At 64.0% G+C, this 52,326-nt stretch carries 51 protein-coding genes and 1 pseudogene (1 of these 52 only partly in view); 33 read left to right on the top strand and 19 right to left on the bottom strand.

The features are described from left to right. From NKH02_RS15455 to NKH02_RS15465, 3 genes are all read left to right on the top strand, one after another. Window positions 1–2,080, top strand: partial view of a DNA translocase FtsK gene (locus NKH02_RS15455; protein WP_352879833.1) — the 3' portion only. The gene continues 575 nt to the left of window position 1, outside the view; the window shows 2,080 of its 2,655 coding nt (coding positions 576–2,655); its start codon lies beyond the left edge, outside the window; its stop codon occupies window positions 2,078–2,080. A 152-nt stretch (window positions 2,081–2,232) separates the two neighbouring features. Continuing rightward, complete coding sequence (locus NKH02_RS15460) at window positions 2,233–2,916, top strand: outer membrane lipoprotein carrier protein LolA (RefSeq protein ID WP_352879835.1); 684 nt, start codon at window positions 2,233–2,235, stop codon at window positions 2,914–2,916. 172 nt (window positions 2,917–3,088) lie between these two features. Then, window positions 3,089–3,895, top strand: coding sequence for an exodeoxyribonuclease III (locus tag NKH02_RS15465; RefSeq protein ID WP_352866244.1), 807 nt, complete (start codon window positions 3,089–3,091; stop codon window positions 3,893–3,895). A 49-nt stretch (window positions 3,896–3,944) separates the two neighbouring features. Here NKH02_RS15465 and NKH02_RS15470 read toward each other — a convergent pair whose 3' ends face one another. From NKH02_RS15470 to NKH02_RS15480, 3 genes are all read right to left on the bottom strand, one after another. Continuing rightward, window positions 3,945–5,039, bottom strand: coding sequence for a glycosyltransferase family 9 protein (locus tag NKH02_RS15470; RefSeq protein WP_352879837.1), 1,095 nt, complete (start codon window positions 5,037–5,039; stop codon window positions 3,945–3,947). Between the two features lie 260 nt (window positions 5,040–5,299). Then, a complete protein-coding gene (locus NKH02_RS15475; protein ID WP_352866241.1) occupies window positions 5,300–5,755 on the bottom strand; it encodes a Crp/Fnr family transcriptional regulator in 456 nt (151 codons plus the stop codon). A 121-nt stretch (window positions 5,756–5,876) separates the two neighbouring features. Then, the gene (locus NKH02_RS15480; protein ID WP_352866240.1) at window positions 5,877–6,560 is read right to left on the bottom strand and encodes a response regulator transcription factor; all 684 of its coding nucleotides are present in this window, start codon (window positions 6,558–6,560) and stop codon (window positions 5,877–5,879) included. Window positions 6,561–6,704: 144 nt separating this feature from the next. Between NKH02_RS15480 and NKH02_RS15485 the strand changes: the two genes are divergently transcribed. After that, window positions 6,705–7,241: a L,D-transpeptidase family protein gene (locus NKH02_RS15485; protein WP_352879894.1), complete on the top strand. Its 537-nt coding sequence runs from the start codon at window positions 6,705–6,707 to the stop codon at window positions 7,239–7,241. Between the two features lie 155 nt (window positions 7,242–7,396). On the opposite strand, the gene NKH02_RS15490 is transcribed toward NKH02_RS15485, so the two are convergent. Next, window positions 7,397–7,648, bottom strand: a complete 252-nt coding sequence (locus NKH02_RS15490) for a hypothetical protein (protein WP_352879839.1) — start codon at window positions 7,646–7,648, stop codon at window positions 7,397–7,399. 130 nt (window positions 7,649–7,778) lie between these two features. On the opposite strand from NKH02_RS15490, the gene gcvA reads away from it, so the two are divergent. After that, a complete protein-coding gene (gcvA, locus tag NKH02_RS15495; RefSeq protein WP_352879841.1) occupies window positions 7,779–8,699 on the top strand; it encodes a transcriptional regulator GcvA in 921 nt (306 codons plus the stop codon). Between the two features lie 11 nt (window positions 8,700–8,710). Here the strand turns inward: gcvA and NKH02_RS15500 are convergent, their stop codons facing one another. The 6 genes from NKH02_RS15500 to tsaD are packed head-to-tail and all read right to left on the bottom strand — an operon-like array spanning window position 8,711 to window position 12,739. Further along, complete coding sequence (locus NKH02_RS15500) at window positions 8,711–9,127, bottom strand: DUF1761 domain-containing protein (RefSeq protein WP_352879843.1); 417 nt, start codon at window positions 9,125–9,127, stop codon at window positions 8,711–8,713. Between the two features lie 52 nt (window positions 9,128–9,179). Next, window positions 9,180–9,878, bottom strand: a complete 699-nt coding sequence (locus NKH02_RS15505; RefSeq protein ID WP_352879845.1) for a class I SAM-dependent methyltransferase — start codon at window positions 9,876–9,878, stop codon at window positions 9,180–9,182. Next, entirely contained in the window at window positions 9,833–10,258 is a 426-nt protein-coding gene (locus NKH02_RS15510; RefSeq protein WP_352879847.1) for an EVE domain-containing protein, read from the bottom strand. The genes NKH02_RS15505 and NKH02_RS15510 overlap by 46 nt, the downstream gene beginning before the upstream one ends. A gap of 42 nt (window positions 10,259–10,300) precedes the next feature. Continuing rightward, entirely contained in the window at window positions 10,301–10,597 is a 297-nt protein-coding gene (locus NKH02_RS15515; RefSeq protein ID WP_352866232.1) for a YciI-like protein, read from the bottom strand. Between the two features lie 37 nt (window positions 10,598–10,634). Then, on the bottom strand, window positions 10,635–11,657 hold the full coding sequence (locus NKH02_RS15520; RefSeq protein WP_352866230.1) for an NAD(P)H-dependent glycerol-3-phosphate dehydrogenase: 1,023 nt from the start codon (window positions 11,655–11,657) through the stop codon (window positions 10,635–10,637). Continuing rightward, entirely contained in the window at window positions 11,654–12,739 is a 1,086-nt protein-coding gene (tsaD, locus tag NKH02_RS15525) for a tRNA (adenosine(37)-N6)-threonylcarbamoyltransferase complex transferase subunit TsaD (protein ID WP_352866587.1), read from the bottom strand. Before tsaD ends, NKH02_RS15520 begins: the two co-directional genes overlap by 4 nt. Window positions 12,740–12,839: 100 nt before the next feature. Between tsaD and hemC the strand changes: the two genes are divergently transcribed. The 6 genes from hemC to NKH02_RS15555 all read left to right on the top strand — a co-directional run bounded on the left by hemC (window position 12,840) and on the right by NKH02_RS15555 (window position 19,030). Then, window positions 12,840–13,766, top strand: a complete 927-nt coding sequence (gene hemC / locus NKH02_RS15530) for a hydroxymethylbilane synthase (protein ID WP_352866228.1) — start codon at window positions 12,840–12,842, stop codon at window positions 13,764–13,766. A gap of 1 nt (window position 13,767) precedes the next feature. Beyond that, window positions 13,768–14,484: a uroporphyrinogen-III synthase gene (locus NKH02_RS15535; protein WP_352866227.1), complete on the top strand. Its 717-nt coding sequence runs from the start codon at window positions 13,768–13,770 to the stop codon at window positions 14,482–14,484. A gap of 109 nt (window positions 14,485–14,593) precedes the next feature. After that, window positions 14,594–16,081, top strand: a complete 1,488-nt coding sequence (locus NKH02_RS15540) for a COG4223 family protein (RefSeq protein WP_352879848.1) — start codon at window positions 14,594–14,596, stop codon at window positions 16,079–16,081. A gap of 10 nt (window positions 16,082–16,091) precedes the next feature. Continuing rightward, window positions 16,092–17,693 carry a heme biosynthesis protein HemY gene (locus NKH02_RS15545; RefSeq protein WP_352879849.1) on the top strand — a complete coding sequence of 534 codons (1,602 nt, stop codon included), beginning with the start codon at window positions 16,092–16,094 and terminating at the stop codon, window positions 17,691–17,693. 126 nt (window positions 17,694–17,819) lie between these two features. After that, window positions 17,820–18,299 carry a tellurite resistance TerB family protein gene (locus NKH02_RS15550; protein WP_352866223.1) on the top strand — a complete coding sequence of 160 codons (480 nt, stop codon included), beginning with the start codon at window positions 17,820–17,822 and terminating at the stop codon, window positions 18,297–18,299. A 14-nt stretch (window positions 18,300–18,313) separates the two neighbouring features. Next, window positions 18,314–19,030 carry a glutamine amidotransferase gene (locus NKH02_RS15555; RefSeq protein WP_352866222.1) on the top strand — a complete coding sequence of 239 codons (717 nt, stop codon included), beginning with the start codon at window positions 18,314–18,316 and terminating at the stop codon, window positions 19,028–19,030. Window positions 19,031–19,036: 6 nt separating this feature from the next. Here NKH02_RS15555 and NKH02_RS15560 read toward each other — a convergent pair whose 3' ends face one another. The 6 genes and pseudogenes from NKH02_RS15560 to gnd all read right to left on the bottom strand — a co-directional run bounded on the left by NKH02_RS15560 (window position 19,037) and on the right by gnd (window position 25,349). Then, entirely contained in the window at window positions 19,037–20,275 is a 1,239-nt protein-coding gene (locus NKH02_RS15560) for an MFS transporter (protein WP_352879850.1), read from the bottom strand. A gap of 223 nt (window positions 20,276–20,498) precedes the next feature. Then, complete coding sequence (locus tag NKH02_RS15565; RefSeq protein ID WP_352879852.1) at window positions 20,499–21,599, bottom strand: aminotransferase class I/II-fold pyridoxal phosphate-dependent enzyme; 1,101 nt, start codon at window positions 21,597–21,599, stop codon at window positions 20,499–20,501. Between the two features lie 193 nt (window positions 21,600–21,792). Beyond that, complete coding sequence (locus tag NKH02_RS15570; protein WP_352866216.1) at window positions 21,793–22,254, bottom strand: Ros/MucR family transcriptional regulator; 462 nt, start codon at window positions 22,252–22,254, stop codon at window positions 21,793–21,795. Window positions 22,255–22,469: 215 nt separating this feature from the next. Further along, a pseudogene (locus NKH02_RS15575) lies at window positions 22,470–22,932 on the bottom strand (hypothetical protein). Between the two features lie 12 nt (window positions 22,933–22,944). Beyond that, the gene (gene zwf, locus NKH02_RS15580; RefSeq protein ID WP_352879854.1) at window positions 22,945–24,321 is read right to left on the bottom strand and encodes a glucose-6-phosphate dehydrogenase; all 1,377 of its coding nucleotides are present in this window, start codon (window positions 24,319–24,321) and stop codon (window positions 22,945–22,947) included. Window positions 24,322–24,341: 20 nt separating this feature from the next. Further along, window positions 24,342–25,349, bottom strand: a complete 1,008-nt coding sequence (gene gnd / locus NKH02_RS15585; RefSeq protein ID WP_352879856.1) for a phosphogluconate dehydrogenase (NAD(+)-dependent, decarboxylating) — start codon at window positions 25,347–25,349, stop codon at window positions 24,342–24,344. A gap of 414 nt (window positions 25,350–25,763) precedes the next feature. Here gnd and NKH02_RS15590 point away from each other — a divergent pair, with 414 nt between their 5' ends. The 9 genes from NKH02_RS15590 to NKH02_RS15630 all read left to right on the top strand — a co-directional run bounded on the left by NKH02_RS15590 (window position 25,764) and on the right by NKH02_RS15630 (window position 37,054). Further along, window positions 25,764–27,050 (top strand): sensor histidine kinase, encoded by a 1,287-nt coding sequence (locus NKH02_RS15590; protein WP_352879858.1) that lies wholly within the window; start codon window positions 25,764–25,766, stop codon window positions 27,048–27,050. Further along, window positions 27,050–27,775 carry a response regulator gene (locus tag NKH02_RS15595; protein WP_352879859.1) on the top strand — a complete coding sequence of 242 codons (726 nt, stop codon included), beginning with the start codon at window positions 27,050–27,052 and terminating at the stop codon, window positions 27,773–27,775. The genes NKH02_RS15590 and NKH02_RS15595 overlap by 1 nt, the downstream gene beginning before the upstream one ends. 182 nt (window positions 27,776–27,957) lie before the next feature. Then, the gene (locus tag NKH02_RS15600; RefSeq protein WP_502913817.1) at window positions 27,958–28,926 is read left to right on the top strand and encodes a YihY/virulence factor BrkB family protein; all 969 of its coding nucleotides are present in this window, start codon (window positions 27,958–27,960) and stop codon (window positions 28,924–28,926) included. A gap of 254 nt (window positions 28,927–29,180) precedes the next feature. Next, entirely contained in the window at window positions 29,181–30,071 is an 891-nt protein-coding gene (locus NKH02_RS15605; protein WP_352879861.1) for an SMP-30/gluconolactonase/LRE family protein, read from the top strand. A 97-nt stretch (window positions 30,072–30,168) separates the two neighbouring features. After that, on the top strand, window positions 30,169–31,182 hold the full coding sequence (locus tag NKH02_RS15610; protein WP_352879863.1) for an ABC transporter substrate-binding protein: 1,014 nt from the start codon (window positions 30,169–30,171) through the stop codon (window positions 31,180–31,182). A 49-nt stretch (window positions 31,183–31,231) separates the two neighbouring features. Then, on the top strand, window positions 31,232–32,701 hold the full coding sequence (locus NKH02_RS15615; RefSeq protein WP_352879865.1) for a sugar ABC transporter ATP-binding protein: 1,470 nt from the start codon (window positions 31,232–31,234) through the stop codon (window positions 32,699–32,701). A gap of 1 nt (window position 32,702) precedes the next feature. Further along, on the top strand, window positions 32,703–33,683 hold the full coding sequence (locus NKH02_RS15620) for an ABC transporter permease (RefSeq protein WP_352879866.1): 981 nt from the start codon (window positions 32,703–32,705) through the stop codon (window positions 33,681–33,683). A 3-nt stretch (window positions 33,684–33,686) separates the two neighbouring features. Further along, a complete protein-coding gene (locus tag NKH02_RS15625; protein WP_352879868.1) occupies window positions 33,687–34,634 on the top strand; it encodes an ABC transporter permease in 948 nt (315 codons plus the stop codon). 347 nt (window positions 34,635–34,981) lie between these two features. Continuing rightward, the gene (locus NKH02_RS15630; protein WP_352879870.1) at window positions 34,982–37,054 is read left to right on the top strand and encodes a 3-hydroxyacyl-CoA dehydrogenase NAD-binding domain-containing protein; all 2,073 of its coding nucleotides are present in this window, start codon (window positions 34,982–34,984) and stop codon (window positions 37,052–37,054) included. A 27-nt stretch (window positions 37,055–37,081) separates the two neighbouring features. On the opposite strand, the gene NKH02_RS15635 is transcribed toward NKH02_RS15630, so the two are convergent. Further along, on the bottom strand, window positions 37,082–37,888 hold the full coding sequence (locus tag NKH02_RS15635; protein WP_352879871.1) for a response regulator transcription factor: 807 nt from the start codon (window positions 37,886–37,888) through the stop codon (window positions 37,082–37,084). Between the two features lie 111 nt (window positions 37,889–37,999). Between NKH02_RS15635 and NKH02_RS15640 the strand changes: the two genes are divergently transcribed. The 7 genes from NKH02_RS15640 (at window position 38,000) to NKH02_RS15670 (ending at window position 44,151) form a co-directional block, all read left to right on the top strand. Then, a complete protein-coding gene (locus NKH02_RS15640; protein WP_352879873.1) occupies window positions 38,000–39,136 on the top strand; it encodes an ABC transporter ATP-binding protein in 1,137 nt (378 codons plus the stop codon). Next, window positions 39,117–40,280 carry an ABC transporter substrate-binding protein gene (locus tag NKH02_RS15645; RefSeq protein ID WP_352879874.1) on the top strand — a complete coding sequence of 388 codons (1,164 nt, stop codon included), beginning with the start codon at window positions 39,117–39,119 and terminating at the stop codon, window positions 40,278–40,280. Before NKH02_RS15640 ends, NKH02_RS15645 begins: the two co-directional genes overlap by 20 nt. A 75-nt stretch (window positions 40,281–40,355) precedes the next feature. Beyond that, complete coding sequence (locus NKH02_RS15650) at window positions 40,356–41,219, top strand: ABC transporter permease (RefSeq protein ID WP_352879876.1); 864 nt, start codon at window positions 40,356–40,358, stop codon at window positions 41,217–41,219. Beyond that, entirely contained in the window at window positions 41,219–42,031 is an 813-nt protein-coding gene (locus NKH02_RS15655; protein WP_352879878.1) for an ABC transporter permease, read from the top strand. Before NKH02_RS15650 ends, NKH02_RS15655 begins: the two co-directional genes overlap by 1 nt. 10 nt (window positions 42,032–42,041) lie before the next feature. Then, window positions 42,042–42,803, top strand: coding sequence for an SDR family NAD(P)-dependent oxidoreductase (locus tag NKH02_RS15660; RefSeq protein ID WP_352879879.1), 762 nt, complete (start codon window positions 42,042–42,044; stop codon window positions 42,801–42,803). Between the two features lie 299 nt (window positions 42,804–43,102). After that, window positions 43,103–43,849, top strand: coding sequence for a hypothetical protein (locus NKH02_RS15665; protein WP_352879881.1), 747 nt, complete (start codon window positions 43,103–43,105; stop codon window positions 43,847–43,849). 113 nt (window positions 43,850–43,962) lie between these two features. Continuing rightward, window positions 43,963–44,151, top strand: a complete 189-nt coding sequence (locus NKH02_RS15670; protein WP_352879883.1) for a hypothetical protein — start codon at window positions 43,963–43,965, stop codon at window positions 44,149–44,151. 15 nt (window positions 44,152–44,166) lie between these two features. Here the strand turns inward: NKH02_RS15670 and NKH02_RS15675 are convergent, their stop codons facing one another. Continuing rightward, the gene (locus NKH02_RS15675; RefSeq protein ID WP_352879884.1) at window positions 44,167–44,493 is read right to left on the bottom strand and encodes a hypothetical protein; all 327 of its coding nucleotides are present in this window, start codon (window positions 44,491–44,493) and stop codon (window positions 44,167–44,169) included. Between the two features lie 32 nt (window positions 44,494–44,525). Here NKH02_RS15675 and NKH02_RS15680 point away from each other — a divergent pair, with 32 nt between their 5' ends. Together NKH02_RS15680 and NKH02_RS15685 are read left to right on the top strand one after the other, a co-directional pair. After that, window positions 44,526–45,908, top strand: a complete 1,383-nt coding sequence (locus NKH02_RS15680; RefSeq protein WP_352879886.1) for a glutamine synthetase family protein — start codon at window positions 44,526–44,528, stop codon at window positions 45,906–45,908. After that, a complete protein-coding gene (locus NKH02_RS15685) occupies window positions 45,908–47,212 on the top strand; it encodes an NAD(P)/FAD-dependent oxidoreductase (protein ID WP_352879888.1) in 1,305 nt (434 codons plus the stop codon). The genes NKH02_RS15680 and NKH02_RS15685 overlap by 1 nt, the downstream gene beginning before the upstream one ends. A gap of 41 nt (window positions 47,213–47,253) precedes the next feature. Here the strand turns inward: NKH02_RS15685 and NKH02_RS15690 are convergent, their stop codons facing one another. Continuing rightward, a complete protein-coding gene (locus NKH02_RS15690; protein WP_352879895.1) occupies window positions 47,254–48,024 on the bottom strand; it encodes an IclR family transcriptional regulator domain-containing protein in 771 nt (256 codons plus the stop codon). Window positions 48,025–48,137: 113 nt separating this feature from the next. Here NKH02_RS15690 and NKH02_RS15695 point away from each other — a divergent pair, with 113 nt between their 5' ends. From NKH02_RS15695 to NKH02_RS15710, 4 genes are all read left to right on the top strand, one after another. Next, window positions 48,138–48,995 carry a CoA transferase subunit A gene (locus NKH02_RS15695; RefSeq protein ID WP_352879890.1) on the top strand — a complete coding sequence of 286 codons (858 nt, stop codon included), beginning with the start codon at window positions 48,138–48,140 and terminating at the stop codon, window positions 48,993–48,995. Then, entirely contained in the window at window positions 48,992–49,798 is an 807-nt protein-coding gene (locus NKH02_RS15700; protein WP_352866162.1) for a CoA-transferase subunit beta, read from the top strand. Before NKH02_RS15695 ends, NKH02_RS15700 begins: the two co-directional genes overlap by 4 nt. 1 nt (window position 49,799) lies before the next feature. After that, window positions 49,800–51,005 (top strand): 3-oxoadipyl-CoA thiolase, encoded by a 1,206-nt coding sequence (gene pcaF, locus NKH02_RS15705; RefSeq protein WP_352879897.1) that lies wholly within the window; start codon window positions 49,800–49,802, stop codon window positions 51,003–51,005. 150 nt (window positions 51,006–51,155) lie between these two features. Next, a complete protein-coding gene (locus tag NKH02_RS15710) occupies window positions 51,156–52,187 on the top strand; it encodes a BMP family protein (RefSeq protein WP_352866160.1) in 1,032 nt (343 codons plus the stop codon). Window positions 52,188–52,326: the final 139 nt, after the last annotated feature.

A 52,326-nucleotide genomic window follows, 5' to 3' on the forward strand; every position in this document is an offset into this window, starting at 1 on the left:
GAACGGCTTTGCCGTCATGGAGGACGAGCCCGCCGCCGATCCGCGTGAGGACGACCTTCTATTCGACAATGACGAGGACGAAGGCGACGAGGGCATTCTGGCGCTCGGGGCAATTACGCATTGGTGGCTCTCGTTCCGCGCGTGGATGCACCGCCGCGCCGTGCGCCGCAGGCAGGAGCGCGACGAGTACGAGCCGGAGATGGAACAGCGCTCCACCGCCTGGCGGCGCGCCGCCGAACGGGTCGAATCGGCCGAGTTCGCCGAATTGCGAATGAGCCCGGATGGCCGCGCCCGCGTCGAGCCCGAATTCTTCGCCGCCATGGTCAATGACCGAGGCGCCTCGCTCGATCCCGACGATGCCGATATCTTCGAAGCCGACGACGACATGGATTTCGAGCCGGAACAGGAGCCCGTCAGGCGCGGTACCGCCAAGGTCCAGCCGTTCCGCTCCGATGCCGCCACCCGCGTCGAGGCACCGGCACCGCGCCCTGCTCCGGGCGCCCGCGTGCAGCGCGAGGCGCAGACATCGCTGATCGGCTCGGAAAAATTCGAAATGCCGTCGCTGCATTTCCTCTCCGAGCCGAAGAACGTGGTGCGCGACGCCAGCCTGTCCAAGGATGCGCTGGAGCAGAATGCGCGCCTGCTCGAAGGCGTACTGGAGGATTTCGGCGTCAAGGGTGAGATCATCGCCGTCCGTCCGGGTCCGGTGGTCACGCTCTATGAGCTCGAGCCGGCGCCCGGTATCAAATCGTCGCGCGTTATCGGCCTGTCCGACGACATCGCCCGCTCGATGAGCGCCATCGCCTGCCGCGTCGCCGTGGTGCCCGGCCGCAACGCCATCGGCATCGAACTGCCGAACGCCAAGCGCGAGACCGTATATCTGCGCGAGATTCTGGCCAGCCGTGATTTCGAGACGACCAAGGCCAAGCTGGCGCTGGCGCTGGGCAAGACCATCAATGGCGAGGCGGTCATCGTCGACATCGCCAAGATGCCGCACGTGCTGGTCGCCGGCACCACCGGCTCGGGCAAGTCGGTCGCCATCAACACCATGATCCTGTCGCTGCTCTACCGGCTGACGCCGCAGGATTGCCGGCTGATCATGATCGATCCGAAGATGCTGGAGCTCTCGGTCTATGACGGCATCCCGCATCTGCTCACGCCCGTTGTCACCGATCCGAAGAAGGCGGTGGTGGCGCTGAAATGGACCGTGCGCGAGATGGAGGACCGCTACCGCAAGATGTCCAAGGTCGGAGTGCGCAACATCGACGGCTTCAATGCCCGCGTCAGCCAGGCCGACAAGAAAGGTGAAAAGATCTCACGCACCGTGCAGACCGGCTTCGACCGCCAGACCGGCGAGGCGATCTACGAGACCGAGAACCTCGATCTCGAGCCGATGCCCTATATCGTCGTCATTATCGACGAGATGGCCGACCTGATGATGGTCGCCGGCAAGGACATCGAGGGTGCCGTGCAGCGCCTGGCGCAGATGGCGCGCGCCGCCGGCATCCATGTCATCATGGCAACGCAGCGCCCGTCGGTCGACGTCATCACCGGCACCATCAAGGCCAATTTCCCGACCCGCATCTCCTTCCAGGTAACGTCGAAGATCGACAGCCGCACCATTCTGGGCGAGCAGGGCGCAGAGCAGCTGCTCGGAATGGGCGACATGCTCTACATGGCCGGCGGCGGCCGTATCCAGCGCGTGCACGGCCCGTTCGTCGCCGACGAAGAGGTCGAGAGGATCGTCGCGCATCTGAAGCTGCAGGGCGTGCCGGAATATCTCGACGCCATCACCGAGGATGACGGCGAGGACGACGACGAGCCGTCCGGCAAGGGTGGTTCCGGCGGCGGTGGCGGCAACAGCAATTTCGAGGATTCCGACGATCCTTACGATCAGGCGGTTTCCGTGGTGCTGCGCGACGGCAAGGCCTCGACGAGCTATATCCAGCGCCGGCTGGGCATCGGCTACAACCGCGCCGCTTCGATCATCGAGAAAATGGAGAAGGAAGGTATCGTCGGCCCGGCCAACCATGCCGGCAAGCGCGAGATCCTGGTGCCGACCGAAGAGGACAAGTTCTGACCAGAAGGCCTGACCCTTGTGACATCCCGGTCTCGCAACCTTGAACCTTTCAAGACGTTGAAGCGACTGAGGGACGCCCGACCCGCCAAACTTCAGCCTAACTGGGGGTCCAAGCACCAGAGCAACTCAGGAATCAGATGAGAGTGACCGACATGACAAATGATCTTGCAGCACTCAGCAAATTTGCTCCCTCCCGGCGTCGGTTGCTGGGCCTCGGCTTGGCGTTCGCAGGGGCGGCAGCCTTCAACGCGGTGCCCGGCTTCCAGGTGCTGGCTTCGGCGCAGGCGGCCGTGCCGGCCGCGGCACAGAAGATCGCCGACCATTTTTCCTCGGTCAAATCGATGAGCGGCGAATTCGTTCAGTTCGGTCCCAAGGGTGAGCAAACCGGTGGCAAGTTCTTCCTCGAACGGCCGGGCAAGATCCGCTTCAACTATGACGGCTCTTCAAACTTCCGGGTGATTTCAGACGGCAAGTCGGTGGTCATCCTGAACAAGAGGCTCAACACGTCCGATCTGTATCCGCTGTCGAAGACGCCTTTGAAGCTGCTGCTCGACAACAGGATCGACCTCTCCGGCGACCGTGTCAAAAGCGTCAAGGAGGAGGATGACCTCACCACCATCCAGCTCGCCGACAAATCGGTGTTCGGCAATTCGAGGATCACGATGATGTTCGATCCGAAAACCTTCGATTTGCGACAGTGGACGATCACCGACGCGCAGGGCAAGGATACGACGGTGATGATCTTTAACACCAAGGAAGGCGTCAGCTTCGCGCCGGACACCTTTGCCATCGACTACACGGCGAACCGCGAACTCAACACCAACAAGCCGCGCTAGGACCAATCGCTCCAATAGCTGTGGAAAGCACCGGGCCGCGCCTTGTTGGGCGTTGCCCGGCTTGTCTTTGCGGCTTGTGGCTGGCAGTTTCCCAGACTGACTCCGTCAAAAGGCGTCTTCCCCGTCAGGGCCTACTGGTTCTGGCCGGCTGTACGCTGTCCTGGATTGCCAAATGCCCCTTTCCATCGCCACCTGGAACATCAACTCCGTTCGGCTGCGCATGCCGATCGTCGAACGCCTGCTTGTCGAGCATGCGCCCGACGTGCTCTGCCTGCAGGAAACCAAGGTTCCAGACGAGCTGTTTCCCGAAAAGGCCTTCCGCAAGCTCGGCTACGAGCACATCGCCTTCCATGGCCAGAAGGGCTATCACGGCGTCGCGACGGTAGCGCGGCGGCCGATCGAAGTGGTCGAGAAGCGACGCTTCTGCGAGATCGAGGACAGCCGGCACCTCTCGGTGAAGGTGCGGGCCGGCGGCAAGGCGATCCTGCTGCACAACTTCTACGTCCCGGCGGGCGGCGACGAACCGGATCCCGTCATCAACAGGAAGTTCAAGCACAAGCTCGATTTCGTCGCCGAGATGAATGCCATCCGGGCCGAGCATGACGAGGTGTCCGGCTCGGTGCTGGTCGGCGACCTCAACATCGCGCCGCTCGAACACGATGTCTGGTCGCACAAGCAATTGCTCAACGTGGTCAGCCACACACCGGTCGAGACGGAGAATTTCGAGGCCATGCGCCTCGCCGGCAACTGGGTCGACCTGATGCGGCTCAACGTGCCGCTTGAGCAGAAGCTCTACACCTGGTGGAGTTACCGCGCGCGGGATTGGGAAGCGTCGAACCGCGGCCGGCGGCTCGACCATGTCTGGTCGTCGCCAAATCTGGTGCCCAGCTTCTCCGGCTACGAGATCCTGCGCCTGGCGCGCGGCTGGGAGCGCCCGTCGGACCATGTGCCTGTCATCGCGCGGTTCGATCTGGATTAGGTGTGTCGATATTCAGCTGAGGCCTGCCTGACGCTGCGGCCAAACAAATTCAAACGGCGCGCCTCAAGTCCTTGTCTGTGTCAGTGTCCCGAAACTGCTGCGAAGGTAGGCCTTCTGTCTTGTCCGCGTGATCCAGCAGATTGGGATGGTCGCGGTGGCGCGTCGCCAGCATTCGCCGGGCCGCTTCTATGATCTTCGGCGCCGGGACATTGGCGACCAGGCCGGTTGGACTGGCATGGCGGGACTCGATCACGTCCACGTTGTTCGAAAGCGGCCTCCAACGGGCCATGTTGGCGCCGCCGCTGACGATAATCATCGGCGTCATCACCGTGGCCATGAGATGCGCGATACCGCCTTCGGCGCCAATGTAGAGATCGGCAAACTCTCCGAGCGCCAGCAGAACATCACTGACATCGACACCCTCGACCGTGCTGGTATCGACAAGCCGCAGCTTCGGCACGCGTTGAGCCAGTTCAGCCATGTCCGGGCCGTCACCCGGGGTTTTCACATAGATAAGGTTCGCACCGTCGGCGATCATTCTGTCGGATACCGCGACAACCTGATCCGCGGTCAGTCGCTTGCCGCCGTCACCATGCGCCGCGATAATAATCAACGGAGCATGCTTGCCGTCCGCAAGGGCCCTGGCCGTCGCCCGCGCGGCCGGGGCGGGTTCCAGCCGGTGATCGAAAGGCAGCCGTCTGCCGGCAAGACGCTCGATGAGGCGGTGGTAGCGCCATGCATTGCGCTCGGGCCGTGCTTCGGGTTTCTGACCGGGGTGCCAGGAAAGTGCGAAGGCCGGAAAGTTGGCTTCATAGGCGATCCCGCGGCCGAGAAGCGAGCCCCAGGTCTGGATCAGCCAACGCCCCGAGATGCGAAAATCGACAACGGCCAACCGCTCCTTGCCCTTACGGTGGCTGGCCACGAGTTGCATCAGCGGCGTCCGGACATTGATGGCATCGACCAGATGGCCGGCATGGCGATTGAGGACATGTTCAAGGGTCGATGGCCCGGTGGTCCCGTAGACGATAAAGCTGTCGGGGAAAGCCGTTCTGGCGGCGCGCAGAGCCGGAATCCGGACCAGTCCGTCGCCGAACGCGTCGTTGTGGGTATACAGGATGATCGTCTCGTACCGAGCTGGCAGCATGCCTCGCTCCCCCGGGAGCCTGGTGGTGGCGGTGCCTGTTAAGCCGCCCGCCTTCGAGGTTCTGTAGGATTTCACCTCTGGCCTGTCAACGGAACCTCGGTCCTCGGGTCCGGGTAGCGGGATGACCGAACTGTCGGCTTTTCTCCCACTCGCCCCAGTGGCTGACAAAGGCATTATGAGCCTCGCCCCGTTCCGTCGCCATGAACAGCAGGTCATTTTCGGTAGCGCGTAAAAGCTGGAAGTCTATCTGCGCCTCCGCCTCAGCCGGAGAAGCGTGGCGCCAGCTTTTCAATGCGGCGGATCATCGCCTGAAAATCCTCCAGGATGCGCTGGTGCAACTGCACCGCCACTTCCGGGTATTCCTCCAGGATGCGGCGGAACATCTTGCGGCTGAGCCGTATCACTTCCGAATCGATTTCGGCCGACGCGCTGGTCAGCCGGTTGGTGTCGGCGATCAATGCCAGTTCGCTCAGGATCGTGCCGGGGCCCGCCGTGCCTATCGGGATGCGTTCGCCATCATGCTCCCGATAGAGCACGATGCGGCCGCTGACCACGATATAGGCCGAATCGGCCTCGTCCTCCTCGCGGTAAAGCTTGTGGTTGGCACCCAGCCTGGTGTTCTCGGCGCCAAAGGCGAGCAGGCGCAATTGTTCCTGCGTGAAGCCCTCGAAGAGCCTCACGGCGGACAGGATGCGGATGTCGTCATCCAGCGCCATCTAGCTGTGTCCCCGAACGGTCAGTCCAATCCCTCCTTTGCGGGCAGATCCAGAAACCCCCTCCAACTGGATCGTACCCGAAAGCGGCCCCGCCCCGGCCGCTCATTGGATAATGAAATGTTTAAGGAACCAGCTTGTAGCCACCGCTTTCTGTCACAAGAATTTCAGCATTGGAAGGATCGCGCTCGATCTTCTGACGCAGCCGGTAGACATGGGTCTCCAGCGTGTGCGTGGTGACGCCGGAATTATAGCCCCACACTTCCTCGAGCAGCACGTCGCGCGTCACCACCTTCTGGTCGGCGCGATAGAGATATTTGATGATCGAGGCCTCCTTCTCCGTCAGTCGCACCTTGGCGCCGCGCGGGTCGATCAGCAGTTTCTGGCTGGGCTTGAAGGTGTAGGGCCCAACCGAGAAGGTGGCGTCCTCGCTCTGCTCATGCTGGCGCAATTGCGCGCGGATGCGGGCGAGCAGCACGGCGAAGCGGAACGGCTTCGTCACATAGTCGTTGGCGCCGGCTTCAAGACCAAGAATCGTATCCGAATCGGTGTCGTGGCCGGTGAGCATGATGATGGGCGCCTTGTAGCCGCCCTTGCGCAGGATCTTCACCGCTTCGCGGCCATCCATGTCGGGCAGCCCGACATCCATGATGAGCAGATCGATGAGGCCGCCGCGCGCGGCGGCGACACCTTTTGCCGCCGTCGATTCCTGCAGCACGTCGAATTCCTCGTAAAGGGACAATTGCTCGACCAGTGTGGCGCGCAAGTCGTCATCGTCGTCGACGATCAGAATGGTGCGTGAAGTCATGGATCAATCCGTTGTTTTGAAAAGAAAATTCAGTTGACCGCTGCCTGTTTATGCGGAAGCTGACCGGCACAACAGCCGATCACAGTGATTTGTTCCGTGGCACGATCATACAAGAAAAAACACGATCGCAATGCAGCCGGCGCAATTTTGCGAAAAGGGCTGCGCGTGCTCACCGTGCGCGCCAGGCCCGGCCATCCAAGCCAGGGCCTGCTGCAGGCCGGAAAAACGGTGTTTGCCTGCGCGCTGGGGCGGGGCGGTATCTCGGCCGACAAGCGCGAAGGCGACGGCGCGACGCCGCTGGCCTCGATGCGGATCCTGTCGGGATATTTCCGGGGAGATCAGTTCTCCAGCGGCCGCAAGACCCGTCTGGCGATGACGCCGATCGGGCCTGATCTGGGCTGGTGCGAAGTGCCTGACGACCGCAACTATAACAGGCCGGTCAAGATTCCTTATGGCGCCAGCCACGAACGCATGCGGCGCGACGACCGGCTCTACGACGCCTGCCTGGTGCTCGACTGGAACCTGGCGCCGCGCCGACGCGGGCGCGGCAGCGCCATCTTCTTCCATCTGGCGCGTCCCGGCTTCACGCCGACGCAAGGCTGTGTGGCCGTGACGGCTCGAACGATGGCGCGGCTTCTGCCGCTGCTGTCGGATCGGACGGTGGTGAGGGTGGTGAGGTAGGGAGTAGGCGGTAGGCGGTAGGCAGTAGGCAGTAGGCAGTAGGCAGTAGGCAGTAGGGAGTAGGGAGTAGGGAGTAGGGAGTAGGGAGTAGGGAGTAGGGAGTAGGGAGTAGGGCTACCCGTCGGCGCTGACCTAATTTCCCTACTGCCTATTTCCTACTGCCTATTCCCTGACCTTCGCGGCTGCTGCCAGCCGATGTCGAGAAGGCCGAGGCGGCCCATCTCGCGGTCCATGGCGCGTGCGATGTCCTTGCGCCTGGCGCCAACATCGCGCAGTTGCCGATCCGACAGGTCTTCGACGTTCTGGTGCGGGAGATTGATTGCGACCCTGGCATGACGCAACCAGTCAAGGGTCTCGGTCAGCCAGTTCGGACGGCGTGTCGATGAACTCAGAACGATGATGGACATGATGTGATCCGTTGTCTCCGGATATCAAATCCGGCTTGATGATGCCTCGATGGCTGGATCATGCCAGATTGAAATCGCTATGAGAAACGAGTAGTTTTCTCTTGATCATCAAGTTTTCTTTGAGGATACCATGGCTCGCCTGCTGCCCGGAACTCGCGCCTTGAGGACGCTGGAGGCAGCGGCCCGGCACCTCAATTTCACCCGTGCCGCCGATGAGCTGGGCCTGACGCCGGCCGCCGTCAGCCACCAGATCAAGGAAATCGAGGATCAGCTCGGGCTGGTGCTGTTTACGCGCACCAGCCGCACCATCCGGCTGACCGAGGCGGGCACGGTGCTGTTCGAGGCCTCCATCGATGCGCTCGACCTGCTTGGCCGCGCCGTTTCACGGGCGCAAAAGCTGACGCGCGGCACCGCGCTGCTGAAAGTGACTCTTGATGCACAGTTCGCGTCAAAATGGCTGATGCGGCGCGTCGACGATTTTCGCAAGCATCAGCCCCATATCGAGCTGAGATTCGACATCGCCTATGAAGTGCGGGATTTCGAACTCGACGACATCGATGTCGGCATCCGTTTTGGCGCCGGAAAATACCCAGGCCTTCGCGCCCACCGGCTGTTCGACAACATCCTCATTCCGGTGTGCAGCCCGAGCCTGTTGACCTCCGGTCCGCCGCTGCGCGAGCCGCGCGATCTTTTCAATCACACGCTTGCTCATATCGAATGGTCGCGACAAGGCGTGACATGGCCGAACTGGCGGATGTGGATGGCGGCGGCAGGCATCAGCGATTTCGATGACAGCCGGACCGTGGTGTTCAAAAACTCCACCGATGCCGTCCAGGCAGCGCTCGACGGCAATGCCGTCGCACTCGCCGATTTCGCCATGGTGGCGAACGACCTTTCCCAGGGAAGGCTGGTGCAGCCTTTTGAACTCGGCCTGCGGGTGGCACCCGAGTTCGCCTATTTCCTGGTCTATCCCGAGAGTACCGCCGACGATCCGCGTATCATCGCCTTTCGCGAATGGATTCTCGAGGAAGTCGCCAAGACGCGGACCTGAAGGTCGCGGCGTCAGGTTGCCGCGGCGCCGAACCAGCCGATCACGGCGCCGATGATCAGCAGCACACCGAGCCAGTGGCCGCCGTCGATGAGGGTCAGGTCCCAGCCGAAATTCTCGTAGCGATGGTTGACCGAGAGCGTCGTGGCGACGAAGCCAAGCCAAAGCACGAAGCCGAAGACCATCCCGGCGAGCAATGCCGGCTCGCCGCCGGTCATCGCGCCGACGACCAGGGCCATAATGTAGGCCATGACCAGTTCGGCGATGAAGCTGATCACGAAGGGCAGCGGAGATTTCTTCATCGTCGCCGGATCAAGCTTGGCGGCCTTCAGCCACGGCTTGCTCAGGCCCATGTACCAGGCGGCGCCGAACAGCCATGCCAAGGCAGCGGCGGCGATCACCGCCAGCCAGTTCACTGCTGAAAAATCCATGAGCTTCCCCATCCAGATGCGAACTTGATGGAACGCCTGTTCGGCGTTGGCGTCAAGCAAACCGCCAGACCGTCGTGCGCTTGACCAGCGAATCCTCCAATGCCCGCGTGACGGCCACCCTATAGACCGCAAGGGGTTCCAGCCCGGACTTCGGCATATACGACCGGCCGGGGTCGCCGACGAGTATCTCGGCGCCGCGCGCCTTCAGGGTTGAGAACCACGGCATCAGCCGGTCGGCAAAGGATTTGTCGTAGAAAACGTCGCCGGCCAGGATCACGTCCCAACCCGCATCGGTGCCGATGCAGTCCGCGCCGAGGAATTCGATCAAGACATCATTGGCCTCGCCATTCAGCCGGATCGCGGTCGCGCAGAACGGATCGATGTCGGTGGCGATCACCTTGGCAGCACCTGCCTTGGCCGCGGCAATGGCGACAAGGCCGGAGCCGGAGGCGAAGTCGAGCACGCGCTTGCCCCGCACCGTGCCGGGATTGTCCAGGACATAGCGGGCAAGGCCCTGGCCGCCGGCCCAGGCAAACGCCCAGAAGGGCGGCGGCAGGCCGATCTCGACCAGCTCATCCTCGGTCCGCTGCCACAAATCATGCGCCTCGTCGGCAAGATGAAGCAGGATTTCCGGCACATGCGGCGGCGCGATCAGCGCCGTGTTGTCGAGGATGAATTGTTTGGCGCTGTTCGGCGTCAGCGCCGTCACGGAGCGGGCGTCAGGCCGCCCATGCGGCAGACTTCCTTCCATTCGGCCGGCGTCACCGGCTGCACGGAAAGCCGTCCGAGCCGCACCAGCGCCATGTCGGCAAGTTTTGGATTGGCCTTGACCTCTTCCAGCGTCGGCGGGTTGGGCACATCCTGGACGGCGCGGATGTCGACGCATTCCCAGCGCGGATCATCCGACGTGGTGTCGGGATGGGCCAGTGCGCAGACCTCGGCGATGCCGACCACGTTCAGCCCCTCGTTGGAATGATAGAAGAAGCCGAGGTCGCCGATCCGCATCGCCTTCATGTTGTTGCGCGCGGCGTAGTTGCGCACGCCATCCCATTGCGTGCCGGCCTTTCCCTTGGCCTTCAGCGCCTCGAAGGAGAAGACCGAAGGTTCGGATTTGAACAACCAGTAGTTCATGTCTTTGCTCCTCCTTGCGGGTCATCCACCGGCGACCGGGAGTTAAGTAGCCGCCGGCTTGTTGAACGTCCAGTTCCACGGGCGGATTTCGACGCTCTCGAACAGGCCGGCCTTCGCGTACGGGTCGGCGGCCGACAAGGTCTGCGCACCCGCCATGTCGGGCGCCTCGACGACGACGAGGCTGCCGTTGGGCTTGCCTTCGGCGTCAAGGAACGGACCGGCGAAAGCCAGCTTCTTGTCGCCGTTCAGTTCTTCCAGGAAGGCGATATGCTCCGGCCGCGTGTCGAGACGCACCTGCACGCTTCCCGGCTTGTCCTTGCAAATCACAGCAAACAGCATGGTCTCTCTCCTGGTCGTTCGATCAAAATCGTGGGGATCAATCGTTGGTTTCGGTCTTCAGCGGCCGGGTCATCAAGGCCGTCACAGCCTGCCGGATGGTGATGGTGCCGTCCAGTATGGCGGCGACGGCGGCAATGATCGGCGCGTCGATGTTGCGCTCGGTGGCGATGCGGGCAGCGATCGCCGCCGTCGGCACGCCCTCGGCCAGCGGCAATCCGGAAAGCTCCTTGCCTTGTCCGAGCGCCAGCCCATAGGCGAAATTGCGCGACTGGGTCGACGAGCAGGTCAGCAACAGGTCGCCAAGGCCGGAAAGCCCCATCAAGGTCTCGGGCCTGGCGCCGAAGGCGGCACCGATGCGGCGCAGCTCGACAAAGCCGCGCGTCACCATGGCGGCCTGGGCGCTGGCGCCGAGACCGGCGCCGGTGACGGCACCCGCGGCAATGGCGAAGACGTTCTTCAAGGCGCCGCCGATCTCGACGCCGGTCAGGTCGTCGCTCGAATAACAGCGCAGGTTCTCGGCGGAAAAGCGGGCGGCGAGTTCGGCGGCCAAGGCCTCGTCGCGGGCGGCGACCACGACGGCCGTCGGTAGACCGCGCGCAACATCGGTGGCGAAGCTTGGACCCGACAGAGCGGCGACCGGGTTTTGCGGTAGGATTTCTTCGACAATCGCCGACAGCAAGGCGCCGGTATCGCTTTCGATGCCCTTGGCACAGAGAACGAGCGGGATACCGGCCGGTATATGGTCCTTCGCGGCGGCCAGGGTGGCCCGCAGCGACTGCGCCGGCGTCACCGCCAGCACACAATCGGCACCGTCGAGCGCGGCTTGGATGTTGTTCGTCGCCACGATGCCGACCTGGAGCGTAATGCCCGGCAGATAGCGTGGATTTTCGCCGCGGTCGATCGCGGCGACGGTCTCTGGGTCGCGCGCGTAAAGGCGGACGAAATGGCCGGCGCGAAGCATGGCCAGCGCCAAGGCAGTGCCCCAGGCCCCGCCGCCGAGCACGGCAACGCGCCAGCCGGTTGGCGCTGTGTCGTTGCCGCTCATTGCACCCTCGTTCATGCCTTTGCTCCGCGCCGGCCGGAGCCGACCATCGGGGTCGAGATGCTGTCCAGCGGCCAGCGCGAGCGCGGCACGAAATCGAAGCCGTTCTCCTGCGCCATGCCTTCACGCAGCCGCTCGATGCCGGCCCAGGCGATCATCGCCGCATTGTCGGTGCAAAGTTTTAGCGGCGGTGCGATGAAGGTGAAGCCGGACTCGGCGCACTGCCGCTCCAGCATCGCCTTGATCGTGTGGTTGGCGGCGACGCCGCCGGCGACGACCAGCGCTGGTGTCCTGGTGGCGGGAAAAGTCTCCCGAAAGCGCGTCAGCGCGCGAGAAACGCGGTCAGCCAGCGCGTCGGCGACGGCCGCCTGGAACGAGGCGCAGATGTCGGCGACGTCCTGGTCGCTCAAGGGCGCAATGGCGGTCGCCGCCTGGCGCACGGCGGTTTTCAGGCCGGAGAAGGAGAAGTCGGGCTGGGCCGAGCCCTTCATCGGACGTGGAAAGGCAAAGCGCGATGCGTTGCCGGCCTGCGCCGCCTTCTCGACATTCGGTCCGCCGGGATAGGGCAGGTCGAGCATCTTGGCCGTCTTGTCGAAGGCCTCGCCGAGCGCGTCGTCGATGGTGGTTGCCCAGCGCTGATAGTCGCCGACGCCGCGCACGGCGAGGATCTGCGTGTGGCCGCCGGAAACGAGCAGCAGCAGATAGGGGAAATCGAGCCCGTCGGTCAGCCGTGCCGTCAAGGCATGGCCTTCGAGGTGGTTGATGGCGATCAGCGGCTTGTTCGCGGCCGCGGCAATCGCCTTGGCCGTCATCAGCCCGACGATCAGCCCGCCGACCAGACCGGGACCGGCGGTGGCGGCAATCGCATCGATATCGGCCAGCGCCACGCCCGAATCGGCAAGCGCTGCCTCGATAATGCCATCCAGCGCCTCGACATGGGCGCGTGCCGCGATCTCCGGCACGACGCCGCCGAATGCGGCATGTTCCTCGATCTGGCTGAGCACGATGTTGGACAGGATTTTTGGCGCGGCATCGCCGTCCAGCACCACGACACTGGCGGCGGTCTCGTCACAACTCGTCTCAATGCCCAGAACGCGGATCAATTCGTCGCTGTCCCTAAAGATTGTATCATGAGGCTTTCCCCGTTAGGAGAAGCCCGGAAAAGCCTCGCTTGCCGGGGGTTATCACGGACCGCGCGCCATGCAAACAATCTTGAGAATCGGAACACGGGGCAGCCCGCTGGCGCTGGCACAGGCGCATGAAACGCAGGCGCGGTTGATGGCCGCGCACGGCATGCCTGCGGAAGCGCTCGAGGTCGTCGTCATTTCGACCACCGGTGACCGCATCCAGGACCGGCCGCTGTCGGAAGCCGGCGGCAAGGGCTTGTTCACCAAGGAGATCGAGGAGGCGCTGCTGGCGGGCCGGATCGACATCGCCGTGCATTCGTCGAAGGACATGCCGACGCAACTGCCCGACGGTCTCGAACTCTCGGCCTTCCTGCCGCGCGAGGACGCCCGCGATGCCTTTGTCGGCAAGGCCGCTAAGACGATCGCCGAACTGCCGCAGGGAGCGAAAGTCGGCTCGTCGTCGCTGCGGCGGCAGGCGCTGATCCGCCGCATGCGGCCCGATCTCGACGTGGTGATGTTCCGCGGCAATGTGCAGACGCGGCTGCGCAAGCTCGACGAAGGCGTCGCCGCTGGCACCATTCTCGCCTATGCGGGGTTGAAGCGGCTTGGGCTCGAGCATGTCGTCACCGACCTGATGCCGCTCGACATCTTTCCGCCGGCGCCGGGCCAAGGCGCGATCTGCATCGAAACTCGTATCGGCGACCGCGACGTCGAAAAGATGCTGGCGGCCATCCATGATGTTCCGACCGGCCAGGCGCTGGCCTGCGAGCGCGCCTTCCTGGCGGCGCTTGATGGTTCGTGCCGCACGCCGATCGCCGGCTACGCGGCGATCGAGGCCGGAAAACTGTCGTTCGCCGGACTGATCATCTCGCCCGACGGCGTGCAATCGCACACTGTCGAGCTGCAGGGACCGGCGCGGGATGCCGCCCGTGTCGGTGCCGAAGCAGCCCGGACAGTACGGGCCAAGGCCGGCGAAAAGTTCTTCGACGGCTGGCTCTGAAATGCTTCGCATCCTGGTGACGAGACCGGAACCCGGCGCCTCGCGCACAGCGCGGCAGCTTGAGAAGACAGGATTCCAGCCGATCCTTTTGCCCCTGACCGAAACGGTGGCGCTGCCGGTCGATGGCGGAGTGGTTCCACACGATGCCGTCGCCGTGGCCATCACCAGCGCCAATGCCGTGCGCCATGCCCCAAAAGAGCTGATAGCGGTACTCACAGCGTTGCCTTGCCATGCCGTCGGCGAAAGGACGGCGCAAGCCGCGCGCGAAGCAGGGTTTTTGTCGGTCAGCGAAGGCCCGGGCAATGCCGAAGCGCTTGCCGAGAGTCTTGCCGCGGATCACTCGGGCAAGACGATCGTCTATCTCTGTGGACGCGTGCGGTTTCCCGCATTCGAACGGGGGTTGGAGACGGCGGGCGTCCGGGTCCGTGCCGTCGAGACATATGACACATTCGCGGTGAGTTATTCGGACGAGGCCATTGTTGCGCTGTTGTCGGGCGAACCTGTCGATGCGGTGCTGTTCTATTCGGCCAAAGCGGCCGCCGCGCTACAGGTTTTGGCCAGGCGGCCTGCTCTGCAGGGGCTGTTTGAAAAGACATGGTTTTTCGCGCTTTCGGCGCGTATCGCGGCAGCCTTCGGCGATACCGCCCGTGAAAGGCTCCGCATTGCCGCGCAGCCTGACGAGGAAGCGCTGCTGGCACTTTTGCAGGCGCGGCTCTGAGCCGCGTCATCACACCGCCCCTTTTCACCGCTTGGTGATGTGCTAGACCCTTTCTGAACCATCATGCGCCGCAAGGCGTTGAGACGAAGCGAATTGTGCGGAGCCAGGCATGGTCAAGACGCCGAAGGTGCGACACTCGAAAAGCCGCCGCGAGCCGGTGACCATCGATCTGGAGCCGGGCGCCGTTTCACGCGTCGCCGATGAGGACGCGGCCAGGGCTCAGACAGACGAGGCGAAGGCTGAGGAAGCAGAGAACGCTTCGCAGGCTGAGCTTCCCGAAGAGCCGGTGCATGCCGACCAGACCGACCTCGAGCCCTGGGAGCATGCCGATGCCAAGGCCGAATCGGAGCAGCCAGTGGCGGCGGGCAAGGGCGGCAGCGAGGCTGAGCTCCCCTATCCCGGATCGTCCGACGATCCCGGGTCGTCCGACGTGCCGGCCGATAAAACCAAAGCTTACGACTACAATTTCGAGGACGCATCGGCGAAGCCCACACGGACCGGCGGCGACAAAGCCAAAACCGAGACACGGGACGAGAGAACGGCGCCGCCCCCGGCAAAGCGTGGCGGCTTCAACGGCATCGCCGCCGGCCTGCTCGGCGGCATCATCGCGCTGGTTGGCGCCGGCGGGCTGCAATTTGCAGGCCTGCTCGGCGCGCCGGGCTCGAGCTCCAGTGTCTCGCTCGAGGGCGTCAATGGCGAGATCGCTTCGCTGAAGAGCGAAATCGCCGGTTTGAAGGAAGCTGGCGGCAACAGCGATGTGGCGGCCAAGGTGGTCGGGCTGTCCTCGGGCCTGGAGCAGGTCAAGGCCGATGTGGCGGCGCTGAAATCGGCGGTCGAAAAAGGTGGAGCAGGCGACACCGCCGGGCTCGCCGCACTGGGCGACAAGATCAAGCAGATCGAAACGGCGGTCGCGGCCCTTGGCAAGGCCGGCGGCACGGCGCCGGTCGATCTCGGCCCGCTCAACGAAAAACTGGCTGGTCTCGACGCGCAGGTGAAATCCGCCGGCGAGGCGACGACGGCGCAGGATGGCCGGCTGACCGCACTGGAGCAGTCGGTGTCGCAGCTGGCCGGCAAGGTCGAGGCGGCGGCAGGACAGCCGAAGATCGCGCTCGCCATCGCCGCGTCGGCGCTCAAGGCAGCGCTTGACCGTGGCGCGCCGTTCTCGGCCGAACTCGAAACCTTTGCCGCGATTTCTCCGGACGCGCCGCAGCTTGCGACCTTGCGCCCCTACGCCGAAAAGGGCGTTCCGACCCGCGCCGAGATCGCATCGCAAGCGGATGCCGCCGCCAATGACATGGTCGGCGCGGCGACCCCTGTCGATGAGAGTGCCGGCTTCCTGCAGAACCTTTTGTCGAGCGCCGAATCGCTGGTCAAGGTCAGGCCAATCGGCGCTGTCGAAGGTGCTGGGGTGCCCGAAATCGTTGCGCGTATGGAGGCGGCGGTCAAACAGGGTGACTACGTCAAGGCACTCACTGAATACGACACGCTGCCGCAAGCCGCCAAGGCTGCAGGCGCCGACTTTGCCGGCAAACTGAAAGCGCGCGTCGAGGTCGAAACCCAGGTCGACGCGCTGATTTCGGGCGCGATGAAGGCATGAGGGCAACACGATGATCCGCCTGCTCGCCTTCCTCGTCGTCGTCTTCGCGCTCGGACTGGGCTTTGCCTGGCTGGCCGACCGGCCGGGCGACATGGTCATCACCTTCAGCGGCTATCAATACCAGGTCAGCCTGATGGTGGCGGCGGTGGCCGTCGTTGCCGTCGTCGCCGCGGTGATGATCCTGTGGTGGCTGCTCAAGTCGCTGTGGAATAGCCCCTACACCATCTCGCGCTATTTCCGTGTCCGCCGCCGCGACCGCGGCTATCAGGCGCTGTCGACCGGCATGATCGCCGCCGGCGCCGGTGACGGCGCGCTGGCCCGCAAGAAGACCAAGGAAGCGGCTAAGCTGATCCGCTCCGACCAGGAGCCGCTGATCCATCTGCTGGAGGCGCAGGCGTCGCTGCTCGAGGGCGATCACGAGGGCGCGCGGCAAAAGTTCGAGAGCATGCTCGACGATCCCGAAATGCGGTTGCTCGGCTTGCGCGGGCTCTATCTCGAAGCCGAACGGCTCGGTGATCGCAACGCCGCCAGGCACTATGCCGGCCGCGCCGCGGTAATGGCGCCGCAGCTGGCCTGGGCCGCCGAATCGACGCTTGAAGAGCTGGCGGCGCGCGGTGACTGGGACGGTGCCTTGAAACTGGTCGACGCGCAGAAGGCGACACGCCAGATCGAGCGCGAAGCCGCCAACCGCCGCCGCGCCGTGCTGTTGACCGCCAAGGCGCAGGCGCTCGCCGACACCGATCCCACCGCCGCCAGAACCGCGGCGATCGAGGCCAACCGGCTGCGGCCAGACTTCGCGCCCGCCGCCGTTGCCGCCGCTGCGGCGTTGTTCAAGCAGAACGACGTGCGCAAGGGCTCAAAGATCCTCGAGGCGGCGTGGAAGGCCGAGCCGCAGCCGGAGATCGCCGAGCTCTATACCCACGCAAGGCCTGGTGACGCCGTGCTCGACCGCCTCAACCGGGCGAAGAAGCTGCAGGAGATGAAGAAGAACCACGCCGAATCATCGATGACAGTGGCGCGCGCCGCACTCGACGCGCAGGACTTCTCGACCGCCCGCCGCGAGGCGGAGGCCGCGATCAGGATGGACCGCCGCGAGGGCGCCTATCTGCTGCTCGCCGACATCGAGGAGGCCGAGACCGGCGACCAGGGTAAGGTGCGGCAGCTGCTGTCGAGGGCGGTGCGGGCGCCGCGCGATCCGGCCTGGGTCGCCGACGGCGTGGTGTCCGAGCGCTGGGCGCCGGTATCGCCGATCACCGGTCGGCTCGACGCCTTCGAGTGGCGCGCGCCGATGGAGCGGCTCGGCCAGCTGATCGACAGCCATGAGGATGCACCAGCCAGCGCGGTGCCGGTCATTGAAGCACTGGCAACGCCGACGAGTGAAAAAAGGCCGGTCGAGGTGATCGATGACGCCGGTCAGGGCGAGGTGGCGGGCAAGGACGCCGAGAGCCACGAGGATCATGTCAGGCCGATCACGGCGGCGGCCTTCGCTGCGGTGCCGACCGATGCCGAGGGTGTCGAGCCGGCCGAGGAGCATGCGCGGCTGCCGGACGATCCCGGCGTCGATCCGGACGAGGAAGCGGAAAAATCGTCGCGCCGGTTTCGGTTGTTTTGAATTGGGCTGGCCGTCAAGCCCCCCTCTGACTCAAGAAGATAGAGCATGATGTCTGGACAAACGGGTCCGGTTTGTCCGAGAAAACCGCTTCACACTTTTCGGCATCATGCTCTGAGGAATGGATCTATGTTTGAACGCGTTCTGTCATTTCTCAGGGATTTGCCGGCCGGCACTACCGCGCAGGCCAGCACGGACGATCCGCGCATCGCTGCATCGGCGCTTCTCTACCATGTGATGAACGCCGATGGCGTGCGCCAGGATGTCGAATGGGAGCGGTTCAAGGCGGTGCTGGCGCAGAGCTATTCGATCAGCGGCGCCGAACTCGAAGCGCTTGTCGCCGCCGGTGAGCGGGCCGACAATGAGGCGATCGATCTCTATGCCTTCACCAGTGTCTTGAAGCGCCATCTCGATGCCGATGCGCGCAAGGCTTTCATCGGCCTGATGTGGGAGATCGTCTATGCCGATGGCGAGTTGCACGAACTGGAGGACAACACGGTCTGGCGCGTCGCCGAGCTGATCGGCGTCGAACGCCGCGACCGTGTCGAGGCGCGCCGCAAGGCGGCCGCACTTGCACCTGGCGCCACCGGAACATCAAGCGACGAATAGGTTTTCGCCTTCCCATGCCGCGCCAAACGAGTTCGAAGCCAAAGATCCTGATCGTGCTGCATCAGGAGAATTCGAGCCCCGGACGCGTCGGCCACATGCTATTGGAAGAGGGTTTTGACCTCGACGTCCGACGTCCGCCGCTGGGCGACACTTTGCCGGACACGCTGGACGGCCACGCCGGCACGGTGGTGTTCGGCGGGCCGATGAGTGCCAATGACGAGGATGAATTCGTCCGCCGCGAGACCAGTTGGCTGGAAATACCGCTGAGGGAGAACCGGCCGTGCCTCGGCATTTGCCTTGGCGCGCAGATGCTGGTCAATCATCTCGGCGGCAAGGTCGAGGGTCACGGCGAAGGGCTGGTCGAGATCGGATGGTACCCGCTGAAGGCGACCGAAGCCGGCAGGGAGCTGATGCATTGGCCGGAGATGGTCTATCAGTTTCACCGTGAGGGCTTTTCGCTGCCCAGGGACGCGACGCTGCTGGCGACGGCCGAGACCTATCCCAACCAGGCCTTCCGCTATGGTGACAATGCCTGGGGCATCCAGTTCCATGGCGAGCTGACCAGGGTGATGATGCAGCGCTGGGTGGTGCGCGGCGCGCATCGCTTCGAGCTGCCGGGCGCGCAGCCCGGCCGCGATCATCTCGGCGGCCGGCTGATCTGGGACATGCATCTCAAGCGATGGCTGGACGAGTTCCTGCGGCTGATTTTCGGCAAGCCGGCCGCTCGATAAGGCGGGTCAATTGCGCCCGCTGAGGTGGCGCACCTTGCGCAGTTGCGGGAACAGCACCATCCACAATCCGGCGACGGCAATCGCACCGACGCCGCCGACCACGACAGCCGGTACCGTGCCGATCAGTGCCGCCATCGTGCCGGCGCGGAATTCGCCGACCTCGTTGGAAGCTCCGACGAAGACCTGGTTGACGGCGTTGACGCGACCACGCACATGATCGGGCGTCCACAGCTGGATCAGGGTCTCCCGGATGTAAACGCTGAACATGTCGGTGGCGCCAAGGAAGGCGAGGGCGACGATCGACAGCCAGGTGATAGTCGACAGGCCGAACAGCACGGTAAAGGCGCCGAACGCGGCGACAAAGCCGAGCATGATCGTGCCGGCGTGGTTGCGGATCGGATGGCCGGCCAGCCAGATGGCGACGCAGATGGCGCCGACGCCCGGTGCCGAGCGCAGAAGGCCGAGACCCCAGGGGCCGAGCTGGAGGATGTCGCGCGCGTAGACAGGCAGCAGCGCCGAGGCGCCGGACAGGAGCACGGCGAACAGATCGAGCGAGATGGCGCCCAGCACGATCTTCTCGCTCCAGATGTAGCTGAATCCCCCGAAAAGGTTCTGCATCGTCGGCTTTTCGGTCTCCGTGCGTTGCGACGGCTTCGGGATGGTGAAGATCAGCAGCCCGGACACGAGCATCAGGACGGCGGCCGTGCCGTAGGCCACTTCCGGCGACACGCCGTAGAGCAGGCCGCCAGCAACCGGTCCGACGATGGTCGCCGTCTGCCAGGCCGATGAATTCCAGGCGATGGCATTCGCGAAATCCTCAGGCGGCACCAGATTGGCGAACAGGGAGGCGGAGGCCGGACCGAAGAAGGCGCGGGCGACGCCAAACATGGCAAGTACGGCGAAGATCGGCAGCGGTCCGCTGATGCCGCGCAGCGTCAGAAGAAGCAGCGTCAGCGCGCAGATCGCTTCCAGCACCACCGCCAGCGCCATGATCAGCCGCCGCCCGAAGCGGTCGGCGACGACGCCGGTGACCAGCACCAGCAGCAGCGAAGGCAGGAACTGGACGATGCCGACCAGGCCGAGATCGAGCGGGTTCCGGGTCAGGTCGTACATCTGCCAGCCGACAGCGACGGACACGATCATGGTGGCGAAGGTCGTGAGGAAACGCGCCGCCCAATAGCTCAGGAAGGAGCGATGGCGGAACGCGGCATAGCGCTGGTCGGGCAATATCTGTTCGGTTGTCATGGATTTAAGAGGCCCGTTGCGATGGCATTGGAGCGACGTGCGTCCAATTGGACGCACAAAATACGCTCCAACACTTGTTAGCTTTCGCATCGTGGCGGGGCACTTCCACGATGGGCGCTGGTCCGGCTGGCGGAACTGTTTGCCCAGATTCGATGCGGATATGCGTTAAAATCGGTGATGGATCAAGGAATTTTCAACCTGCTCCATCGATCGCATGGGGAGCTTACTGCTTCAGCGCGGCGGAGATTGCGTCGAGGCCGCCGCGTAGTTCGGCTTCCGTCGGCCAGCCAAAGCCGATGCGGAAGAAGCGCTTCTCCATCTCGAACCAGTGGCCGGGCCCGACATACGTGCCGTGGTTCTCGAGCAGGTTCACATAGAACCGGTCGAGGTCGAAGCCGGGATCGACATTCAGGCGGGGGAAACCGACGACACCACCTTCGGGCCGCACCCAGTCTACCAGTGGCTCGCGGTCGATCCAGGCCTGGACGATGTCGCGGCGCTTCGCCATTTCGGGCAGCAGCGTCGCCAGGAAGATATCCCGGCGCTCAAGCATGCCGCGCGCGACGGCTTCGTCGATGACGCTGCCACAGATGCCGATCTGCTCCTTGGCGGCGAGGAACTTTTCCTGAAGCTCCGCATCCCTGGTGATCAGCCAGCCGATGCGGATCCCGGGAATGCCGAAGGACTTGGACAGTGACGAGACGCTGATCGCCTTCCGGCTCAGCGATGCCGCCGACGGCAGCCGCTTGCCATAGGAGAGGTCGCGGTAGGTCTCGTCGACCAGCAGATGGCAATTGCTGCTTTCGGCGAGCGCCACCAGTGCATCGAGCCCGGTCCGGTTCATCATCGTGCCGGTCGGGTTGTGCGGGCAGGTAACGCTGATCAGCCTGGTGTTCGGCTGCATTGCCGCCTTGACGCGCTCGACCTCGATGGCGAAGCCTTCCTCGAAGGCCAGGTCGACAAAGCCGATGGCGCAGCCGATCGCCCTTGGGGTTTCGATGTTGGTGGCGTAGTTGGGCCTGATGACGACGAGATGGTCGTTCGCCGACAGAAGCGAGGTCGAGATGATGAAGAGCGCGCCTGCGGCACCGGCGGTGACCAGGACATCATCAGGCGAGATGCCGGCGTCCTGCGCCGCAATCAGCGCGCGCAGCTCCTTGTCGCCGCGATGCTCACCATAGAAAAGCGTGAGATCAGGCAGCGACAGGCCGATGTCGGAGAGCTTCTGGTCGGCGATCGAACTTTCGGAGAGATTGTAGCGAATACGGTCGTAGCCGTACTCTTCCGGCGCCTCTTTCTCGATCACCATCCGGGTGTAGTTCATGACTTCCCCCTCAAAGAACCCGTCCGGTTCATCCAAGCCATAAAAACATGAAGCCTGCCAAGGCGATTCGCCGGCAGGCTTCAATCAATCTATTGGCTCAGCGCCGAATTCGGTCCTTGCCTCAGGAGGTCGTTGTCCCAAACCGTTGGACACCCTCGGTCAAGCCCGAGGGCATGCTCTTGGGGGACATGCCTCAGGCTGAAACCTTGGCCTTCCTGCCCTTGACAGGTGCCTTCACGGGGGCGGCCTTGCGGCCGAGACCGATCGATTTCGCCAGCAGCGAGCGCGAGGCGGCATAGTTGGGGGCGACCATCGGATAGTCCGACGGCAAGCCCCATTTGGCGCGGTAGGCGTCCGGCGTCAGGCCGAAATGCACGCCGAGGTGACGCTTCAGCGATTTGAACTTCTTGCCGTCTTCGAGGCAGATGATGTAATCGGGCGTCACCGACTTCTTGGGGTTGACCGCCGGGACCAGCGGAGCAGCCAATGGGGCCACCGGCTTGCCGAGCCCGCTTATCGAGGCGCTGACGCTGGCGATGAGGTCGGGCAAGCCGGAGGCGGGCAAGCGGTTCTTCTCGACGTAAGCGGACACGATGTGAGCGGTAAGCTCGAGCAGGTCGATGTCTTTACGGGCGCTGTTGCTATCGTCGGTCACTCTATCTCTCCGTCTAAAGCGAATGACCTGAAAATCGGATTCGATTCCCGGAAAGGATCATGCGCAAAATCAAAATGCTAAAGCGTCCTTTGTGCATCCACGGGACGGGCAGCGTTGTTGTGGCGCGGAATTCCTAGTCGGGGAATCTGCGCAATGCAATGACTTGGCGTCATATCACACGTTATTTTGAACAACTATATTAAACAATAACAATATCAGACTATCAGCGCCTTGTCGCGCCACAATCGAAATCCGCCCTCGAAGGGCGCGTGTGTTGTCGCCGCGCCTGGAGTCGGCGGGCAATTCATCGAGCTTGTCGACATTGCCGCCGCCAAATGACGGCATAGTCAGGCTGCATCGCGGCACGGAGCCGGTCGACGACGTCGAAGACATATCGGCGCCATTTCTTCTTGCCGCGCTTTACCAGGCCGCGTTCGCCGACCGGGCCCGGGATAGCCCCATCGAGATGACGTCATAGGACAGGCCCCCGGCGAGTTCTTGACCGCATCGATCATCTGCCGAGGCGTCAGGTCCGGCCCGGAGCCGGCGCGGCGCTCCTCGCCGCCGGCGCTTGGTGAGGATCTTGACGTGCGAGCCGCCAATATCGATCGAAAGCACGATCTTTTCAGGGCCTGACTTCTCAGGACCCGATGCCGGTTGTTTCACCGCCTTGGCCATCATGTCACCCTCTCACTTTACCGGATCGATCCAGCCGTTGGGCGGCCCGAACCCGGCCATGACGTCCGCGGGACCCCATGTGCCCGGCTCGTAGAGATGCGGTGGCGTGGTGTCGCCAAGCACCGGGCCGACGATGCGCCAGGCCAGTTCGCTGGCATCCTGGCGGGTGAACAACTGACCGTTGCCGTTCATGGCATCGCCGATCAACCGCTCATAGGGCGGCATGTCGCCCTTACTGTCGTCGAGCGCCGTCAACTCAACCTGCTCGCCGATCATGTCGTCGCCCGGCGCCTTGCGCTGGGCGCCGATGGCGATCACCACTTGCGGATCGATACGGAAGCGGACGTAGTTCTGGTCAGCGGGCTTGATCGGGTCGAAGACGTCGAGCGGCGGCCGCTTCAGCCGCACCACCACTTCGGTGACATGCACCGGCATGTTCTTGCCGGCGCGGATGAAGAACGGCACGTCCTGCCAGCGCCAGGTGTCGACGAAGAAACGCACCGCCGCGAAGGTCTCGACCGGCGAGTTCGGCGCCACGCCCGGTTCAGTAAGATAGCCGGTGAACTGGCCGCGCACGACATCGTCCCTGGTCAGCGTGCGGATGGCGCGCAGCACCTGCACCTTCTCATCGATCAGGTCGTCGGCGGAGCGGCCGACGGGCGGCTCCATGGCAAGCAGCAACAGGATGTTGAGCAGATGGTTCTCGATAACGTCCCTGATGCAGCCGACATCGTCATAGAAGCGACCGCGCCCTTCCACGCCGAAATCCTCGGCCATGGTGATCTGCACGCTCTCGACGAAATTGCGGTTCCAGATCGGCTCGAGGAAGGAATTGGCGAAGCGGAAATAGAGCAGGTTCTGGATCGCTTCCTTGCCGAGATAGTGGTCGATGCGGAAAATCGACTGTTCGTCGAACACCAGATGCAGGACCCGGTTCAGCCAGCGCGCCGATTGCAGGTCGTGGCCGAAAGGCTTTTCCACCATCAGCCGCGCGCCCTGGGCCGTGCCCGATTGCTCCAGCCCCTGGACGACGATCTCGAACATGGTCGGCGGCACCGCCATGTAGTGCAGCGGCCGCTGCGCCGTGCCGAGCGCGCTTTTCAGCTTCTCGAAGGTCGCTCCATCGCGGTAGTCGCCGCTGACATAGCGCAGTTGCGAGGCGAACTGTGCGAACACCTTCTCGTCGATCTTGCCGAGCGCATTGACGATGCCGTCGCGGGCACGGGCCTGCAATTGCTTGATGTCCCAGGCGTCGAAGGCGACGCCGATCACCGGCTCGGTGAGCGTGCCCTTGGCGACCATCTGATAAAGCGCTGGAAATATCTTCTTGTGGGCGAGGTCGCCGGTCGCTCCGAAAAGCACCAGCGTGTCGGAGCGTTCCTGGCTCATGCGCGTCTCCCCCGCCGCCATCACTTGCCGGCCTTTTCGACATGGCCGCCAAAGGCATAGCGCATTGCGGACAACAGCTTGTCGGCGAATTCGGATTCGCCTTGTGAGGAGAAGCGGTCGAACAGCGCCGAGGACAGCACCGGCGCCGGCACGCCGGTGTCGATCGCCGCCTTCAGCGTCCAGCGGCCTTCGCCGGAATCCGAGACGCGGCCGCCGAAATTCGCCAGGCCCGGATCGCTCTTCAGCGCGCCGGCCGTCAGGTCGAGCAGCCAGGAGCCGATGACGCTGCCATGCCGCCAGACCTCGGCCACCTGGGCAAGGTCGATGTCGAACTGGTAGTATTGCGGGTTTTCCAACGGGCTGGTCTCGGCGTCCGCCGTTCGTTGCCGCTTGCCGGCATTGGCCGACTTCAGGATGTTCATGCCTTCGGCATAGGCGGCCATGACGCCATATTCGATGCCGTTGTGCACCATCTTGACGAAGTGGCCGGCGCCGCTCGGTCCGCAATGCAGATAGCCAAAGGCCGCGGTCCCGGCATCCTTGGGCGGATTGGAGCCGGCGTCGGCGCCCGGCGCCAGCGTGGCGAAGACCGAATCGAGATGTTGCACCGCCACATCGGGACCGCCGATCATCAGGCAGTAGCCACGCTCCAGTCCCCAGACACCGCCGCTGGTGCCGACATCGACAAGATGGATACCCTTGCCAGCCAGCTTCGCGGCCTGGTCGACGGCGTCGTGATAGTAGGAATTGCCGCCGTCGATGAGGATGTCGCCGGGCTCCATCAGCGCCGCCACCTGATCGATGATCCTGCCGGTGATGGCCGCCGGCAGCATCAGCCACACACAACGCGGCTTGGCGAGCTTGCCGACGAATTCTTCCAGTGAGGCCGCCCCTAGCGCGCCGTCGGTCACCAGAGCCGCGACGCTGGTGGGATTGATGTCGTAGACGACGCATTCATGGCCGTCGCGCATCAGGCGCCGGACCATGTTGGCGCCCATCCGGCCCAGTCCCATCATTCCGATCTGCATGGTGTCGTCCCTGTTTCCTAAGAGATTTGCGGGGTTTATCGAGGAAGGATCGCCTGGCTATTCCTGGGCGCCCGATATGACGGAGAAGTCGACATTCTCCCAATCGCCGGTCCCGGGCCAGAAAAAAGTGAAGATCAGCGTGCTTCCCTGCGGGAGGCTGGCCAAGTGACGTTTCGACGCCACTCGTGGCGCTCGGCGTCCATCGTGCCGGAATTCCCGGGGCGCCGGAGCAATGGTTGGCGTCCAAGTCACTGGCATTCTGTGTCGGTCTCCTGACCCGTCTCCCTAGACCAGGACGCGAAACCTTTTCAATCACCGCACCGCAAGTTGATCGGGCTCCGCCAGCCCAGCCGTCGTTGACAGCGGTGCCGGCATGCGTCCACTATTTCCCTGCACGGGAGGATCGTGAAAGCCATGCCGGAGGTGTCCCTGGTCCTGATCGACCGGCTGTTGGCGATTTCGCGGGCGCTTGCCGGCCATATCGATCCCGGCACGGCGTTCCGCGCGACAGCAATCGAGATCGGCTCGCTCATTCCGCACGACCACATGGATCTGGCGGTGCTGTCGCACGACGGCCGCCGCCACGCCTGTTATGAAGCCGGCTTCCACACCAGCTGGAGCGAGCTTGCCCAGCATCCGCTGCCGACCGAAGTCAGCCCGATACGCTCCGTGCTGTGGGGCGAGGTGCCCTATCTGCTCGCCGATGATGCGCTGCGCGACGAGCGCTTCCATTTCGCCACCGCCATCGATGGGCCGATCTTCGCCGCCCGATTGCGCAGCCGCATCGTCGTGCCGCTCAGGGCACGCGGCGGCATCATCGGCGCGCTCAACATCAGCCGGCATGAGATCGATTGCTACACGCTTGCCGATGTCGCCGTTGCCCAGCAATGCGCGGATCTGATCGCGCCCTATATCTTCGCGCTGATCCAGACCGAGGAGGCGCGCCGTGCGATGCTGGCCGAGAGCGAGGCGCGCAACCGCGTCGAACTGCTGCGGGTCGGCGCCTCGCAATTGACCGAAGGCATGGAGCGCGAACGCCGGCGCATGGCCATGGACCTGCACGACCAGACGCTCGCCGACCTCGCCCGGATCGCGCGCCAACTTTCGGCGTTGCGTGGCCAGGGCGTGGCGCGGGCGGCGCAGCTTGCCGATCTCGAGCAGGAGGTCGCCGGTTGCCTGACGGAACTGCGCCACATCGTCGACGACATGCGGCCGAGCGTGCTCGAACTGTTCGGCCTGCGCGACGCGGTCGAGGCGCATCTCAACCGCAGCGTCGCCAGAGCCAAGCCTCCGATCGCCGTGCGCATCGCCGACACCAGCGACGGCGGCGCCGACAGCCTGCCCGAGCCTGTCCGCACCGCGCTCTACCGGATCGTGCAGGAAGCGATCAACAATGCCGTTCGCCATGCCGCGCCGCACCGCATCGATGTGCTGCTGGCGTCGACAACCAGCGTGCTTCGGGTCATCGTCACCGATGACGGCCAGGGATGCGGCTCTGTCGATCCGGCGGCCCATGGCGGCATCGGCCATATGCACACGCGGGCCGCCCTTATCGGGGCACGGCTGCGAATCGGCCAAGCCGGCCGCAAGAGCGGCGGCACGCGTGTCGTCGTCGAGATCGACCGCCAGCCGTTGCCAGAGTTGGCCATGACGGCGGCTGCAACAATACCCGGCGAGCTCGCCGTGTCGGAGGCCATGTGATGCTTGTGATGATCGCCGAGAATGACGGGCTGCACCGCACCTTCGCGCGCCGGACCGTCGAGCAATTGTGGCCCGGCGACGTCGAGGTGATCGAAGCGAGCGACGGCGAGGACGCCATCAACCTGGCGGCCGAGCGTGAGCCGCCGCATGTCGTGCTCGACCTGCAGATGCCGAAGGCGACCGGGATCGAGGTCGCCAGGGCGATCTGGAACCGCCGCGCCGGCACGCACATCCTGTTTTGGTCCAATTTCGCCGACGAGGCCTATGTGCGCGGCGTGGCGCGTATCGTGCCGCCCGGTTCGGTCTATGGCTATGTGCTCAAATCGGCGACGGAGGAAGGCATGCGCTCTGCCTTGCGCGGCGTTTTCCGCGATGGCCACTGCATCATCGACCGCGAGATACGTGGCATCCAGCACCGCGTGCAGGATAGGTTCGAGGGCATCACGGACGGCGAATATGAAAGCCTGATCGACATCGCGCTCGGCCTGACCGACCGGGCGATCGCGGCACGCCGCGGCCTGTCGATCCGCGGCGCGCAGAGCCGCATCAAGCATGTCTACGACAAGCTCGGCATCGTGCCGGCGGAGGACGGCGCCAGCGATGCTTCCGTGTTCAACTCTCGGACGCGGGCGATCTATCTCGCGATGGCGCGCGGCCTGATCAACATCGACGCGCTGCGCCGCGAGCAGGGCCGGCTCGACGCCTGGCTGGCGGGGCAAGAGTAGGCCTTCCCCTACACGCCTCACCTCACGGCTGGGAGTCCGCACCAGATTCCGATCCAATTCCTGAACCAGCGGCGCGCCAGACCGGAACATCGGAAGGTCTGGCGCATTGCTAATGAACGCCGTTCCAACCCACTGCCCGCGGACCCGAAGTGCGACCCTCAATCACAAATTCGTGGCACTTGGTGCGTGAAAGCGTAGCCGGCTTCATCAACGACAATGCTCTTAGTCATGGTGCCGCGATGGCTTTCTATACCGCCACCTCGCTGGCGCCGATTTTGCTGATCGTGGTTGCTGTCGCCGGTCTCGTCTTCGGTCATGATGCCGCACAATTGGCTTTGTCGGCCCAGATCTCCGGACTGATGGGGCCGGAAAGCGCCGATCTCCTCCAGGCTGCGCTGGAAAGTGCATCCAGCAAGCTGTACGGGACCTGGGCCGCGGTCATCGGGCTCGTCACCTTGTTGGTGGCCGCGTCTGGCGTCTTTGGCGAAATGCAGCAGTCGTTGAACGCAATCTGGAAGGTTGAAGCACAGGGCAACTCCTTGTCGCGTCTGGTGCGGGCACGAGCCGCCAGTCTGGGGTTGGTGGCCGCGCTCGGGTTCCTGTTGCTGGTCTCTCTCATAGCAAGCGCCGCGATTTCGGCGCTGAGCGATTTTATCAACGTCCATCTGCCGTTCGGAACGATCATACTCGGCGTGATCAACGCCGTCGTTTCGTTTGCCCTGATCTCCCTGATGTTCGCCGCCATTTACAAAGTTTTGCCCGATCGAACCCTGGAATGGCGCGATGTAAGGATCGGTGCTGTTGTGACAGCTGCCCTGTTCACGTTGGGAAAATCGCTGATCGGCTGGTATATCGGAACCAGCGCGATTGCGTCCTCGTATGGCGCCGCCGGTGGACTGCTCGTCATACTGCTCTGGGTTTACTACTCATCGGAAATCTTCCTTCTCGGCGCCGAGTTCACGCGCGCCTATTCAGTTAGGCACGGCAGCAGGTCCGATCTGAAGGCCTTGGTTGACAGTGCTTTACCCGCGCGGCGCGACGCGTTTCGCGCAGGGCAAAAGTCCAACTCTGCTGGCGTAGTCGCGCTCGTGGCGGTGGCGTGCGCGAGCGCAACATTGACCGCGTTTTTGCTGGGTGTTCGCCGGTCCTAGTCCGACGTCGCCGCGTCGCAACCCGATGCGACAAGGTGTTCGCCAATTTTATCGGGCTTATCGCCGCTATCACTACGCCGCAATTGGGCTCTGCGCGACTGTGCAAACGCACAGTCGGCCGTGCGCTTTGACCCGTATCGCCATGCCGGCACCGCAACTACGCTCGACCCATAAAAAGACCATATCGGGAGAGCGCTCATGTCATTCGTCACCATGCGGGTTCGCACGACTGTCGGCGCCGCCGGGAGCCAGTGATGTCGGTTTCGGCGCGCGCCCGCCATTCCGGCTTCGACGACGTCGTTGGCGATGCAGCGATCGAAACGCTGGCGAGCGGCTTCGGCTTCCTCGAAGGGCCGGCCTGGCACCCCTACGAGAAATGGCTGGTCTTCTCGGACATTCCGGAAAGCCGCATGTACCGCCGTGGCGTGGCGGGCGAGATCGAGCTGTTCCGCGAGCCGAGCCACAAGGCCAACGGCAACACGTTGGACCGCCACGGGCGGCTGGTCACCTGTGAGCACGCGACGAGCCGCGTGACCCGCGCCGAGGCCAACGGCAGCGTGACGGTGCTTGCCACACACCACCAGGGCAAGCAGCTCAACAGCCCGAACGACATTGTTATTGCCACTGGCGGATCGATCTATTTCACCGATCCGGGCTATGGCCGGGTGGAGTTCTATGGCGTGCCACGCCCTCAGGAACTGCCGTTCCAAGGTGTCTACCGCGTCGATGGGGACGGCGCACAACTGACATTGCTGGCCGACGATTTCGTCCAGCCGAACGGGCTTTGCTTCTCGCTGGACGAGTCGCGGCTGTTCATCAACGACACCGAACGCGGACACATCAGGGTGTTCGGCGTCGAAGCCAATGGCGATCTCAATGGCGGCGCGGTGTGGGCGGTGACCGAGGGCGAGGGGCCGGGAGCGCCCGACGGCATGAAGATCGACAGCCGCGGCAATCTTTACTGCACCGGGCCCGGCGGCATCCATGTCTTTGACGCGTCGGGCGCCATTCTTGGCGTCATCCGGACGCCCGAAGATTGCGCGAATTTTACCTTCGGCGACGACGACCTTCAAAGCCTCTACATTACCGCGTCGACGTCATTGTACCGGCTCCGGGTGCGCGTGCCGGGATTGAGACTGTTTTGAGCCCGCGATAATTCGTGCTCAAATCAGAGTTGGGAGTGAGGCCGGGGTCAAAGCCGGCGGGAATTGCAGCAGTCAACACATCTGGGAGGATTACGACATGAAGAAACTGTTCGTTCTGGGCGCTCTGGCGGCAATGCTTGCCTCGGGCACGGCGCTGGCCGACACCAGTGGCAAGAAGATCGCCTTTTCCAACAACTATGCCGGCAATTCCTGGCGGCAGGCCATGCTCGACAGCTATGGCATCGTCACCAAGAAGGCGGTCGCCGACAAGATCGTCGGCGCGGCCGACATCTTCACCACCGCCGACAAGGAAGTGCCGACGCAGGCGGCGCAGGTGCAGAACCTGATCCTGCAGGGCTATGACGCGATCGTCATCAACGCCGCCTCGCCGGATGCGCTCAACGGCGCCATCAAGCAGGCCTGCGACGCCGGCATTGTCGTCGTCTCCTTCGACGGCACCGTCACCGAACCTTGCGCCTACCGCGTCGTCGTCGACTTCAAGGACATGGGCAAGCAGGAAGTCGAGCAGATGGCCAAGTTCCAGCCCAAGGGCGGCAACCTGCTGGAAATCCGCGGCCTCGCCGGCACCTCGATCGACGATGCCATCCATGCCGGCATCCTTGAAGGCGTCGCCGCCCATCCCGAGTTCAAGATCGTTGGTTCGGTGACCGGCGACTGGGATCAGACGACGGCGCAGAAGGCGGTGGCGACCATCCTGCCGTCGCTGCCCGAGATCGTCGGCATCGTCGACCAGGGCGGTGACGGCTATGGCGCGGCACAGGCCTTCGCCGCCGCCGGCAAGCCGCGCCCGACCATCATCATGGGCAATCGGCAGGACGAGCTGCAGTGGTGGAAGGAACAGAAGGACAAGGACGGCTACCAGACGTGGTCGGCATCGATCGCGCCCGGCGTCTCGTCACTCGCCTTCTGGGTGGCGCAGCAGGTGCTCGACGGCCGCAAGGATATTCCGCACGATCTGCTGGTGCCGTATCTGGCCTTCACCCAAGACGATTTCGAGGCCGAGCTGCCGAAGATCCCCAAGGGTGGCGTTGCCAGCCACGAATACACGCAGGAAGATGCAATCGCGGCCATCAAAGCCAACATCAAGTGAGCATCACGGCAGCGTTGCCGTCCGTATCGCCGAGCGGATATCGTTGAGCATGCCTGAAGGGAACGCTGACATCATCAGACTTAACGGCGCCGAAAAGCATTTCGGCGCCGTTCGCGCACTGGGCGGCGTCGATTTTCACGTCGGGCCCGGTGAATGCGTCGGTCTCGTCGGCCACAATGGCGCCGGCAAGTCGACGCTGATGCACATGGTGGCGGGCACGCTGGTGCCCGACAGCGGGCAGATCGGCGTGCATGGCGGCATCGAGGACAACTACTCGGTATCACGGGCGCAGCAGCTCGGCATACGCTGCGTGTTCCAGGAGCTGTCGCTGTGCCCCAATCTCAGCGTCGCCGAGAACACGCGCATCAACCATGCTTCGCTGCGCGGGCTCGGCTGGCGGCGCAAGGCGGCGGATCTGATCGCGGCCAAGCTCGACGAGATTTTTCCGGGCCACAGCATTTCGCCGTCGGACATTGTCGGCGATCTGTCCATTGGCCGGCGCCAGATGGTCGAGGTGGCGCGCGCGTTCACGGTCAGGCAGGATCGGCTTGACCTCGTCATCCTCGACGAGCCGACATCGTCGTTGGACGCGCATACGGCTGGCCAGCTGCTGGCATTCGTGCGCCGCTTCGTCGCCGGCGGCAAAAGCTGCATCCTGATTTCGCATGTGCTGGGCGAGGTGCTGCGCAACGCCGACCGCATCGTGGTGATGCGCGACGGCAAGGTGGTTGTCGCAGACGCCGCCAGTGCCTTCGACCGCGACCGGCTGGTGACGGCGATGGGCGGAGCGGAAGCGCGCCAGAAGATCGCCGCCGAAATCGCTGCCGCCAAGACCGGGGCCAGCCCGCTGCGGGTTCGGGCGCGGCCCGCCGCGCAGAAGGACGGTACCGACCTTGTCGCTTGCGCCGGCGAGATCATCGGCCTTGCCGGGTTGGCCGGCCATGGCCAGACCGATCTGCTGCTGGCGATCTTCGCCGCGGCGTCGCGCAATAAAGCAGGCATCGAGGTGACGGCACCGGTGGCACTGGTCGCCGGCGACCGCCAGGCGGACGGCATTTTTCCGCAATGGTCGATCGCGCAAAACATCGGCATCCGCTCGCTGGCGCGCCTGCGCAACGGGCTGTTGATCTCGCCGCAGCGCGAGGCGGAGCTTGCTGCATTTTGGCAAAAGAAGATCGGCATCCGCACGCCGGACATGAACAACAACATCTTCTCGCTATCGGGCGGCAACCAGCAGAAGGCGTTGTTTGCCCGCGCCCTCGGCTCGGATGCACAGATCGTGCTGATGGACGATCCGATGCGCGGCGTCGACATCGGCACCAAGCTGGAAGTCTACGACCTCGTGCGCGAGGAAGCAGGCCGCGGCCGTACCTTCCTCTGGTACACCACCGAAACCGAAGAGCTCGACAATTGCGACCACATCTATGTTTTCAAGAACAGCCGCATCGTCGCCAATCTGCGCCGCGACGAGTTGACGGAAGAGAAGATCATCCAATCCTCGTTCGGCGATGCGGCCTAAGATGACGGCCGCCAGTCTCGAAACCGCTGCCAGGACTTCCGCCGAGCGTGGCGCGCTGGCCCGCGCCCGCCTGTTGCGGGGGCTGCTGCCGGCGCTGTCGTTGGCACTGGTGCTGCTTGCCATCGCATGGCTCAACCCGCGCGCCATCAGCTATTTCGGCTTTAGCCTGATGCTCAATTTGGCGATTCCGATCGCGCTGGCGACGATCGCGCAGATGTTCGTCATATCAGGTAACGAGCTCGACCTGTCGATCGGCACTTTCGTCGGCTTCGTCGGCTGCGTCACCGCGACCTGGCTGAAGGACGCGCCGCTCATCGGCGTCGTCATCCTGCTCGGGTCGATCGGCGTCTATGCGCTGCTCGGCGCGCTGATCCATCTGCGCAACCTGCCTTCGATCGTGGTGACGCTCGGCATGAGCTTCGTCTGGCAGGGGCTGGCGATTCTCATTCTGCCCAAACCAGGCGGCAAGGCGCCGGACTGGCTGCTTGGGCTGATGGCGTTCAAGCCGCCTTTCGTGCCGTTCCCGATCATCGCCGCGCTGCTGATCGGGCTCATCGTTCATTTCGGCCTCATGCGCACCTCCTATGGCGTGATCCTGCGCGGCTCGGGCGGCAATCCGGCGGCACTCGGCCGCGCCGGCTGGTCGCTGCTCAAGACCAAGATCGTGCTGTTTTCGTTGGCCGGTCTGTTCGGCGTGCTGTCGGGCATGGCGCTGATCGGCATCACCACCTCGGCCGATGCCAATATCGGCAATGGCTATACGCTGCTGGCGATCGCTGGCGTCATCCTCGGCGGCGGCGAGTTCGTCGGCGGGCGGGTGTCGCCGATCGGCGCGGTAATCGGCGCGCTGACGCTGGCGCTGGCGGCCTCTCCGCTGCTCACCTTCATGCACATCCCACCCGACTGGCAGGTGGCCGCCAACGGCGCCATCCTGATCATCGTGCTGGCGGCGCGGGTGCTGATCAGCCGCAAGGAGAGGTGAGCGATGGCATCGGTGAAATCGCTGCTCAACAAACCCTGGATCTGGTCTTTTCTCGGCGCGCTTCTGGTCTGGCTGGCGACGATCGTCTTCACCGGCGGATACGGCGGCGGCGGCATGGTCACCGCCGCCCTGTCGCTGGCGGTGTTCACTGTCATCGTCGGTGTCGGCCAGATGTTCGTCATCACGCTCGGCCCGGGCAATGTGGACCTGTCGCTGCCCGCCAATATCGGCCTCGCCAGCGCCGTCGCCATGAAGGTGATGGACGGCAACGATTCCATGATCGCGGTCGGGCTGCTGACGGCGCTTGCCTGTGGCGCGGCGGTCGGCGCCGTCAACTATCTGCTGATCTGGGCGCTGCGCATTCCGCCGATCATCGCAACGCTGTCGGCCAGCTTCATCATCCAGTCGATCGACATCAGCTACGGACGCGGGCTGCAGATCAAGCCGCCGCCGGGCTTCGCCGATTTCGCCAACTGGCAGGTGCTGGGCATTCCGGTGCTGGCGATCCTCACCGTGCTGTTCACCATCGGTGCGGCCATCGCGCTGCAGCGCATGATCTATGGCCGCTCGGTGCTGGCGATCGGCCAGAACATCCGTGCCGCGTGGCTCGCCGGCGTCAATGTCGGCCGCATACGCTTCCTCACCTACACGCTGTCGGGCGCGCTCGGCGGCATCGACGGCGCGCTGCTCGCCGGCTATTTCCGCGGCGCCAATGTCGACATCGGCAATGAGTACCTGCTGGCTTCGATCGCCGTCGTCGTCATCGGCGGTACGTCGGTAGCCGGCGGCAAGGCGAATGTCCCCGGTGTCTGGGGCGCGGCGTTGTTCCTGGTGCTTTTGCTGACCATGCTCAACACCTTCGGCGTCAGCGCCGGCGTGCGATTGCTGCTGACAGGGCTGATTATCGTCGGGGTGATTACGGCGGCGGGCGGGCAGAAGGCGCTGCGGTGAGGTGGTGGTGGGATAAACGTCGATGCTGGCGGGACAGCACCCCCCTCTGTCCTGCCGGACATCTCCCCCGCAAGGAGGGAGATTGGCAGCCTTAACGCCTCGCTCACTCTTACAGCGTTGGAGATTGGCGAAAGCCGAGGCGACGTCCAATCTCCCCCCTTGCGGGGGAGATGCCCGGAAGGGCAGAGGGGGTGTGTGAAGGATCGCTACTTTCGGAGATGATGGCGGCCAGGCACCTCGAACGGCTAATCATTGTGCCAGGCCGGCATCCGGTTCCCATCCGCGCCATGGCGCTGTAAATCCGGCTTGCGCGGCCATGGCTGCTGATTAGTGCTGGGAGGTTTTGCTTGTCCGATTTCCTCAGGATCAACCGCGATGGCGGTGTCGCCATCGTCACCATCGACAATCCGCCGGTCAATGCGCTGAGCTTCCACCTTCGCGAACCGCTGATGCAGGCGCTGGTTGAGCTGCGCGACGATGCGTCGGTTGCTGCCGTCGTCATCGTTTGCGCCGGCCGGACCTTTGTCGCCGGGGCCGACATCACCGAATTCGGCAAGCCGGTGCAGCAGCCCGATCTGCGCGCCATCGTGGCGACACTGGAATCGATCACCAAGTCGACCGTTGCCGCCATTCATGGCACCGCGCTTGGCGGCGGCCTGGAATTGGCGCTCGGGTGCCATTTTCGCGTTGCCGATACCGGCGCCAAGCTCGGCCTGCCGGAGGTGAAGCTTGGTCTCTTGCCAGGCGGCGGCGGCACGGTGCGGCTGCCGCGCCTTGTCGGCGCGCTGAAGGCCTTGAAGATGATCGTTTCCGGTGCCCCGATCAGTGCGACCGAGGCGCATGCCGCCGGTCTGGTCGATGCCGTCTTCGAAGGCGATCTGACCACGCATGCCGTCAACTTTGCCAGGGAGCTAGCCCGCAAGGGTGGCCCCTTCACCCCGGTGCGCGATCGCGATGACGGGCTCAAGGAGACCGACCTGGCGGCTCTCGACGCCGAGGCGGCGGATCTTGCCAGGAAGGCGCGCGGCCTCGATGCGCCGATCGCCTGCGCACTGTCGGTGCGCAATGCCGTCACGCTGCCCTTCGACCCGGCGCTGGCGGCGGAGCGCGCGCTGTTCGTGAAACTGGTCGGCAGCGACCAATCGCGGGCGCAGCGCCATCTGTTCTTCGCCGAACGTGAGGCGGCGAAGATTTCGGCCAAGGATGTCGTCAAGCGCAGGATTGCCCGTATCGGCGTCATCGGCGCCGGCACGATGGGCGGCGGCATCGCCATGGCCTTCGCCAATGGCGGTTATCCCGTCACCTTGCTGGAAACCAGCCACGAGGCGTTGCAGCGCGGCTTGGCGACCATCGACAAGAACTACTCGGTGTCCGTCACGCGCGGCTCGTTGACCGAAGATGCCAAGCGCCAGCGGCTCGCCCAGTTCACGGGTTCCACCGACTATGCCGATCTCGCCGATTGCGACCTGATCGTCGAGGCGGTGTTCGAGGACATGGCGGTCAAGAAGGAGGTGTTCGGCAAGCTCGAAGCGGTGGCGAAGCCCGGTGCGATCCTCGCCACCAACACGTCCTATCTCGACATCGACGAAATCGCCGCCTCGACCTCACGGCCGCAGGATGTGGTCGGGCTGCATTTCTTCTCGCCGGCCAATGTCATGAAGCTGCTGGAGATCGTGCGGGCGCAGAGGACCGCGCCCGACGCGCTGGCAACCGTCGTCGACTTGGCGCGGCGGATCGGCAAGGTGGCCGTCGTCGTCGGTGTGTGCCATGGCTTCGTCGGCAATCGCATGCTGGCGGCGCGTGGTTCGGAATCCGAAGCGCTTCTTTTGGAAGGCGCTACGCCACGTCAGATCGACCAGGTGTTCACCGATTTCGGCTGGCCGATGGGACCGTTCCAGATGGGCGATCTGGCCGGGCTCGACATCGGCTGGCGCAACCGCAAGGCGCAGGGCCTCACAGCCGTCATCGCCGACACGCTGTGCGAACAGGGACGGTTCGGCCAGAAGACCGGCAAGGGGTTTTATCTCTATGAGAACGGTTCGCGCACACCGGTTCCGGACCCGCAAGTCGAGGCGCTGATCCGCGCCGAGGCGGACGAAAAGGGCATCGCTCCGCGCGCGATCAGTGCGGAAGAAATCATCGAGCGCACGCTCTATCCCCTGATCAATGAGGGCGCGAAGATCCTGGAGGAAGGGATCGCGGCCCGCGCGTCCGACATCGATATCGTGTGGGTCAATGGCTACGGATTTCCCGTCGGCAAGGGCGGCCCAATGTTCTGGGCCGGTCTCGAAGGGGCGGGCAAGATTATCGAGCGGCTCGAGTACTGGCATCAGCGCACCGGCAAGGACGTTTTCAAGCCGGCGCCACTGCTCAAGACAATGGCCGAGACGGGTTCCTGGGAAGCCGGCGCAACAGTCTGATCGAGCGGTGATTCAAGGCCGGAGAAATTACCGGATCCGCGCGTCGATGATCTCGACGAAGCGCGCGAAGAGGCCGGCCTGCGACTTGATCTTGAGCTTGCGGTAGATGTTGCGGCGATGGACCTTCACGGTTCCCGGCACGATGCGCATGGCCCGGGCGATCGACTCCGTCGAGTGCCCCTGCAGCACCAGGTCGACGACATGCTTTTCGCGCGGCGTCAGTGACAGGCTCTCCCATATGTGAGCGCGATCGAATTCGTTGACCGGCGCTATCGTCTCGTCCCGCTTCACTGCTGCCGGCTCGTCGGCCGGAAGGGCGGGCCAACGCAACCTGATGAAGCTGATAACCGCCGGTGCCATGTCGCGCAGCAGCCTGGCATCGGCGGTGCCGAACGGGCCCGAGGCGCGCAGCCGCATCAGTGAGAGCACCAGCGCATCCTTGCCGGGCAGCGGCACGAAGAAGCCGACCTCCTCGGCCAGCCTAGTCTGGCTGTAGTAGGAGCGAAAATACTCGCTGGCGTAGAAGCGGTCCGGCGCCAGTTCGCGCATGCGCCAGAACCCTTCCTTGCGCTCGACCGCCGCGTGATGGAACGGGTCGAGCAGATACGGCCCCTCCTGATAGAGCGCGACGAAGACGTGGCTTTCGGCTGGCGAGAACGTCTCGAAGAGCAGAGGCGGGCGCGAGGCGCCGCGATAGCCGAAGATCACGCAGTGATCGAAGCTGACATGCTGCCGCAGCCAATCGACCAGCGCCTGGCCGAACAGGTCGCCGCTGGTCTCTCGCGTTGCCGCGACCAGCGTGGCGAGCCGGCTGTATTCGTCGCTGCGGGACAATCCATACCCCCTTAAACGAGAAAATAGATCAGATATACCACCTGCGAGGTATATACTAGCCGGCATTGGCTCTGGTAGCGTCTTGAAATTGCCCCGGGGAGTCCGCAGCCTTTGACCGCAGTGCCCGACATCGAGTTTCGCGGCGTCACAAAGCGCTATGGCAGCGTGACGGCAGTGAGCGGCATCGATCTTGCCGTCCCGCCATCCGCTTTCGTCGCTCTGCTCGGGCCGTCCGGCTGCGGCAAGACCACCTGCCTGCGCATGATCGGCGGTTTCGAACAGCCGAGCGAAGGCCAGGTGTTCATTCGCGGCCAGGATATGGCCGGCACGCCGCCCTACCGGCGGCCGGTCAACATGGTGTTCCAGCAATACGCGCTGTTTCCGCATCTGGATGTCGAGGACAACGTCGCCTACGGGCTGCGCCAGGCAAGGCCGCGGTTGTCGTCGCGCGAGATCGGCCTGAGAGCCGGCGAGGCGCTCGAAATGGTGCGGCTTGCCGGCTATGGCCGTCGCAAGATCCACGAACTGTCCGGTGGCCAGCAGCAGCGTGTCGCGCTGGCACGCGCGCTGGTCAACAAGCCGGCGGTGCTGCTGCTCGACGAGCCGCTGGCGGCGCTCGACAAGAAGCTGCGGACCGACATGCAGATCGAGCTGCAGAACCTGCAGCGCGAGATCGGCATCACTTTCGTGCTGGTCACCCACGACCAGGAGGAAGCGCTGTCGATGAGCGATTTCGTCTGCGTCATGAATGGCGGCCGTATCGTCCAGCTCGGACAGCCGAGCGAGATCTATGACGAGCCGGCCGACCTGTTTGTCGCTGACTTCGTCGGTAAGACCAACCTCTTGAGCGGCAAGGTCGCCGGGCATACGGGCGATCTGGTGGAGGTGGCGCTAGCGGACGGCACCGTGATTGCCGCGCGCAAGCGCACCGCCTTGCAGCAAGGCGAGGCCGTGTCGGTCAGCCTTCGTCCTGAATCGCTCAGTCTCGGCACTTCAGAAAGCGGCCGCTTCAAAGGCATCGTCCGCAATCGGATTTTCCTGGGTTCGACAGCGGAATACGCGATCGAGGTCCAGGGCATTGGAACGCTGCTCGCCAAGGCCGATCATCTGATCGGCCACGGCAATCTCTTCAAGCCGGGTGAACCCGTCGCCATCGGCTTTGCCTCCGGAACGCCGCTGGCGTTTCCGGACCCCAAGAACAACGGGACCAACCAGAGGGTAGATAAACATGTCGAAATCATATCGTGATGGACTGCCGATAAGCCCTGAGAACTTTGTCGACCAGCTGATGCGTTTGAAGCGCGGCTCGATCGGCCGCCGCGATTTTCTTGGCCTCACCGGCCTTGGCATCGCGACGGCGGTGATGGCGCGCGAGATCGGAATCATGCCGACGCCGGCCTTTGCCGCTGAAAGCCTTGGCGACCGCATGTCGATCGCCACCTGGCCGAACTATCATGACCCGGCGACATTCGAGAATTTCAAGAAGGAAACTGGCGTTGCCGTCGAGGTCAACGTGTTCGGCTCCAACGAGGAGATGCTGGCCAAGCTGCAGGCGGGCGCCTCGGGCTGGAGCCTTTTCGTGCCGACCAACTACACGATCTCGACCTACAAGAAGCTCGGCATCATCGAGCCGCTGGATATGGCGAAGCTGCCGAATTTCGACGGCTCGCAGGAGGACCCGCGCTTCACTGGGGAAGGCACGATCGACGGCGTGGCCTACGCGGTGCCGAAGAACTGGGGCACCACCGGCTTTGCCGTCAACACCAAGAAGCTGACCAAGCCGATGACCAGCTGGAAGGAGTTCTGGGACACCGCCATGGCGGAAGGCGACAGCCGCACCATGGTGCACGACTACCAGCTCACCACGATCGGCAATGCCCTGAAATATTACGGCTACTCGTTCAACTCGCTCAAATCAGACGAACTAGCCAAGGCGGAGGAACTGCTGCTGAAGGTCAAGCCGCATCTGTTCGCGGTTTCATCCGACTACCAGCCGGGAATGCGCGCTGGTGACGCCTGGATGACCATGTGCTGGACGAACGATGGCGCGCAGTTGCATCGCGACATTCCTGAGATCGCCTATGTGCTGGGCAAGGAAGGCGGCGAGATCTGGACCGACTTCTATGCCATCCCGAAGGACGCGCCGAACAAGCCCGCCGGTTACGCTCTGCTCAACTACCTGATGAACCCGCAGGTGGCGGTGAAGGAGCATCTGGCCAATGGTGCGCCATCGACCGATGCGCGGGTCAACAAGCTGCTGCCGAAGGAGGTGCTCGACAATCCGATCCTTTATCCGGCGGCGGACCTGTTGACGCCGCTGGAATTCGGCGCGGCGGCAACGCTGACCGATCCCGGCCGTGCCGAATTGATGGCGCGCTTCAAGTCGGCCTGAACCGCGCGGCCTCAAATTCGACTCAGATAACTTGACCGGCGGGTTCATTCCCGCCGGCACCGGGGCAATCTCTCCATGCACGGCAGCCGTTTTCGCAAGAACCTTCTGACCGCCATGCTGCTCGGTCCGGCGGCCGCGTGGCTGGTGGTGTTTCTGGTGCTGCCGTTCATCGCCATCGCCGTATTCAGCGTCGGCGAACGGGCGCCGGAAGGCGGCTATCAGGCGGCTTTTACTTTCGCTCAATATGCCAATCTTCCAGCGCGGGCGACCGCTTTCTGGAACACGATGGTGCTGGCGCCGGTGGGGGCGCTTGCCTGCCTGCTCGTCGCCTATCCGGTTGCCTATTACCTTGCCTTGCAGGCGCCGCAGCGTTGGCGTCTGATCCTGCTGGCGCTGGTCGTCATTCCGTTCTGGACCAGCCTTCTGATGCGGACCTATGCCTGGATGTATGTGCTGGGCGGGCGCGGCATTCCGGCATTGCTCGCCTATATCGGGTTCGAGGATGTCAGACTGATCAACACGCCGGGCGCGGTGCTGCTCGGCATCGTCTATGGCTATCTGCCGCTGATGATCCTGCCGATCTATGTCAGCCTCGAGCGGCTCGACCGCCGGCTGCTTGAAGCCTCCGCCGATCTCGGTGCAACACCGATTTCGACCTTCCTCGGGGTGACCCTGAAACTGTCGCTGCCGGGCGTGATGACCGGCTTCTCGCTGGTGATGATCCTGCTGCTCGGCGAATATCTGATCCCGACGCTGCTCGGCGGCGGCAAGGTGTTCTTCATCGGCAATGCGCTGGTCGACCTGTTCCTGCAGTCGCGCAACTGGCCGTTCGGATCGGCCATCGCGATCACGCTGGTGCTGGTCTCGGTGGTGGTGCTGATCGCCGCCAACCGCATCTCGACCCGGGTTTCGGGCGCGCGCCGGGTGGATCTGATCTGATGCGCGCCTTCGTCATTGCCGTCTTCGCCTTCCTTTATCTGCCGATCGCACTGGTCGTGCTGTTCTCTTTCAACGCCGGTCACCATGCGAGCGAGTTCACCGGCTTTTCGGTGCAATGGTATGGCAAGGCGCTGGCGAACCCGTTCCTGGTCGAAGCGCTGAAGAACAGCCTGTTCATCGCCACCACCAGTGCGTCGCTGGCGGCGTTATGCGGCACCGCGGCCGCGCTCGGCCTGGCGCGCGTCAGCGTGCGGACCCGTGCTATCTTCGATGCGCTTCTGGGTGCCGCTATCGTCGTTCCGGGTGTCGTCATCGGCATCTCGACGCTGGTCGCGCTCGTCCAGCTGTTTACGGTCGTCAACCCGTTTCTCGCCTCGATCTGGCCCGATGACAAACCGCCGCGCCTGGCGCTCGGCTATGGTTCGATCATCGCGGCGCACGGGCTGTTCTCCATGGCGCTGGTGACGATGATCGTCGGCACGCGCCTCGGCAGCCTCGATCGCAATCTGGTCGAGGCCTCGAGCGATCTCTATGCCACGCCGCTGACGACGTTCCGATCGATCGTGCTGCCGCAGATCATGCCGGCGGTCGTTGCCGGCTTCCTGCTCGCCTTCACTTTCTCCTTCGACGATTTCATCGTCGCCTTCTTCGTCGCCGGCGCGCAGACGACGCTGCCGATCTATGTCTTCGCGTCGATCCGGCGCGGGGTAACGCCGGAAATCAATGCCATCGCGACGATCGTGCTCGTCGCCTCCGTGCTGATTGTGGTGCTTGCCCAATGGCAGCTGCGTCAGCGCAAACCATCGAACTGAAAGTCGCATCATGATCCTCAAAGACCGCATCGCCGTGGTGACAGGCGCCGGCTCCGGCATCGGGCGCGCCGGCGCCATGATCATGGCCAGGGAGGGCGCGATGGTCGTCATCGCCGACAGGGATGAGGCCGCTGGCGAAGCCACGGCTTCGGACATCCGGGCAGTGGGCGGCCGGGCCGAGGCGATCGCGACCGATGTCGCTGAGGACGCGGCGGTCGAGCAACTCGTTGCCGGCACGCTCGACAGGCATGGGCGCATCGACATCCTGCACAATCACGCCGGTATCCAGGTCGGCGGCACGCTGACCGAAGTCGAGACCGAAGGCATGGATGCCTCGTGGCGGGTCAATGTGCGGGCGCAGTTCCTGGCGGCGAGGTTGGTCATGCCGTCGATGGTCGCACGAGGCGGCGGTGTCATCCTCAACACCGCCTCCAATTCGGGCGTGTTCTACGACCGCGAGATGATCGCCTACGCCACCTCCAAACATGCGGTGGTGGCAATGACGCGGCAGATGTCGCTCGACTATGCCCGGCACAATGTCCGCGTCAACGCGCTCTGCCCAGGCTGGGTCGACACGCCGTTCAACGAACCGTTCATCGCCCAGATGGGCGGACGCGAGGCGATCGAGACCTATGTCCGCACCAAGATCCCTATGGGGCGCTGGGCCAGCGCCGAAGAGATCGCGGAAGCGATCCTATTCCTCGTCTCCGACCGCTCCTCTTTCATGACCGGCCAGGCGCTGGTGATCGATGGCGGCGAAAGCATCGGCTGAGACTATGATTTCGCCGCCAGCCCCTTTATTTCAGCGCCTTTCCGATACACTGCTCCACGACTTTTCCGTGCTGCCGGGTCGGCAGCCAGGACTATGGTCCGATCGGCATGGGACTTCAGTGCCATGGCCGTTCGTGATCGGATATTTGCATTAAATATCAGATAGTTACCATTCTCGGCGGTTCCAGCTCGCGTATTGAGACCGCATTTGTCTAAAGTTTACTCTGAACAATTAGGGATTCCTCATACGACGGTCGCTAGCGGTTGGGCGAAGAGCGGCGATTCCCCGAGGAGGTTACCATGACAAATCGAAAGACTCTGTTCGCGGCGCTTGCCGCATTGGCGCTTCTGGCGTCTCCGGCAATCGCCGAAGCTGGCGGCAACGGGCACGGCGGCGGCAACGGCAATGGGGGTGGAAATGGCCACGGTGGTGGCAACGGCCATGGCAACAGCGGCGCTTCGCACGGCAAGTCGTCGGCTCCTGGGCAGGTGGCCAAGGCCGAAGCGGACGACTCCACGGTCGATAAGACCGCAAAGGTCTCGTCCGTGTCCAAGGAGAAGAACATCCACGCCAAGCTTGGCCGGCTGAATTCGCTGCAGCGCAACATCAACGCCTACATGAACTCCAAGAGCAAGAAGTTCGCCGCTATCCAGGCTTTCGTGACGCAGTCCGCGAAAGCCAAGGTCGCCGAGGCCGCCGCTGAGGCGGCCCAGGATAAGCTGGATGCGCTGAATTCGCAGTTGAGCGCCTTGACGTCGCTGACGGCCGAACAGATTGCGGCCATGACGCCCGAAGATCAGGCGGCCTTGCCTGGGAAGATAACGGATCTGCAGGCCGAAATCACCGCCCAGGAGGCAGAGGTCGCCGCCGCCAATGACGCGGCGACGGCGGCAGCGACCGGCACCGATGATGCATCGCTCGACGCGGCGCTGACGGACATGGCCAACAAGCCCGTCGATGCCGATGTCACCGCTTGGGCCCAAGGCGTCCTTGCCGACAAGATCGACCAGACGGCGGCAGCGATTGAAGCGGAAACGACGCCGTAGCGAATCGTCGCCGAAACGGCAGTAGCGGAGTCAAGGATGCCGCCGGGCCTCGCCCGGCGGCATTGCTGTGAGTCCCAGCCCGGCCGTCTTCAACCAGTCCGCGAAGGTGGTCATTGCCTGCGAGTTCTGACACCTGCACCGCACCGGCCGACATCTACCGTGACATCGTCGACGTCTTCCGGTTGCAGCAATCGCTGCGCGAACACCTGAATATCCTCGACCATCTTGAAAGCCGGCAGTATGAGTTGGCTGCCGATCTGCTTCGCATTCGTCTGCGACTCTCCCGCAACCCGCGACCATAGCGCTGTTCGGCATGATCAGCCGGCCGGAATGACGAGGATTAATTGACGCGTAAAGCCAGCCCGACCATCGCGCTGTTTCCCGAAGCGAGTTTCGGACCAGCTTTGAGTTGTGTCGGCTTCGCGCAGGCGCTGCGTGCGAGAGGCGCCCGACCCGGGGCCGGGCACAATGCACGCCGTGCCGGCGAGACCGGCGTTGGTGACCATATCGGCCGTGATGCCTGGACCGAAGGAGTATTGGAGAAAGCCATTCTCGGCCTGCTGGCCGATGACGCCATGCGCGCCCGCTTGAAGCGGAATGCAGCCCAAATGGTGCTGAAACCTGGAACGGATGTGGCCGCGCAAGCCATACTCTCTCTGATACGGACATGAACGAAATGCCTGACCAAATCACGACGAATAACTCCGCCCTGAACAACGCCGATCCGAAAAGCTGGCTGGCCCTGCACGGCATCAACGAGGTCGAGTGCCTGGTGCCCGACATGAACGGCGTGCTGCGCGGCAAGGCCTTGCCGGTGGCCAAATTCCTCCAGGCGCTGGAAGACCGCGCGCTCTATTTGCCGAGCAGCGCCTTCCTGGTCAGCATCGACGGCCGCTATTCCGGCGCGATCGACGAGGGTTTTGCCTATTCGGACCCGGACATGCGCATGGTGCCTGATGTTTCGACGCTCTGCCTCGCGCCCGGCGCCGCTGCTGGCAAGGCCTATGTCTTCGCCGATGCCTTCCACATGGACGACCGGCCATGGATGGCCTCGCCGCGCCATGTACTGCGGGCCGTGCTCGATCTCTACGCCAGGCGCGGCTGGCGGGCGGTGGTGGCGCCGGAGCTCGAATTCTATCTCACCGCGCCCAATCCCGATCCCGACCAGCCACTGACCGCACCGATCGGCGCCAACGGCCGGACTGAAACCGTGCAGCATCCCTATGACATGGTGGCACTCGAGGAGTTCGAGCCGGTGATCCGCCGCATCTATGATTATGCGGCGGCGGCCGGATTGCCGCTCGACACGTTGATCCATGAATCGGGCACGGCGCAGCTGGAGATCAATTTCCTGCATGGCGATGCGCTGCCGCTGGCCGACAAGGTGCTGCTGTTCAAGCGGTTGACGCGCCAGGCCGCACAGCAAAGCGGCATGCATGCCACCTTCATGGCCAAGCCGATCGCGGCACAGGCGGGAAGTTCGATGCATCTGCACATGTCCATCATCGACGAGGCCGGCAAGACGCTGTTTGCCGGCGGCGACGATGCCGACACCGAAATGTTCGGTCATTTCATCGGCGGCCTGCAGAAATATGTCCCGGAAATCATGCTGCTGTTCGCGCCGAACGTGAACTCGTTCCGCCGCATAAGGCCGAACCACAGCGCGCCGGCCAACATCGAATGGTCGCATGACAACCGCTCCTGCGGCTTGCGCGTGCCGGCTGGTGGCCGCGCCGCGCGGCGGGTGGAGAACCGATTGCCGGGTGCCGATTCCAATCCTTATCTGGCGATAGCCGGCTCGCTGCTCGCCGGCTATCTCGGCGTCGAACAGAAACTGGCGCGGTCGACCGAGGCGTCTGGCAATGCCTATAAGATCAAGAGCACGCTGCCGAAGACCATGGAGGAGGCGCTTGACCGTTTCGCTGCTTGCGACCCGGTGCGGGCGCTGCTCGGCGAGGATTTCTTCCAGACCTATCTGCGCGTCAAGAGCGTCGAACTCGACCTGTTCCAGGGCGTCGTGACGAGTTGGGAACGCGACCACCTGCTGCTCAAGGTGTGATGATGGCCTCCAGTTCAACGGGTTTCAATTCGGGCCTCGATATCGGCAGATCCTACTATGTCGCCACCGCCAATCCAGCGCTGGACCATCCGGCGCTGGTGGGAGATGTCGACGCCGATTTGGTGGTGGTCGGCGGCGGCTGCACCGGGCTGTCAGCCGCCCTTCACGCCGCCGAGCGCGGATTGAAGGTGGTGCTGCTCGAGGGCGGCAAGATCGGCTGGGGCGCCTCGGGGCGCAATGGCGGCCAGATGATCCCCGGCCTGCGCAAGGGCGCCAAGGGTCTGGTCAAGCTCTATGGGTCTGAGCGGGCAAAGGCGTTGTTCGATCTCGCCTTCGAGGCGCGCGGGCTGGTGCTCGATATCATCGAGCGCCATGCCATCGATTGCGATCTCAGGCTGACCGGCCATCTGGTCGGCGCGGTCAACGGCTCCGATCTTAGGGATCTTGAGGAGGAGGCCGAGTGCCTGGCCACGGTGATGAAGTTTCCGAATGCCGAAATCCTTTCGGCGGCGGAAGCCCGCGACAAGGTCGACACGCCCTATCACGGCGCGATGTACGAACCGCTTGGCGGCCACATGCATCCGCTCAATTACACGCTCGGCCTTGCCCGCGCCGCGATAGCTGCCGGCGTCACCATCCACGAGAATTCGGTTGCCATGCGGCTGGAGCGCGAGCCTTCGATCCGGGTCTCGACATCAAAGGGTTCGGTCCGCGCTAAACATGTCGTGCTGGCGGGCGATGCGCTGCTCAGTGGGCTGGAGCCGCGCGTCAACAGCCGTATCATGCCGGTCGGCAACTACATCGTCGCCACCGAGCCGCTGGAAGGCAAGCGCAATGTCATCCCAGCCGATGTCGCAGTGTCGGACACACGCTTCGTCGTCAACTACTACCGGATGTCGGCGGACGGACGCCTGCTGTTCGGCGGCGGCGAGCGCTACACCCCGTCACCGCCGGCGGATATCGCCGGCTTCGTGCGGCCGCATATGGAAAAGACCTTCCCGCAACTTCAGGGCTGCCGCATCGATCATGCCTGGGGTGGGCTGGTGTCGGTGACGACGTCACGGCTGCCGCATGTAGGGCACTATGGCGAGGTCTATTTCGCGCATGGCTATTCCGGCAAGGGCGTCATCCTGTCGACGCTGTCGGGGAAGCTGTTGGCCGAAGCGATCACCGGCGACGCCTCGCGGCTCGACCTGTTCTCGACGCTGACCCCGATGCCGTTCCCCGGCGGCACGGCGCTGCGCGGTCCGCTCTATGTGCTGGGGATGCTGTGGTACGCCATGCGGGATCGCATCAAGCATTGAGGCCGCGCTGTCCCGCCGACGTCGAAGGTTGGACGAGCCACTTAAACCACAAAGAAATCCTCGATGCGCTGCCTGGCTCCAAGCAGCGCTGGCAGGATTTCCCGCTCCATCTCCGCGACGGAGAAGCGGGCGGACTGGGTCGAGATGTTGATTGCCGCGACCGTGCTTCCCGAGCGGTCGCGGATCGGCACGGCGATCGAGCGCAGGCCAAGCTCCAATTCCTCGTCGACGATGGCAAAGCCGTCCGCTTTCGCCTTCGCGATAGCCTCGGCCAGCAACGGCTTTTCGGTGATCGTCTTCGGCGTCCGCCTCTCGATCATTGCCTGGCCGAGAAATGCGTCCAATTCCTGGGGCGTCATGCCAGCAAGCAGGATGCGCCCCATCGAGGTGCAATAGGCCGGCAGTCTGGTGCCGACATCGAGCGACACGCTGAGGATACGACGACCGGGAATACGGGCGACATAGACGACATCCTGTCCCGACAGGATCGCGGCCGAGCAGGCCTCGTTCAGCTGTGCCGCCACCGCGCGCATGATGGGGGCGGCGAAGGTCCACAGCGAGGCGCCGCCGAGCCAGGTGCGGGCGACACTTAGCAGGCGCGGCGACAGCGAGAACACGCGGCCGGCCTGGGTGGCATAGCCGGTGGCGGTCAGCGTCAGCAGGAAGCGGCGGGCACCGGCGCGGGTCAGGCCCGCCGCCTCGGCCATTTCGGTCAGCGTCATCCCCGAGGGGTGCCGGGCCAGGATCTCCATGACGGCAAGGCCGCGCTCGAGCGAGCCGACATGATCACGGGAAACAGCCTCTTCGTCCATCTTGTCTCCACGGAACGGCATCAGGATTGACTCCACGCCTTCGCTTGGCGTAGAAAAGTATCGCATACAAAACATATGTTCGCAATACGAACATTCTGAAGGGAGCCGAAGCGATGGTCAAGTTCCTGCCGCTCAAACAGGCCGTGGCGGAGAATTTGAACCATGGCGACACGGTTGCCTTCGAGGGCTTCACCCATCTGATCCCGACGGCAGCGGCGCATGAGGCGATCCGCCAGAGGTTTCGCGACCTGACCCTGATCCGCATGACGCCGGATCTGATCTATGACCAGATGATCGGCATGGGCATGGCGAAGAAGATCGTCTTTTCCTATCTCGGCAATCCCGGCGTCGGCTTGCTTAGGCGCGCCCGCGACGCCATCGAGAACGGCTTTCCGCGCTCGCTCGAAATCGAGGAACATAGCCATGCCGGCATGGCCAACGCCTATGAGGCAGGCGCGGCCGGTCTGCCCTGCGCCGTGTTTCGCGGCTATCGCGGCGCCGGGCTGGCGGCGGTCAACCCGAACATCAGGTCGGTGACCTGTCCGTTCACCGGAGAGGTGCTGGCGGCTGTCCCTTCGATCCGGCCTGACGTCACCTTCATTCACGCACAGAAGGCCGACAAGAAAGGCAATGTGCTGGTCGAAGGCATCATCGGCATCCAGAAGGAAGCAGTACTGGCGGCCAAACGCGCGGTGGTGACGGTCGAGGAAGTGGTCGACAATTTCGACGATCTGCACCCCAATCTGACGGTGCTGCCGCGCTGGACGATCGCGGCGATATCGGTCGTGCCCGGCGGATCGCATCCGTCCTACGCGCATGGCTATTATGCGCGCGACAATGCGGCCTATCTCGAATGGGACGAGATCGCCGCCGACCGCGAGAAATTCCAGGCGTGGATGCAGGCCAACGTCATCGAGAAGAGCGCCGACGATTTCGCTGCTCGGGTCGAGTATCTGAGGAAAGCGGCATGAGCGACGATCAGACCCGCTTGGGCTTCACCCCGAACGAGATGATGACGATCGCCGCCAGCCGCGCGCTGCGGAATGACGATGTCTGCTTCGTCGGCATCGGTGCGCCATCGGCCGCCTGCAACGTGGCGCGGCTGACGCATGCGCCCGACATCACCTTGATCTACGAGAGCGGCACGATCGGCACCGCGCCCGACGTGCTGCCTCTGTCGATCGGCGACGGCGAATTGTGCGAAACCGCGGTCACCACCGTCGCGGTGCCGGAGATGTTCCGCTACTGGCTGCAGGGCGGGCGCATCTCGATCGGCTTCCTCGGTGCGGCGCAGCTCGACAAGTTCGGCAACATCAACACGACGGTCATTGGCGACTATTTTCATCCCAAGACCCGGCTGCCCGGCGGCGGCGGCGCGCCGGAGATCGCGACGTCGTCGAAGGAGATCTACATCACCATGGCGCAGACCAAGCGAGGGATGGTCGAAAAGATCGACTTCTTCACCTCCTTCGGCCATGGCGAGGGCGGCGATCATCGCAAGCGCCTCGGCATCGAGACATCAGGCCCGACCTTGCTGATCACCGACCTCGCCATCTGGAAGCCGGATCCGGTGAGCAAGGAATTCACCGTCGTGTCGCTGCATCCAGGCGTCACGCGCCAGCAGGTGCAGGAGAGCTGTGGCTGGGTGGTTAAGTTCACTGATACGCTTGACGAAACGCCGGCGCCAAGCGAACTCGAACTCAAGACATTGCGCGACCTGCAGGCCCGCACCAAGGCGGCGCATGAGGGAACCGGAAAAGCAAAGGCTGCATGACATGGCCGAGGCCTACATCTGCGACTACATCCGCACGCCGATCGGCCGTTTTGGCGGTTCGCTGTCTTCGGTGCGCGCCGACGACCTTGGCGCGATACCCCTGAGGGCGCTGGTCGAGCGCAATCCCGGCATCGACTGGCAGGCGGTCGACGACGTCGTCTATGGCTGCGCCAACCAGGCCGGCGAGGACAACCGCAACGTGGCGCGCATGGCGCTGCTGCTGGCCGGCCTGCCGAAGGAGATTCCAGGCTCGACGGTCAATCGCCTGTGCGGCTCCGGCATGGATGCGCTGACCATTGCCGCGCGCGCCATCAAGGCCGGCGAGGCGGAGTTGATGATCGCGGGCGGCGTCGAATCGATGAGCCGGGCGCCTTTCGTCATGCCCAAGGCCGACACGGCGTTCTCACGCAATGCCGAGATTTATGACACCACCATCGGCTGGCGCTTCGTCAATCCGCTGATGAAGAAGCAATATGGCGTCGATTCGATGCCGGAGACCGGCGAGAACGTGGCAGAAGAGTTCGCCATCTCCCGCGCGGCCCAGGATGCCTTTGCCGTGCGCAGTCAGGACAAGGCGGTCGCCGCACAAGCCAGTGGCCGCCTGGCGAAGGAAATCACAGCAGTGACCATCCCGCAGCGCAAGGGCGATCCGGTTGTCGTCACCAAGGACGAGCATCCTCGTGCCGGAACCACGGTCGAGGCGCTGGCCAAGCTGCCGACGCCGTTCCGGCAGGGCGGCACGGTGACGGCCGGCAATGCCTCCGGCGTCAATGACGGGGCGGCGGCGCTGATCGTCGCCTCGGAGGCCGCGATCAAGAAGTACGGCCTGACCCCGATCGCCCGCATCCTCGGCGGGGCCGCCGCCGGTGTGGCGCCGCGCATCATGGGCATCGGCCCGGCGCCGGCGACGCAGAAACTCTGCGCGCGGCTTGGCCTGACGCCAAAACAGTTCGATGTCATCGAACTCAACGAAGCCTTTGCCTCGCAAGGCATCGCCGTGCTGCGCCAGCTCGGCATCGCCGAGGACGCGGAACACGTCAACCCGAATGGCGGCGCCATCGCGCTCGGCCATCCCTTGGGCATGTCGGGTGCGCGCATATCCGGCACGGCGGCGCTGGAGCTTCGCGAACGCGGCGGCTGTTATGCGCTGGCGACGATGTGTATCGGCGTCGGCCAGGGTATCGCGGTCGCGCTGGAGCGGACCTGACGAGCAATCCTCGCTTGGCCGGCCAAGATCAAGAATCCGGCGCGTGGTTAAATTTGACCACGTGGACAAAAGTCCGGACCCGTTCCATAGTTCCCTGTCTGATTTTTAGAACGGCCGGCTCGACACGGCTGTCAAACAGAGGGGCACGAAATGGAAGACCGGAAGAACAAATCTAATTCGACACGCGAAGGGCTTTCGCGACGTAATGTGCTGGAGCTGGGCGCGCTCGGCCTGGCCGCGGCGATGCTGCCGGGCGCTGCCTTCGGCAAGGATAAGAAGCTGAAGGTGGCGGCGATCTTCGCCACGCCGATCGAGGAGCCATGGGATAACCAGATCCATGTCGCCCTGCAAAAGGCCGAGAAGGAACTCGGCATCGAGTACAAATGGTCGGAGAAGGTGCAGACCGCCGATTTCAGCCGCGTCATGCGCGAATATGCACAAGGCGGCTATCAGCTGGTGTTGGGCGATGCCTTCGCCGCCGAGCGTGAATCGCGTCGCACCGCCAAGCAGTTCCCGAAGACCGCCTTTCTGTTCGGCTCGGGCGCCGGGCCGGCGGAACCCAATTTCGGCGTCTTCGACAACTGGATCCACGAGCCGGCCTATCTGTCCGGCATGATCGCCGGCAAGATGTCGAAGTCGGGAACGATCGGCGCCGTCGCGGCGATGGGCATTCCGGAAGTGAACCGGCTGGTCAACGCCTTCTTCGCCGGCGCCAAGGAGGTCAATCCGAACATCAAGAAGAAGGTCGCCTTCATCGGCTCGTTCTTCGATCCGCCGAAGGCCAAGGAAGCGGCGGTCGCGCAGATCGACGCCGGCGCCGACGTCATCTATGCCGAGCGCTTCGGAGTCATCGAAGCCGCGGTGGAGAAGAAGGTACTTGCCATCTCCAACATGTCCGACCAGTCGAGCCTCGGCCCCGACACGGTCATCACCGGTCCCGTTTGGGACATGTATCCGACGGTCGAGCAGGCGATCAAACTGGTCAAGGCCGGCGTCTTCACCGCGCAGGACTACGGTGACTTCTCGCGCATGGCCAAGGGCGGCTCGTTCCTGGCGCCCTACCACAAGTTTGACAAGACGCTGCCGGCGGACGTCAAGGAACTGGTCGAGAAGAAGAAGGCCGAAATACTCGAAGGCAATTTCCGCGTCGACGTGGATGAGAACACGCCGGTTTCGGATTGAGTTTTACCCTCCCCCTTGTGGGGAGGGTCGATCCGCGAAGCGGAGCGGGGTGGGGGTCTTCGGCGCCGCGGGGGCCGCCCCCGGCGCCGCCACGCGAAGGGGCTCGAGCGGGGCGGCCCCGGGCCCCGCGCGGCGCGGG

Origin of the sequence: Mesorhizobium sp. M1396 (assembly GCF_040317725.1) — a bacterium.
GTDB lineage: Bacteria > Pseudomonadota > Alphaproteobacteria > Rhizobiales > Rhizobiaceae > Mesorhizobium.

What these genes read in the sequence shown, in the direction of transcription:
- NKH02_RS15460 (WP_352879835.1), top strand. Translation starts at nt 2,233, where the DNA reads ATGACAAATGATCTTGCAGCACTCAGCAAATTTGCTCCCTCCCGGCGT.
- NKH02_RS15465 (WP_352866244.1), top strand. Translation starts at nt 3,089, where the DNA reads ATGCCCCTTTCCATCGCCACCTGGAACATCAACTCCGTTCGGCTGCGC.
- NKH02_RS15470 (WP_352879837.1), bottom strand. Translation starts at nt 5,039, where the DNA reads ATGCTGCCAGCTCGGTACGAGACGATCATCCTGTATACCCACAACGAC.
- NKH02_RS15475 (WP_352866241.1), bottom strand. Translation starts at nt 5,755, where the DNA reads ATGGCGCTGGATGACGACATCCGCATCCTGTCCGCCGTGAGGCTCTTC.
- NKH02_RS15480 (WP_352866240.1), bottom strand. Translation starts at nt 6,560, where the DNA reads ATGACTTCACGCACCATTCTGATCGTCGACGACGATGACGACTTGCGC.
- NKH02_RS15490 (WP_352879839.1), bottom strand. Translation starts at nt 7,648, where the DNA reads ATGTCCATCATCGTTCTGAGTTCATCGACACGCCGTCCGAACTGGCTG.
- gcvA (WP_352879841.1), top strand. Translation starts at nt 7,779, where the DNA reads ATGGCTCGCCTGCTGCCCGGAACTCGCGCCTTGAGGACGCTGGAGGCA.
- NKH02_RS15500 (WP_352879843.1), bottom strand. Translation starts at nt 9,127, where the DNA reads ATGGATTTTTCAGCAGTGAACTGGCTGGCGGTGATCGCCGCCGCTGCC.
- NKH02_RS15505 (WP_352879845.1), bottom strand. Translation starts at nt 9,878, where the DNA reads ATGGAAGGAAGTCTGCCGCATGGGCGGCCTGACGCCCGCTCCGTGACG.
- NKH02_RS15510 (WP_352879847.1), bottom strand. Translation starts at nt 10,258, where the DNA reads ATGAACTACTGGTTGTTCAAATCCGAACCTTCGGTCTTCTCCTTCGAG.
- NKH02_RS15515 (WP_352866232.1), bottom strand. Translation starts at nt 10,597, where the DNA reads ATGCTGTTTGCTGTGATTTGCAAGGACAAGCCGGGAAGCGTGCAGGTG.
- NKH02_RS15520 (WP_352866230.1), bottom strand. Translation starts at nt 11,657, where the DNA reads ATGAACGAGGGTGCAATGAGCGGCAACGACACAGCGCCAACCGGCTGG.
- hemC (WP_352866228.1), top strand. Translation starts at nt 12,840, where the DNA reads ATGCAAACAATCTTGAGAATCGGAACACGGGGCAGCCCGCTGGCGCTG.
- NKH02_RS15535 (WP_352866227.1), top strand. Translation starts at nt 13,768, where the DNA reads ATGCTTCGCATCCTGGTGACGAGACCGGAACCCGGCGCCTCGCGCACA.
- NKH02_RS15540 (WP_352879848.1), top strand. Translation starts at nt 14,594, where the DNA reads ATGGTCAAGACGCCGAAGGTGCGACACTCGAAAAGCCGCCGCGAGCCG.
- NKH02_RS15545 (WP_352879849.1), top strand. Translation starts at nt 16,092, where the DNA reads ATGATCCGCCTGCTCGCCTTCCTCGTCGTCGTCTTCGCGCTCGGACTG.
- NKH02_RS15550 (WP_352866223.1), top strand. Translation starts at nt 17,820, where the DNA reads ATGTTTGAACGCGTTCTGTCATTTCTCAGGGATTTGCCGGCCGGCACT.
- NKH02_RS15555 (WP_352866222.1), top strand. Translation starts at nt 18,314, where the DNA reads ATGCCGCGCCAAACGAGTTCGAAGCCAAAGATCCTGATCGTGCTGCAT.
- NKH02_RS15560 (WP_352879850.1), bottom strand. Translation starts at nt 20,275, where the DNA reads ATGACAACCGAACAGATATTGCCCGACCAGCGCTATGCCGCGTTCCGC.
- NKH02_RS15565 (WP_352879852.1), bottom strand. Translation starts at nt 21,599, where the DNA reads ATGAACTACACCCGGATGGTGATCGAGAAAGAGGCGCCGGAAGAGTAC.
- zwf (WP_352879854.1), bottom strand. Translation starts at nt 24,321, where the DNA reads ATGAGCCAGGAACGCTCCGACACGCTGGTGCTTTTCGGAGCGACCGGC.
- gnd (WP_352879856.1), bottom strand. Translation starts at nt 25,349, where the DNA reads ATGCAGATCGGAATGATGGGACTGGGCCGGATGGGCGCCAACATGGTC.
- NKH02_RS15590 (WP_352879858.1), top strand. Translation starts at nt 25,764, where the DNA reads ATGCCGGAGGTGTCCCTGGTCCTGATCGACCGGCTGTTGGCGATTTCG.
- NKH02_RS15595 (WP_352879859.1), top strand. Translation starts at nt 27,050, where the DNA reads ATGCTTGTGATGATCGCCGAGAATGACGGGCTGCACCGCACCTTCGCG.
- NKH02_RS15605 (WP_352879861.1), top strand. Translation starts at nt 29,181, where the DNA reads ATGTCGGTTTCGGCGCGCGCCCGCCATTCCGGCTTCGACGACGTCGTT.
- NKH02_RS15610 (WP_352879863.1), top strand. Translation starts at nt 30,169, where the DNA reads ATGAAGAAACTGTTCGTTCTGGGCGCTCTGGCGGCAATGCTTGCCTCG.
- NKH02_RS15615 (WP_352879865.1), top strand. Translation starts at nt 31,232, where the DNA reads ATGCCTGAAGGGAACGCTGACATCATCAGACTTAACGGCGCCGAAAAG.
- NKH02_RS15620 (WP_352879866.1), top strand. Translation starts at nt 32,703, where the DNA reads ATGACGGCCGCCAGTCTCGAAACCGCTGCCAGGACTTCCGCCGAGCGT.
- NKH02_RS15625 (WP_352879868.1), top strand. Translation starts at nt 33,687, where the DNA reads ATGGCATCGGTGAAATCGCTGCTCAACAAACCCTGGATCTGGTCTTTT.
- NKH02_RS15645 (WP_352879874.1), top strand. Translation starts at nt 39,117, where the DNA reads ATGTCGAAATCATATCGTGATGGACTGCCGATAAGCCCTGAGAACTTT.
- NKH02_RS15650 (WP_352879876.1), top strand. Translation starts at nt 40,356, where the DNA reads ATGCACGGCAGCCGTTTTCGCAAGAACCTTCTGACCGCCATGCTGCTC.
- NKH02_RS15655 (WP_352879878.1), top strand. Translation starts at nt 41,219, where the DNA reads ATGCGCGCCTTCGTCATTGCCGTCTTCGCCTTCCTTTATCTGCCGATC.
- NKH02_RS15660 (WP_352879879.1), top strand. Translation starts at nt 42,042, where the DNA reads ATGATCCTCAAAGACCGCATCGCCGTGGTGACAGGCGCCGGCTCCGGC.
- NKH02_RS15665 (WP_352879881.1), top strand. Translation starts at nt 43,103, where the DNA reads ATGACAAATCGAAAGACTCTGTTCGCGGCGCTTGCCGCATTGGCGCTT.
- NKH02_RS15680 (WP_352879886.1), top strand. Translation starts at nt 44,526, where the DNA reads ATGCCTGACCAAATCACGACGAATAACTCCGCCCTGAACAACGCCGAT.
- NKH02_RS15685 (WP_352879888.1), top strand. Translation starts at nt 45,908, where the DNA reads ATGATGGCCTCCAGTTCAACGGGTTTCAATTCGGGCCTCGATATCGGC.
- NKH02_RS15690 (WP_352879895.1), bottom strand. Translation starts at nt 48,024, where the DNA reads ATGGACGAAGAGGCTGTTTCCCGTGATCATGTCGGCTCGCTCGAGCGC.
- NKH02_RS15695 (WP_352879890.1), top strand. Translation starts at nt 48,138, where the DNA reads ATGGTCAAGTTCCTGCCGCTCAAACAGGCCGTGGCGGAGAATTTGAAC.
- NKH02_RS15700 (WP_352866162.1), top strand. Translation starts at nt 48,992, where the DNA reads ATGAGCGACGATCAGACCCGCTTGGGCTTCACCCCGAACGAGATGATG.
- pcaF (WP_352879897.1), top strand. Translation starts at nt 49,800, where the DNA reads ATGGCCGAGGCCTACATCTGCGACTACATCCGCACGCCGATCGGCCGT.
- NKH02_RS15710 (WP_352866160.1), top strand. Translation starts at nt 51,156, where the DNA reads ATGGAAGACCGGAAGAACAAATCTAATTCGACACGCGAAGGGCTTTCG.